This is a genomic window from Kamptonema formosum PCC 10802 (genome assembly GCF_000332335.1).
Lineage (GTDB): Bacteria > Cyanobacteriota > Cyanobacteriia > Cyanobacteriales > Oscillatoriaceae > Oscillatoria.
The window spans coordinates 1,259,949-1,317,619 of the sequence record NZ_KB235948.1; the positions used below are offsets into that span (position 1 = coordinate 1,259,949).

Annotated in this window: 40 protein-coding genes (1 of these 40 only partly in view); 12 read left to right on the top strand and 28 right to left on the bottom strand. The window is 54.6% G+C overall.

What is annotated here, in order from left to right; all coding sequences use genetic code 11:
• Positions 1–264 precede the first annotated feature (264 nt).
• The 18 genes from OSC10802_RS0105370 to OSC10802_RS0105480 all read right to left on the bottom strand — a co-directional run bounded on the left by OSC10802_RS0105370 (position 265) and on the right by OSC10802_RS0105480 (position 31,979).
• Positions 265–1,134 carry a transglutaminase family protein gene (locus OSC10802_RS0105370; RefSeq protein WP_017715755.1) on the bottom strand — a complete coding sequence of 290 codons (870 nt, stop codon included), beginning with the start codon at positions 1,132–1,134 and terminating at the stop codon, positions 265–267.
• A gap of 275 nt (positions 1,135–1,409) precedes the next feature.
• A complete protein-coding gene (locus OSC10802_RS0105375) occupies positions 1,410–1,988 on the bottom strand; it encodes a zinc ribbon domain-containing protein (protein ID WP_017715756.1) in 579 nt (192 codons plus the stop codon).
• Between the two features lie 405 nt (positions 1,989–2,393).
• Positions 2,394–7,508, bottom strand: coding sequence for a PAS domain S-box protein (locus OSC10802_RS43980; RefSeq protein ID WP_017715758.1), 5,115 nt, complete (start codon positions 7,506–7,508; stop codon positions 2,394–2,396).
• A gap of 893 nt (positions 7,509–8,401) precedes the next feature.
• The gene (locus OSC10802_RS0105405) at positions 8,402–11,068 is read right to left on the bottom strand and encodes a DEAD/DEAH box helicase (protein WP_026098189.1); all 2,667 of its coding nucleotides are present in this window, start codon (positions 11,066–11,068) and stop codon (positions 8,402–8,404) included.
• Positions 11,069–12,029: 961 nt separating this feature from the next.
• Positions 12,030–14,684 carry a tetratricopeptide repeat protein gene (locus tag OSC10802_RS43985; RefSeq protein ID WP_017715763.1) on the bottom strand — a complete coding sequence of 885 codons (2,655 nt, stop codon included), beginning with the start codon at positions 14,682–14,684 and terminating at the stop codon, positions 12,030–12,032.
• Between the two features lie 325 nt (positions 14,685–15,009).
• Positions 15,010–17,310, bottom strand: a complete 2,301-nt coding sequence (locus tag OSC10802_RS38820; RefSeq protein ID WP_155967400.1) for a glycosyltransferase family protein — start codon at positions 17,308–17,310, stop codon at positions 15,010–15,012.
• Positions 17,311–17,430: 120 nt separating this feature from the next.
• The gene (locus OSC10802_RS0105425) at positions 17,431–18,327 is read right to left on the bottom strand and encodes a glycosyltransferase family 2 protein (RefSeq protein ID WP_017715765.1); all 897 of its coding nucleotides are present in this window, start codon (positions 18,325–18,327) and stop codon (positions 17,431–17,433) included.
• Positions 18,328–18,432: 105 nt separating this feature from the next.
• A complete protein-coding gene (locus tag OSC10802_RS0105430; RefSeq protein WP_017715766.1) occupies positions 18,433–19,887 on the bottom strand; it encodes a lipopolysaccharide biosynthesis protein in 1,455 nt (484 codons plus the stop codon).
• Between the two features lie 90 nt (positions 19,888–19,977).
• Entirely contained in the window at positions 19,978–21,525 is a 1,548-nt protein-coding gene (locus tag OSC10802_RS0105435) for an alkaline phosphatase family protein (protein ID WP_017715767.1), read from the bottom strand.
• Positions 21,522–23,081 carry an alkaline phosphatase family protein gene (locus OSC10802_RS0105440; RefSeq protein WP_017715768.1) on the bottom strand — a complete coding sequence of 520 codons (1,560 nt, stop codon included), beginning with the start codon at positions 23,079–23,081 and terminating at the stop codon, positions 21,522–21,524. Before OSC10802_RS0105440 ends, OSC10802_RS0105435 begins: the two co-directional genes overlap by 4 nt.
• Positions 23,071–24,270, bottom strand: coding sequence for a glycosyltransferase family 4 protein (locus OSC10802_RS0105445; RefSeq protein ID WP_017715769.1), 1,200 nt, complete (start codon positions 24,268–24,270; stop codon positions 23,071–23,073). Before OSC10802_RS0105445 ends, OSC10802_RS0105440 begins: the two co-directional genes overlap by 11 nt.
• Before the next feature lie 133 nt (positions 24,271–24,403).
• Positions 24,404–25,381 carry an NAD-dependent epimerase/dehydratase family protein gene (locus tag OSC10802_RS0105450; RefSeq protein ID WP_017715770.1) on the bottom strand — a complete coding sequence of 326 codons (978 nt, stop codon included), beginning with the start codon at positions 25,379–25,381 and terminating at the stop codon, positions 24,404–24,406.
• Between the two features lie 37 nt (positions 25,382–25,418).
• Positions 25,419–26,456, bottom strand: coding sequence for a glycosyltransferase family 2 protein (locus OSC10802_RS0105455; protein ID WP_017715771.1), 1,038 nt, complete (start codon positions 26,454–26,456; stop codon positions 25,419–25,421).
• 52 nt (positions 26,457–26,508) lie between these two features.
• The gene (locus OSC10802_RS0105460; RefSeq protein ID WP_017715772.1) at positions 26,509–27,555 is read right to left on the bottom strand and encodes a Gfo/Idh/MocA family protein; all 1,047 of its coding nucleotides are present in this window, start codon (positions 27,553–27,555) and stop codon (positions 26,509–26,511) included.
• Positions 27,537–28,982 (bottom strand): NAD(P)/FAD-dependent oxidoreductase, encoded by a 1,446-nt coding sequence (locus tag OSC10802_RS0105465; RefSeq protein ID WP_017715773.1) that lies wholly within the window; start codon positions 28,980–28,982, stop codon positions 27,537–27,539. Before OSC10802_RS0105465 ends, OSC10802_RS0105460 begins: the two co-directional genes overlap by 19 nt.
• A gap of 39 nt (positions 28,983–29,021) precedes the next feature.
• Positions 29,022–30,044, bottom strand: coding sequence for a glycosyltransferase family 2 protein (locus tag OSC10802_RS0105470; RefSeq protein WP_026098191.1), 1,023 nt, complete (start codon positions 30,042–30,044; stop codon positions 29,022–29,024).
• Between the two features lie 452 nt (positions 30,045–30,496).
• Positions 30,497–30,943, bottom strand: coding sequence for a DUF3531 family protein (locus OSC10802_RS0105475; RefSeq protein WP_017715775.1), 447 nt, complete (start codon positions 30,941–30,943; stop codon positions 30,497–30,499).
• Positions 30,944–30,956: 13 nt separating this feature from the next.
• Positions 30,957–31,979 carry a Sll0314/Alr1548 family TPR repeat-containing protein gene (locus OSC10802_RS0105480; protein ID WP_017715776.1) on the bottom strand — a complete coding sequence of 341 codons (1,023 nt, stop codon included), beginning with the start codon at positions 31,977–31,979 and terminating at the stop codon, positions 30,957–30,959.
• A gap of 454 nt (positions 31,980–32,433) precedes the next feature.
• On the opposite strand from OSC10802_RS0105480, the gene OSC10802_RS0105485 reads away from it, so the two are divergent.
• Both OSC10802_RS0105485 and rsmG read left to right on the top strand, forming a co-directional pair.
• Complete coding sequence (locus tag OSC10802_RS0105485) at positions 32,434–33,108, top strand: ABC transporter ATP-binding protein (RefSeq protein ID WP_026098192.1); 675 nt, start codon at positions 32,434–32,436, stop codon at positions 33,106–33,108.
• Positions 33,109–33,360: 252 nt separating this feature from the next.
• Positions 33,361–34,188, top strand: coding sequence for a 16S rRNA (guanine(527)-N(7))-methyltransferase RsmG (rsmG, locus tag OSC10802_RS0105490; protein ID WP_017715778.1), 828 nt, complete (start codon positions 33,361–33,363; stop codon positions 34,186–34,188).
• A 635-nt stretch (positions 34,189–34,823) separates the two neighbouring features.
• Here the strand turns inward: rsmG and OSC10802_RS0105495 are convergent.
• Positions 34,824–35,582 (bottom strand): superoxide dismutase, encoded by a 759-nt coding sequence (locus tag OSC10802_RS0105495; protein WP_026098194.1) that lies wholly within the window; start codon positions 35,580–35,582, stop codon positions 34,824–34,826.
• A gap of 463 nt (positions 35,583–36,045) precedes the next feature.
• On the opposite strand from OSC10802_RS0105495, the gene OSC10802_RS0105500 reads away from it, so the two are divergent.
• Positions 36,046–36,285, top strand: a complete 240-nt coding sequence (locus tag OSC10802_RS0105500) for a hypothetical protein (protein ID WP_017715780.1) — start codon at positions 36,046–36,048, stop codon at positions 36,283–36,285.
• A complete protein-coding gene (locus OSC10802_RS0105505; RefSeq protein ID WP_026098195.1) occupies positions 36,273–36,716 on the top strand; it encodes a type II toxin-antitoxin system VapC family toxin in 444 nt (147 codons plus the stop codon). The genes OSC10802_RS0105500 and OSC10802_RS0105505 overlap by 13 nt, the downstream gene beginning before the upstream one ends.
• A gap of 393 nt (positions 36,717–37,109) precedes the next feature.
• Here OSC10802_RS0105505 and OSC10802_RS0105510 read toward each other — a convergent pair whose 3' ends face one another.
• Positions 37,110–38,291 (bottom strand): aldo/keto reductase, encoded by a 1,182-nt coding sequence (locus OSC10802_RS0105510; protein WP_017715782.1) that lies wholly within the window; start codon positions 38,289–38,291, stop codon positions 37,110–37,112.
• Positions 38,292–38,546: 255 nt separating this feature from the next.
• On the bottom strand, positions 38,547–39,257 hold the full coding sequence (rpiA, locus tag OSC10802_RS0105515; protein ID WP_017715783.1) for a ribose-5-phosphate isomerase RpiA: 711 nt from the start codon (positions 39,255–39,257) through the stop codon (positions 38,547–38,549).
• A 225-nt stretch (positions 39,258–39,482) separates the two neighbouring features.
• On the opposite strand from rpiA, the gene OSC10802_RS0105520 reads away from it, so the two are divergent.
• Positions 39,483–39,776, top strand: coding sequence for a DUF3288 family protein (locus OSC10802_RS0105520; protein WP_017715784.1), 294 nt, complete (start codon positions 39,483–39,485; stop codon positions 39,774–39,776).
• 126 nt (positions 39,777–39,902) lie between these two features.
• On the opposite strand, the gene OSC10802_RS0105525 is transcribed toward OSC10802_RS0105520, so the two are convergent.
• Both OSC10802_RS0105525 and OSC10802_RS0105530 read right to left on the bottom strand, forming a co-directional pair.
• On the bottom strand, positions 39,903–41,417 hold the full coding sequence (locus OSC10802_RS0105525) for an MlaD family protein (RefSeq protein WP_017715785.1): 1,515 nt from the start codon (positions 41,415–41,417) through the stop codon (positions 39,903–39,905).
• A gap of 196 nt (positions 41,418–41,613) precedes the next feature.
• Positions 41,614–42,393 carry an ABC transporter ATP-binding protein gene (locus tag OSC10802_RS0105530; RefSeq protein ID WP_017715786.1) on the bottom strand — a complete coding sequence of 260 codons (780 nt, stop codon included), beginning with the start codon at positions 42,391–42,393 and terminating at the stop codon, positions 41,614–41,616.
• A gap of 249 nt (positions 42,394–42,642) precedes the next feature.
• On the opposite strand from OSC10802_RS0105530, the gene OSC10802_RS0105535 reads away from it, so the two are divergent.
• The gene (locus OSC10802_RS0105535; protein ID WP_017715787.1) at positions 42,643–43,995 is read left to right on the top strand and encodes a gluconeogenesis factor YvcK family protein; all 1,353 of its coding nucleotides are present in this window, start codon (positions 42,643–42,645) and stop codon (positions 43,993–43,995) included.
• A gap of 178 nt (positions 43,996–44,173) precedes the next feature.
• Positions 44,174–44,665: a tRNA (adenosine(37)-N6)-threonylcarbamoyltransferase complex ATPase subunit type 1 TsaE gene (gene tsaE, locus OSC10802_RS0105540; protein WP_017715788.1), complete on the top strand. Its 492-nt coding sequence runs from the start codon at positions 44,174–44,176 to the stop codon at positions 44,663–44,665.
• A 231-nt stretch (positions 44,666–44,896) separates the two neighbouring features.
• Here the strand turns inward: tsaE and OSC10802_RS0105545 are convergent, their stop codons facing one another.
• Positions 44,897–46,231: a dihydroorotase gene (locus tag OSC10802_RS0105545; protein WP_017715789.1), complete on the bottom strand. Its 1,335-nt coding sequence runs from the start codon at positions 46,229–46,231 to the stop codon at positions 44,897–44,899.
• On the opposite strand from OSC10802_RS0105545, the gene OSC10802_RS0105550 reads away from it, so the two are divergent.
• Complete coding sequence (locus tag OSC10802_RS0105550) at positions 46,230–46,421, top strand: hypothetical protein (RefSeq protein WP_017715790.1); 192 nt, start codon at positions 46,230–46,232, stop codon at positions 46,419–46,421. The two genes, OSC10802_RS0105545 and OSC10802_RS0105550, sit on opposite strands and share 2 nt — an antisense overlap.
• A gap of 114 nt (positions 46,422–46,535) precedes the next feature.
• Positions 46,536–47,144: a signal peptidase I gene (gene lepB / locus OSC10802_RS0105555; protein ID WP_017715791.1), complete on the top strand. Its 609-nt coding sequence runs from the start codon at positions 46,536–46,538 to the stop codon at positions 47,142–47,144.
• 13 nt (positions 47,145–47,157) lie between these two features.
• On the opposite strand, the gene OSC10802_RS0105560 is transcribed toward lepB, so the two are convergent.
• Both OSC10802_RS0105560 and OSC10802_RS0105565 read right to left on the bottom strand, forming a co-directional pair.
• A complete protein-coding gene (locus tag OSC10802_RS0105560) occupies positions 47,158–48,447 on the bottom strand; it encodes a dihydroorotase (RefSeq protein ID WP_026098196.1) in 1,290 nt (429 codons plus the stop codon).
• A 110-nt stretch (positions 48,448–48,557) separates the two neighbouring features.
• Positions 48,558–49,907 (bottom strand): histidine phosphatase family protein, encoded by a 1,350-nt coding sequence (locus OSC10802_RS0105565; protein WP_026098197.1) that lies wholly within the window; start codon positions 49,905–49,907, stop codon positions 48,558–48,560.
• A 224-nt stretch (positions 49,908–50,131) separates the two neighbouring features.
• Here OSC10802_RS0105565 and OSC10802_RS0105570 point away from each other — a divergent pair, with 224 nt between their 5' ends.
• Positions 50,132–51,724 (top strand): CPBP family intramembrane glutamic endopeptidase, encoded by a 1,593-nt coding sequence (locus OSC10802_RS0105570; protein ID WP_017715794.1) that lies wholly within the window; start codon positions 50,132–50,134, stop codon positions 51,722–51,724.
• Between the two features lie 684 nt (positions 51,725–52,408).
• On the top strand, positions 52,409–52,957 hold the full coding sequence (locus OSC10802_RS0105575) for a pentapeptide repeat-containing protein (protein WP_017715796.1): 549 nt from the start codon (positions 52,409–52,411) through the stop codon (positions 52,955–52,957).
• 75 nt (positions 52,958–53,032) lie between these two features.
• On the opposite strand, the gene OSC10802_RS0105580 is transcribed toward OSC10802_RS0105575, so the two are convergent.
• Complete coding sequence (locus OSC10802_RS0105580; RefSeq protein WP_017715797.1) at positions 53,033–54,754, bottom strand: diflavin flavoprotein; 1,722 nt, start codon at positions 54,752–54,754, stop codon at positions 53,033–53,035.
• A gap of 347 nt (positions 54,755–55,101) precedes the next feature.
• Entirely contained in the window at positions 55,102–56,829 is a 1,728-nt protein-coding gene (locus OSC10802_RS0105590; RefSeq protein ID WP_017715799.1) for a diflavin flavoprotein, read from the bottom strand.
• Positions 56,830–57,649: 820 nt separating this feature from the next.
• Between OSC10802_RS0105590 and OSC10802_RS0105595 the strand changes: the two genes are divergently transcribed.
• Positions 57,650–57,671, top strand: partial view of a hypothetical protein gene (locus tag OSC10802_RS0105595; RefSeq protein WP_017715800.1) — the beginning only. Its footprint extends 209 nt past the window's final position; the window shows 22 of its 231 coding nt (coding positions 1–22); it begins with the start codon at positions 57,650–57,652; its stop codon lies beyond the right edge, outside the window.

The following is a 57,671-nucleotide window of genomic DNA, read 5'->3' on the forward strand; positions in this document are numbered from 1 at the left end:
TCTTTAAGAAACCGGGTTTCTCAGTAGCTCACTCCTATGAGAAACGCTATATTATAGCAGTATGCACTTAGGTTAGTACATGGGCATCATCGCATCATCGCATCATCGCATCACGCAAAAGCTGGTAGGGGCGGGTTTACTAATATCTGGTAAAACCCAGAGACATCTTGGGTGAACCCGCCCCTACTTACCCCATGCGCATGAGCCCGATGCGCATGAGCCCCATAAGCCATGTCATGAATGTCTTAACCAATATGACTGCTGCTATAACAGTCCCCACTCCGGCAAACGAGAGACGGTGACAGAAAAATCTAGCTTTGAGGAACAGGGTTCTGTCGAGCCGGCAATCGGAGCCGCCCTTTCCGGGTTGCCGGTACAGGCGAGGGGGATATGTCCCTCCGCTGCCAGCAACCCTGAGGTGGGATCTAAACCCACCCAACCGGCACCAGGCAAGTACACCTCCGCCCAAGCGTGCAAATCTGCGCTATCCTCCGGTTTTTCCTCGGACGCCAAATCGATGAGGTAGCCCGAGACAAACCGCGCCGCAAGGCCAAAATGCCGCAGGACCTGCACCAGCAGCCAGCTGCTATCCCGACAGGAGCCCATTTTTCTCGCCAGCGTTTCCTCACAGGACTGGATGCCAGACTCGAAGCGCTGCTCGTAGGCGATTTCTTCTGGCAGCCGCGCATTGATCGCGACAATAAAATCAGTGATGAATTGTTCTTTTCGGTCTACTGTTGCCAGCCATTTCCGCAACCGGGAGCCGCCTTCTGTGATTTCCAGAAACGGAATTAGCTCTTTGGCCAGATCGGCCTCATAAGTGAAGGGGTATTTTTCAGCGTAGGGTTCTAGGAAGAAATCAAACGGGTTGACAGGGTGAAGCTCGGCAATCAGGTCAACTTCCAGTTTAAACTCAGCGGTTGGATTGGGAAATGTCAGCCGCGCCAGGAAGTTTGCGTAGGGATCTTGCAGCCAGTGGAGCGTGTGTTCTGGGGTGTGCGCTTGGAAAGAATAGCGTTGAATTGGCGTGCGGCAGTGGGGTGCCGGTCGCAGCCGCACGATATGCGGCCCCAAATAAACGAATCTGTCGAACCGGTAAGCGGTTTGGTGATTTAGAGCAACCTTGACGGACATACAACTGTTTTTTTGCACTCAGCGCAGAGAGCGCTTTTTATCATCTCATCCCACCGTCTGTGAAACCAGGTTTCTCTCGTTCCCAGCCTCAGGCTGGGAACGCAATCTGGAGGCTCTGCCTCCTTTCAACGGCAAAGCCGGTTAAAAGCCTAAGAGCTTACCAACTTGAGACAGATAAGCTGTTATACTTTTAATTTGCTTATTTACCTAACAGTAACCTAGCCTCCAGATACCCATTGCCAGGCATATCCTGGGGACGGGTAAAAAATTGGTATCTAAATTAAACGGTGCCCGCAGTGAGTGCAGAAGCGAGCGCTCGGTTCGGCTGGAGTGCCGCACTGCGGACAGAAATTTTTGCCGGCACTGCCAGAAAGCGGATTCCCCACGCTCATCGACATATTGCCCATGCGCATCTCCATTGGGCTCATCCGCATTTCCATATCCCCCATCTTCATCGGTCCCACCGGCGAAATTGGTTGCATCGGTTGCATCGGTTGCATCGGTTGCATCGGTTGCATCGGTTTCATCGGTTCCATTCCCCCCTGCGCCGGCATTGCCCCTTGCTGCGCCGGCAGCTCTTCCGCCACAGCCAGGTTGGGCGGTTCGCTCACCGTGCTGGTGCCGGTGGCTGTGACCTTGACAAAATACTGTCCTTGTGCTGCAGTAATTTGCAACAGGATGCCGGCGGGCGTGCGGAACGCAGCGGGGGGTGCCGTCCAAGTGCCGGTGCTAAAGCTGGTGCGCTGGCTTTGCTGCTGTCCGGGACTGCTGCTAACCGTAGCGACCGCTGTCTGCTGCCCCTGATTTTCCACAATGACCTGATGGCCCGCGCCCGCGTTAAATATATAAGCCATGATGGTGCCCAATCAATTTGACACTCCCACCCGAAGGAAAGGGTGGGATTCTCTGGCCTTTTCGCCAGATATCCTCTTTGAGAAGTTTCCGGCAGTCTTTCAACCGGCTTCTCGGACGTAAACTTTTCCTTCAGACACTTAACTCAATCGTTGCTTCATTTTAGCTCAAGCAATCAGCGCGTGATATCAATCCCAGGTAAATTTTTGTAAACACCTGTCAGATTTTCAAGGGCGACGCGCCTGCGGAGCCGCAACGCTTACGCCTTGCGCACAAGTAGGGTGCGTTCCGAGAAATGCCTTTCTAGAACTTCCTATAACTAAAGTGCCCTCCTTGAGGGATCGCACCCTGCGGTCCCCCCTCCCGCCAGAGGGGTTTGGGGGTGGGGGGCCCAGAAATCCAGTTTCTTAAAGAAACCGGGTTATTGATGCGGGCGTCCTTTTTGCCTGCTGAATTGGAATCCAAATCAAGAACTCCGTGCCCTCACCGGGGGCGGAAAAGCACTGCAGCTGACCGCCATGCTTGTCCACAATCTGGTAGCTAATCGACATTCCCAGCCCTGTACCGGAACCGACAGGTTTAGTCGTAAAGAACGGATCGAAAAGCCGGCGGCGCACCTCCTCCGTCATGCCCGGACCGTTATCAGCAATCGCGATCCGAACAAATTGGGCACCTGGCATGAAGCATTGGGCATTGGGCGCGGGTGATGTTTCTTCTCCCCAATGCCCCATTCCCAATCCCCCATTCGCCACCTCGGTGCGAATCCGAATCGTGGGGATTGGGCACTGGGCATAGGGCGTGAGGCATTCTCGCTCTCCCCCAGCGCCAGCGCCCAATGCCCTGCGCCCTTCTTCGAGCGCGTCAATCGCATTCGTCAGGATATTCATAAACACCTGATTGAGCTGGCCAGCATAGCACTCCACAAGCGGCAGGTTGCCATATTCTTTCAACACCTGGACAGCCGGCCCGTTGGGTTTAGCTTTCAGACGATTTTGCAGGATCAGCAGGGTGCTGTCAATCCCGTCGTGAATGTCAACCGCCTTCATATCCGCTTCATCCAGGCGCGAGAAGGTGCGCAGCGAAAGGACAATCTGGCGGATGCGGTCCGCTCCCACCTTCATCGAATTCATAATTTTTCGCAAATCTTCCTTAATGAAATCGAGTTCAATTTCCCCCACAGCTTTTTGAATCGCCGGTGCGGGCTGGGGATAGGATTCCTGATAGAGTTGCAGCAGATTCAGCAAATCTTCGGCATATTCCTTGGCCGGGGTAATATTGCCGTAGATGAAATTCACCGGATTGTTAATTTCGTGAGCCACCCCAGCAACCAGCTGCCCCAGGCTGGACATCTTTTCACTTTGAACGAGTTGGGCTTGAGTCTGTTTTAGCTCCCGCAGGGCTTGTTCGAGTTCGCGGGCTTTAGTTTCGGCTATGTCAGCTGTAGTGCGGCTTTGCTCGTAGAGTTGCGCCTGGTCTATCGCGATAGCCAATTGATTGCAAACCGCCTGCAGCAATTCCACTTCATCCTCGCGCCACTTGCGCGGGTGAGTGCATTGAATGCAGGCGATGACACCGAGCGCACCCCGGCGCGTTGGAATCGGCAAATCCACGAGAGCCCTGTATCCCTTAGCCTGAAAAAATTGCCGCTCTTCTAGGTTAGAGACACTTTCAATATCGTCAAATCGGTAGGTTTCCAAGCTGGAGAGCTTTTGGGCCAGAAAAGAGGTCGGAGCGAGTGGATAGGAGCCCAAAAGTGAGAATAGCTCAGATTTCTTAGCTTCATGCACCACATTCCAAACCGGCGGCTGTGTGTCGGTGAGATACCAGATAAACTTGCAGCGGTCGAGCTGCAGCAAGTGATAGATTTCCCGCACTGCAGTTTCCAGAATCGTATCCAGGTCGAGAGACGCGCGAATCTGACTGGCGAGCCGGTTGAGCAGCGCCTCCCGAATGGCGAGATCTCGGAATCGCGCTTCACTGTACCGCAGCTCCTCCTCCGCGCGCTTGCGCTCGGTAAAATCTTTTGTAACAGTGGCTAGAGCCACCGGCTCACCTGTCTGCGAGTCTTTAACCGTAAAGACGTTATAATAGACCGGCACCGGCAGATTCGTCTTGAAGTGCCGGAAGCGAACCTCTCCCTCCCAGCGACCTGTTTCGGCAAGAGCCGGCAGAATGCGCTCTTGCAGAACCGGCAAGTCGTCCGGCATAAAATAGTCAAGTATCGGCGTTTGCTTGACCTGTTCCATCCCTGACAGCCCTACCAGCTTTTGACCGGCTTCATTGAGAAACAAAACCTCACCCTCCAGTGTAGCTAGAGCAATGAAGTCGGAGCTGCTTTCCACAAGAGCGATCAACTTTTGCTGTTCAGATTCGGCCAGCTTGCGGTCGTGAATGTCCGTGCAGACGCCCACCCACTCGCGGATGCTGCCATCTTCTGCGAGCACGGGAACGCCGCGAACATAGAAATAGCGATAGGTGCCATCTTTCGAGCGAATGCGGAACTCAATTTCATACAGGCGTTTCGTTGCCACTGCTTCTGACCAAGCATTAGCCGTGCGCTCGCGATCGTCGGGGTGAATCGCATTTAACCAGCCCCAACCTGAGAGTTCTTCCTGAGTCTGGCCCGTATAAGCGCCCCACTCCGGCATGTCAACAGCCAGTCCCTCAGCATTGTTGAGCCAGACAATCTGGGAAGTGGCAACCACCAGAGAGCGATACCGCGCCTCACTGCGCCGCAGCGCCTCTACTTGTTGCTTGCGCTCGGTGATGTCACGCCCTATGCCAATCAAACCAATAATGTTTCCCTCACTGTCGCGCCAAGGGCTTTTCGTTGACAGATACGTTCGCGTCATCTCCGGTGCGGCGACAAGTTCTTCGACAATCTCCGTTGCGCCCACCGTCATGATGCGGCGGTCTGTTTCCCCGATCTGACGCGCGATCTCTGCCGGCTGCAACTCCGTGTCATCCTTGCCAAGAATTTCTTCTACCGGCTTGCCAAAAACCCTGGCGGACGCGCCGTTGACCGTCACGTAGCGTCCCTGAAGATCCTTAACAAATACCGGATCGACTGTGCTTTCAATCACGGAACGCAAGAGGATATAGCTTTCCTTAATGTCCCGCTCAAACCGCTTGCGTTCGGTAATATCTCGCGAAACCGTTGCCAGACACATTGGCAAGCCAGTTTCTGGGTGTTTCACCGTGAATAAAGTCATGTGCGCGTCAAAGGGAAGGCCGGTTTTGAAGTTCAGCAACTGGGTTTCGCCTTCCCAAAATCCTTGCTTCATCACCGCCGGCAGAGCGATTTGCTGCAAATATTTTCGAGAGCGTTCTGGAAAAAGATCCGTAAGGTTCTTCGCCCAAATCTCTTCCGAACTGCCTAAGCCGATCGCTTTGCGTCCGGCTTCGTTAATAAATATCGGTTTCCCTGACACCGATGCCATCCCGATAAAATCGTTACTGTTGGCAATCAGAGAGACAAACTTTTGCTTTTCTTCGTCCGCCCCCTTGCGTTCCGTGATGTCAGTAGAGATGCTGCAGATCGCATAGGGAATACCGGCACAGTCGTAGAGAGGGAACTTCACCGCAAGATAGGTGTGCGCGCCGTCATAGTGCGGCACAACTTCTTCCATCTCCAAAGGCTGTCCGCTTTGACGCACTTTGAGGTCGTTGGCCCGAAATGTCTCCGCCGCCTCACAAGAAAAAAGCTCGCCGTCAGTCTTCCCTTTGACCAATTCTGGATTTAACCCGAGCTGGTTTGCGTACTTGCGGTTCATCAAAATATATCGCCCAAAATTGTCCTTAATATAGATAGCTGTTGGCGAGAAATCCAGAATCGCTTCCAGCAGCTGCTGGCTCTCTCGCAGCGCCGCCTCAGCCCGCACTCGGGCCCTGATGTCAACGAATAAGCTGATAGTGCCGGTGACAGCGCCACTGCCATCCAGCAGCGGGGCTGTCCAGAGGCTGACATCGACCGGCGAGCCGTCTTTCCGCTGCCGGCGCAATTCCAAGCCCATCAGTTCCTTACCCTGCATCTCAGCCTGAAGAATGGCGCGGAACTGCGGCTCTGCGCCTGCAGGGATAATGGGAAGAGGCTTGCCCAAAACCTCTTTTTCGCTCCAGCCAAAAAGCCGCTCAGCCGCAGGGTTCCACAGCGTCACCCCCCCATCGTTACTGAGAGTCGCAATCGCCAGAGGCGAAGCTTGGATCAGGGTTTGCAAAGTTTGATTGGCAGTTCGCAGCGCCTCTTCCACACAGACGCGCTCAGCAATCTCCTCGTGCAATTGCTCGTTCGCTTGCCGCAACTGGGCTGTGCGCTCCCCCACGCGAATTTCTAACTCTTCCAAAGTCTTTTTCAGCGCTGACTCAGCACGCACCCGCTCGGTTATATCTGTGTGCGAGCCAGCCATCCGGTAAGGCTTGCCGGTGCCATCAAAAAGCACCGCCGCTCGCGAAAAAATCCACCGGTAGGAGCCATCCTTGTGCGACAAGCGGTACTCTAATTCGTAATGGGGATTCTGACTGTTCAAACACGCCTCAATCGTGGCTTGCACTAAGTGGCGGTCATCGGGATGTATCCGTTTTTGCCACTCGTCAAAAGTATTTTGCAGCTCCCAGTCCTCAAAGCCGAGCATATTCTTCCAGCGCGGCGAAAAATAGACGCCGTTGGTTTGAATATCCCAGTCCCACAACCCGTCTCTGGAGCCTCGCACTGCCAGCTCGAACCGCTCCTGGCTCTTGCGCAGATCCTCCTCAGAGCGCAGGCGGTGGGTCATGTCTTCTATTGTACCGAGTACGCCCACTACGTTTCCTTCTGAATCGTGCAGCGGGATTTTGTTCGTTTCAAACCAAGCCTGATTTCCATCCGCCAGAAGTGCCTGTTCAATGATATGATATTCTGGTTTATCTGTTCCCATTATTCTGACATCGCAGGAGCGAAAGAATTCTGTTTGCTCTTTCGTCCACGGCAAGTCGTAATCTGTTTTGCCTGCAATCTCCTCTGGATTTTTCAAACCCGCCACTCGCGCGAAGCGGACATTGCAGCCCAGGAAAACAGAATCTCTGTCCTTCCAAAAGATATACTGGGGAATATTGTCCATCACCAGCTGCAGCATCTGTTGCGATTTCCGCAGATTTTCCTCCAGCTGTGCCGGACTGGCCAGCGCTAGCAGTCGGGGAATCAGCGGCACCAGCACCGCCGCTGTCAGCAGCGAGACAAAAGCAGTAAACGCTTTCAGCCAACCGGCAATCCAGTACAGGGGGTGCCACAGCGTCCAAATCTCCATCAGGTGGGTTGTGCCGCAGGAAACGATGAAGACTCCAAATAACAGGAATATCCAGGGGTACGGCAAGTCCCGCCGCTTGTGGGCGAAATAGAATAGGGCGATGGGAATCGAGTAATATGCCAGGGCAATCAGAGAATCTGATGCGATATGCAGGAAAACCAAGTCTGGCTTCCACAGGTAACAGTGCCCGTGCGGGATGAACGGGCTTGACCCAAAAAAGATTTGCCAAAATTCTACCATCTCATGCCTCTCCTTTTCCGCTTTCTCATCCAGCCTTGCGCATTACCGCCCTCTCCCCAGCTCCAGCCCTGTCTTCGGGGAGCGGGTTGGGGGTGGGTGTGCCTCGGATGCCTGCAAAAAGTTTTATCATTTTTTCACTCCGCACCCCCTATTCCCCAGCGCTTTTTTGCTATAGCGCGGAACCCTTACAGCTGCCCGACCTTTGCGCCGATTTTATTTATTTTAGTATTTGTTATCGCGATCTTGTCGAAAGCAGTCAGGTATACTAATTTTTCAAAGGCCAGTCCAGCCCCCAGCTGACTGTTAAAGCTATGGCGCATTAAATTTGCACTACCCATCTCTTTTCTCTCGTTCCCAGGCAGAGCCTGGAAAGCCAATCTGGAGGCTCTGTGTCTTTTCAACGGAAAAGCAGGTTAAAAGCCTAACAGCTTAAGTAGTTTTTCTTAGTTTTAGGGCGATCCCTCGCTTTTAGATTTTCGCTTGTGGCGTTCCGCTCAACACAAAGCCCCAGCGGGCTTTCCGCTTAGGGCGTTTTTTGGGGCGAAGAATCTTTTTCAGTTTTGAAGCGCTTGCAGCAGAGAGGGGCCGTTCGGGAAGGGCCGCCCAGCAATTGTTCCAGGTTTTTGCGGCAGGAGCCTTTTCCGGAGAGTGCCGGCAGGAAATGCCGGCAGGAGAGCCGGTAGGGCCCACCCCCCCGCAATTCCCCTTACCGCCGGGCAGTCGCAGGCAGCCCCCTGCCAGATAAAGATATTAAGCTTTTAATTTGCTTATTTTTGTTTATTTTAAATCTGCCATTGTTAAGCTTTAAAAACTGTTTGCAGGCAATATCTCCTGTCACAAAAAAGCAAATTAAAAGCATAACATCGGTTCGGGAGGCAAGTGTGCGGCGGCGGCTAGTCGAGCACCTCATTAACCGGGAACCGGTCAATCAGCTGCATGGCGCGATAGGCGTTGCGCTTCAGCGACTCCGAAATATTCGGCACATGGGGGATCTGAGAGAGAAAATCCAGAGTGCGGCGGAGGATGCGCACGACATCGCCTTCATCCAAACTGGTGTTCTCGCACAGATCCACCCATTCCACACCCAGAGCCCACTGCTCCACCAGAGAAATTAAATCCACCTCCAGCCACACCGGCAGCGCCACGCGATGGCGTCGCTGCAGCTGGAACAGGGCTCGGCGCACGCCCCGCAAACTCTCCAGCGCCCCCTCCACTTCTGGGGAGAGGTCATATCCGGCCCAGCTGTCCGGTCGGGACACCTCTGTCACCAGAGCTGCGCAGGCAGCGGCTAGGTGGTGGGGGTCAAGCTCGTTAAATTCCCCAGACCTCAGCGCCAGCCCCAGCCACAGTTCATTATCGCCGCGAATCGCTGCAGCTGCCTCCCCGAGCGGAGTCGGCGTCAAATCCTCCAAACCGCCAAAATGCTGCAAAATCTTAATCAAGTCGATAAATTCCTCCCAGTGGCGCTGGGACTGCTGCTGCAGCCGGGCTTCGCACTTCTCGATTTCGTCTTGGAGCGCCGCCGCCCGCCGGTGCCGCTTGAGCAGGGCTGCCGGTTCCCCCAGCTGGTGCAGGGGGTGAGACTCCACCTGCTGCCGCACTGCTTCGGTACGCTGCATCTGGGCGATCACTTCCGGAGCTTCGTCCGGGGTGGACGGGGTGGGAATCAGGCAGGCTATCCCCGCCGTCGCGTCTGTTCCCTGGCGGCTGGCTCCTGGCTTCAGGGGCATGTCCGCCGGCAGTTCCTGCAGTCTCTGCACTCCTTGGACGCGGGGCAGCTCCGGATGCAGGCCCACCACATCAATGCCGGTGCACACGTACCAGCGGTTATCCTGTCCCAGGCAGACCAAATGCGGCGACTGGCCCGGTCCCGGCACCCGAGTCACCAGCACCGCTGTCAGCGGCTCGCTGTAGCGGATGTGCTTGCCCTTGAGCCGGAGAACCGTCCCCGGCATCGTGTACGGCAAGGCCACCGATATCTCGCTCGCCGACACCAGCGTCGCTTGCTCCTGCAACGTTTTCAGCAGCTGCCTTTCGGTTTTCAGGCGTTCGTGCAATTTCTCATAGCGGACGAGCAGATTCTCGTCGCAGACCGCCAGCTGCTCTCGCACTTGCGCCAGATCCAGCTTCAGCGCCGCGATCTTCTCCTGCTGCGGGCGCAGGGACAGGGACGCCAGATACTGGCCAAAGCTGCGCTCCACCAGATTCTTGGCTTCCTCGACCGTGTGTTTTTGCAGCAAATTCAGCACCATGCCGTAGCTGGGCGCGAACTGGCTCACCAGTGGGTCAGCACCGGCAGTCGCCAGATACGCCGCCTCCTTCGCGCCTTCAAAGGGAGTCTGCACCGTCACCACATGGCCGAGTTCGTCCATGCCCCGCCGGCCCGCTCGCCCGGCCATTTGCAGGAACTCGGACGCTTTCAGGAGCCGGTGCCCGTCATCCGTGCGCTTGGACAGGCTGGAAATCACCGTGGTGCGGGCGGGCATGTTAATCCCCGCCGCCAGGGTTTCCGTGGCGAACACCACTTTAATTAGCCCTTGTTGAAACAGCTCTTCCACCAGTCCCTTCCAAGCGGGTAAAATGCCGGCGTGGTGAGCGGCAATTCCCCGGTAGAGCGGCTCCACCTGGCCGGCGCGACCGGCTTCTGGGTTGCGATCCAAAAACTCCTCAATCCGCACCTTCAGCTCTCGCGCTTCTCGCTCGCTGACCAGGGTGAGATTTTCGCAATCCGCCACGGCTCGATCGCAGCCCCGGCGGCTGAAGATAAAATAGATGGCCGGCAGCATGTCCCGCTGCCACAGCTGGGAGAGCACATAGGACATGCTCGGGGCTTCCGGACGCCCGCCTTTTGGTTTCCCCCCCTTGGGTTTGAGCAGGGCGTTAATTTTTTTGCCGCTGCTGTCGAGCAGGGGGAACAGCCCCTTGGGGCTGCAGAAGTGAAAGTCCAGGGGCACCGGGCGGAAGTCGGAGTAAATTAGATCCGTAGGGCCGTGCACCTGAGAGATCCAGTCCGTCAGCTGGGCGCTGTTGGCCACTGTCGCCGAGAGGGCCACCAGCTGGATGTCTGGCGGGCAGTAGATGATCGACTCCTCCCAAACCGTACCCCGCTGCCGGTCGTTCATGTAGTGGCACTCGTCGAGCACCACCGCTTCCACACCGGCGAGAGAGGTGCCCACCTCTCCGATGCGGGTGCCGTAGAGCATGTTGCGGAAGATTTCCGTCGTCATCACCAGGATGGGGGCGTCCCGATTCACTGACACGTCGCCGGTCACCAGCCCCACTTGGTCCGCCCCAAACTGTTCGCGGAAGTCGCGCAATTTTTGGTTGGAAAGCGCTTTCAGGGGCGTGGTGTAGAACACGCGCCGTTTCCTAGCCAAAGCGCGGTGAATGGCGTACTCCCCGATTAAGGTTTTCCCGGAGCCGGTGGGGGCGCAGACGACCACCGAGCGACCGGCATTCAGGGCGGCGAGCGCATCGAGCTGGAACTTATCCAGCTCAAATGGAAACAGTGTCTTCAGGTTTAGCTCTTGCTCTTGGAGGTTCTGGGGCACGGCTGGCACACAATGGATGATGGCGTTGCTGGCAAGGCTTCGCTGAACTCTTGCTGCAACAGACACTTAAATCTATTTCTGATTGTAAACCTTAGGCAACAATCCCCTGTTGCCAGGGCGCAGTTTATCTGTGAGTCTTGGCGCGCCTCGGGCGCTCCCCCTCACATTCCCCTCACCGAAGCCACCCTAGACGGCTAGAGCGGATTTTCTTTCTGGCGGGAGCTGCTGCGCCGCCCTCTGCTGCCCGACCCTCTCCCCCCCACACGCTCGCGCATTATACCGCACTCTCCCGAAACCTGTCAAGTCCGCCGCCCAATCGGCTGCCGGTTTAACATCAGGCACCCACGGGGGAATTTATGTCAATTTTAGATTTTGGATTTTGGATTTTGGATTTAAAATCCAGACATCAAGAGGGTTTCGTCGGGCAAAAAAATACTGTCTATCTCAACTTCCCCTCGTTCGGGAGGCTCTGCATTGGTTCAAGAAGCTGCCTTATTACCCTAACAGCTTATCTATCTATCTATCTATCTCTCGCTGACAGCCATCTAAATTTAGAGAAAATTTTGTCAATTAAAATGCTTTAATAGCGCCCTTTTTAATCCCTATTTTCGCCGCACAAACAATCAAAACTTGCGATCAAAACCAGATTTATAAAAGCGCAAATAAGAAACCAGGTTTCTTCAAGAAACCTGGTTCCTGTTCATTGAGATATCCATTCTCTTTTCTAAATCCGCATCACCGCCGGCCCGGCACCGGCATAGGCCCCGCCACCGCCTATGCCATCAATCCGGAAAAAAGCATATATATACAACCTGTCGGAAGGGGCTTCCAGCACAAATCATTGAATCAGAGAATAGCCTTGCGCCCCCCTGGGAAGCGCGATCGCAGCAGGGGGGAGAGATGTTCATCCCGGGCTGGCACACCGCAGCGAGCCCCATGTCTTCAGCCCTATAAATTGCAACTCTTAAAATTAAATCAGGCGCAAAATGTCAGCCAATAAATTTCCGGGAACCTTAGAGAGTGCCGAATTTTGACCCTCAAGGTTGAAGTGAGTGTAAAAAGCCCGGATCGTTTGCGCCACACAATTGAGAGCATTTTGATAGGAATCGGGGTGCTGCTGCCAGCCGTTGCAGGCGAGCAGTTGGTGGTGCAGGGCAGTTTCTAAATGAGTGAACCGGCAGGCTTTCTCCAGCGGCAGCAGGGCTTCTGTGGCCAGGTGATAGTGAGCCAGCCCTAAATTATTGTGGGTGGCAAATATATCAAAGCTCAGAGGTTTGCGAGAGGGACTGTCTTTCAGGAGAGCCGCTTCGTAAGCTTTAACGCACTGCTGCAACAACTGCAAGCGCTGCTCAGGTTTGGCCTTGCACTGGGCGGCCAAATGCCAGTAGGCGGTGCCCAAATTGTTCTGAGTCGCGGCACAAGCGGCGGGAAGCGCTGCTTTTTTGCGGTAAGTCAGGGCAATCTCATAGGCGCTGATCGCCTGGAGCAGGTTCTCCTGAGGCTGCTCGTACTGGGCCAGGTTCCAGCAGGCGGTGCCCAAATTATTGTGCAGCATGCCACAGTCGAGAGCGGGACTGCAGTTGCAGTAGCGGATTGCCTCATTATAAGCGGAGATCGCCTGCCGCAGGTGGGGGACCGGCTGGCAGTGCTGCGCCAAGTTCCAGCAGGCGGTGCCCAAGTTATTGAGAGTGGCGGCATAGCGCACCGGCTCTGCGTGGGAGTTTTCCAGGTCCGCTCCGCTGTACCGCAGCGCTTCCTGATAGGCTAAAACCGATTGCTGCCAGTTCTCAGCCGGCTGGCGGTAGCGGGCCAACTCGCCGCAGACGGCTCCCAAATTATTCTGCACGGTCGCGTAGGACAGCGGCTGCCTTTGGGGGCTGACATTCATCAGCGCCGCGTGATAGGCGTGAATTGCCAGCTCCAGCTGCAACAGCTTCTGCTGCGGGTCCGCGAGGCGGCGGGACAGCATCCAGTAGAGATTGCCCAAGTCATTCAAAATATCCGGCACCCTCACAGAAGCCGCGCCCACAAATTCCAGCACCTGCTGGTAGGCGCGGATGGCAATCGTCAGGTTTTCGGGGGAGGCATCTCCGAGCTCAATGCGAGAGCGGTAGAGTTCTGCCAGCGTCAGGTAGGCACCGGCAAGCGACCCCGGCAATGCCTGCTGCCGGTACAGTTCCTCAAGATTTTCCAGGGTTTGCAGGGAGTGGGAAGTGTTCAGCTGCGCGCCCCAACCCTCTTCTCGCCCAGCACTGGCGATCACCAGATCTACCAGTTCCGCCACCGCGCCAGATTGCTGTTTGAGCAGTGGGAAGGGTGTTCTGGGGACGCCAAGAGCTCCCCCCCGGGAAGGGACAGCCCGCACCGTCGGGGATAGAGCGGATGTGAGGCCGGATGTGTTACTGTCGTTTAGGTTTGGCTCGAAGACAATTTGTGTCTGGGAGTGCGCTGCTGTGTCCCCATTGTGCCCCGTTTGTTTCTCTGAATTGCGATCGGGGGTGGAAATATTTTCCACGGCGCGAGCGGCGGAGCGCAGCACTGCTGCCCCCCGGCGGGTTAAATCGGTGATGTGCTCAATTCCTGCCGCTATCTCCACCAGGTCTGGCGCAGCCACCAGCTGGCTAACCGAACTCTGCGGCACAGGTGCGGGGGGGAGCGCTTTTTGTTTGCCGGTGGTGCCCAGTTGTGCGGAATCCCGAGCCGCCTCTGTGCGATCGCGGGCTAAAATGTCCCAGACAACCTCCTGAGGCGCGGTGATTTCTGAGTGCAAGGGCGAACAGCCGTTCGCCGGTGCGGGATTGGGCGCAGCGCCGGCCCCAACTTGGGCACTGTTTTGGCGATTGTGGCCGGCAGCCCTCGGTGCGGCTAGGGCGCAGGAAGCAGGTTTTGGCTCTCCCTCAAACTCAAACACGCCGGTGCGCCGGTTCCAAAACTCAGCCGCAGACTGCTGGATCGTCTGCAGCCAAGGTCGGGGCACCCAGAGCAACAGGTTGGACTCCAGCGCCGACAGGCTGCGATCGATATCGCGCAGGTAGCTGAGGAAAGACCACTGCAGGGCCGATCGCTGCCGCGTCAGGTGTTCCACGCCCAAAATCTGAAATCCGGTGGGCGGGCGATCGCCGTTTCTCGGTTTGGATCGCTCAGCCAGCCACTCGGCAATTTGAGCGATCGGATTGGGATGGCGGAAGTTCAGCTGCAGGGTGACTAATAGCGGGAAACTGGCTCTTGGGGCGGAGGGTGCCGGTGGCGCACAGCCCAACTCTGCCTCTAAATCGGCAGCTAGGCGGTTGCGCAAGGGCATGTCATCGCAGACTGCCACAAAAATTTGCCGGCGCAAATTTAAGCTCAGCGCCAGTTTAAGGCGCTCATAGATTTGCCGGTTCGAGTCTGTTACTTTTGGGGGCGTTACTGTTGGGACGGCAATCGAGGTGACACTCATACTGTGCTGGTAATGTCGGTCGGCTGGTTGCGCTGCTAGAGTGCCTTTGTTTTGAAGGAACTCTTGTTTGCTGCCTCTAGCTTTACGGCGGATGCTTCCGGGCTTCAGGATGCAAGCGTCCAGTTTTATGGACAGTTGGCTGCCGGTTGGGCGGAAAGCCCGCAGTGCCGCTTTTTCTCCTGACACTATCCTTCCTCTGGCGCAGTCTTTAGACGGTAAAATACAGTACCTTTTCTGATTTATGTTCCTTAAGGGGGATTGGCAGTTCTGTAACAGGGTTGATAGGGCATCGTTCCAGGCCCTGTCAGGGGCCGGTTTACCGATATCTCTGCCTGATGAACCCGCCCCTGCTGTGCCCTCAGGCGGAGGCGGCGCACCCGCATGACCCACTTTTGCACCACTCTTCCGATCGGGGGGGGACATGGGGAGAGAAAAAACCGCATCTGGACTTTCTGCCATTGGGTATATTGACTTTACCGGCACGCTCCCTCTCAGGGTGAGCAATATCACTTTAATTTTTCACGCTCTGGCGATTAAAGCGATAGAGGAGTGGCTCTTTGCTCATATTTTTACCGGAAACGCGAGTAAATACACCGCTATTTTCTAGGCGCAATAAATCTATTTTTAACCGCTGAATTTTTGCGGATTTTTGCGCATCTACATCCAGGGGGCCAAGGGCGATATAACTGACATTTTTTTGCCTGAGTTCCTTAAGCCAGTCCACAATATTATCTGACTCAAAGGGGACATGTAAAACTTGCTGCTTCAGGCTTTTGCCATAGAAAATGTAGTTGCGCGAGCTTAACAAATATCCAATGTTTTCGGTTGTTTTTATATGGCTGTCTATGTATTCATAGATTCCTCCATAAATTTCTGTGCGGGCTAGATCGCGTTTTTCTCTGGCCATCAAGGTAGTGCTGGCGGTTAAGGCGATTGCTATAAAAAAGGCTAAGGGGCTGCGCGACCGTTTGAAAAATCTGGAAAACTTTGCAATAGCTGTATTGGCTTCAGGATTTCTGTCTCCTCTCCCTAGAAGCAAGAACAGAAGTATGATATATATCAATATGCCGGCGGCTAAACTGGACATCTCAGCGGTAAGGTGGTGGGAAATAAAAGCAACAGCTTGGTCCGGAGACTCTTTAAAGCTCTCCAAAATTTTAGTCGGCCTAACTTCACTGTTCCCCACAAAGAATTCATGTCTCACCAGGTCAAAGAGACTGCTGCTAACTGTGCCAGTAACAGTGCTAAGACAAACTAAGGCGGCGATAAATTTGTCTGGAGTTCGCATCAAGGTGGCGCTAGCTGCTGCTGCGACTCCTAGTACCCCCAAAACGGGAAAGCCATATCTCAAGTTGTAACCGAGCAAAACGCTAAGCTGTCCCGCCACATCCCCACTTGTGCCAGAACTGTAAGGGGTGTTCCAGTAGAGAAATCCTGTAGCTATTAACAGGGCAAATAAACCGGCAGTGTTTGGATGGGGTACTCTCCTTTGACCGAGGAAAGCCACCGGCAAAACAAGCACCTGCATGACCATCGCCACAAAGGGGATCTGCAATCTAGAAATTGCTAGCATGCCGAACGTTTTCCAGTGGTCGATGTTGGCTGGATTAAACTGATTTGTTAGGGTACTTTGCTGGAGTTTATAAAGATTGATTCTGGCGGGGACAGGTACGGCGGAGAGAGCTGTGCTGGCCACTTTTACAGCGCTCTCGCCGGCTGTATAAGATTTTATCTCCAGAAAGTTCCTCAAGTACCAAAAGCCTCCTAACACTAATAAGCAAATTACACCTGTAGCGACGGCTGGATTTAACACTTGTCTCCAGGAACTCCAGTTAGGAGTAGCGCTCCGCTGGGTGTTGCGCCAGCTCCTTGAAATTTCAAGGATAGCGAACAGGCCGGCGATAAAAGCTGCATAAATAAATCCTATTGTTTTGAGGCCAATCAGCATTCCCAGCGATGCTAGTAAGAGTGCGAGTTCGGTCACCGACCGGCTTCTGTGATAGGACAGTGCCAAATACAGGCACGCCATATAAAACGAAGCTAAGGGCAAATCTATATGGATGGTGTTGACCTGATCGATGATATAAGGCACCGTTAAAACAAGAGAGGACGCCGCCATACTGTGAAATCTTGTCGCCCCAAATTGACGGCTCAGCAGGTAAACGGAAAGCCCCAGAAGCAGCCAAGCGATTAACGCCGGCAAACAGACCAGGAAGTCCTCTCCGAAAGGCATTAAAAATAGGGCGCACAGCACTTCCCAATCATAAGGATATACTTTGGCATCCCAATGAGCGAAAAGCCACTCTCCAGCAGGGTCTAACAGGGTAAAGTAATGGGTTTGATACCACCGGGCCATAGGAGGGAGGTGGAACCACAAAGAGTCGTAATATGTCACCGGCACTGTCGCCAGTTTCCCCAGAAGCATTAAACCGACAAAGGAAAGGGAAGCGACGGCAAGTAGCTCTTGTTTATTTAACCGCCTGCTGGCGGGCATCAGGTTTCGCCAAGACAGGGGTGCCCGCCGGCTCATTCGCAGCAAGCTGACGGTGCCGGCGGCAAAAAGAATGATTTCTGATAGGATTAATGGGGCGAGATGAAACTGTCTAACACTCCCTAAAAAAAGTCCGGCCATCACCTGTATAATGCTCCAGGCTGTTCCTATCAAAAGCCAGCTGTGAGCGCAGGAATATCCGCTGACTTGGCGGGCATTTTTCAGGACAATGGACAGGCACAAGGGAAGTGGCCCTCCTAAAAGAATCAGGAATAGACCCAGCTCCCACAGATTTTTTAATAGGTCAGCTATCGCGTTCAAAGTCACAACTCCTTATTGACTGGGGCAGAACTAGACATCACCTTTGTATATTATAGCCTTTCTCACGGAAACCCGGCTTCTTAAAAAAACCGGGTTTCTGGGGCGGATATTACCACAAATTTAGCGTTGGCGCTGCTGGATCCTTCGCTCCCAAAAAAAACCGGCTGTATTGGCGACTTGAGACAGGAAGAGCGAGCCGGTGAGCAAGGGCGCGGGTTGCTGGGAGGGGCGCACAAACGGGTAAGTTAGCAAGTTTAGATAAAATGAGAGAGGCTCCACTTTAATGGGAGTTCGGTTTCGCCCGGCGCGAACTTGGTGAAAGCAGAAAGCGCCGCGACCATAGTTAAAGTGCTGCCGCCAGAACGCAGTCAGGGTGAGGTGATGCGCGTGGGAAACCAGAACTTCGGGAGCGTAAATCATAGGATAGCCCTTGTGCAGCCAGCGATCGCAGAATTCCCTATCTTCTGCTGCTGCCAGAGGAAAGCTCGTATCAAAGCCGCCAAGAGCGCGGAAACGCTCGGCTGGCAGGGCGAAATTATTAGAAGCGAAAAAACTGGCTCCCTCGGCACTAGCATTATAATACCCGTAAAGGTAATCGATTAGTACCTGACTTGCGGTAGAATAGAGATTGTCGGAAAGGGCGTTGGCAGTTCGACCGCCAATTATGCAATCGGGAAACTCGGCAAAACGCGCCGCCAGGGTTGTGAGCCAATCCGGAGCCGGCGTGCAGTCGTCGTCGGTGAAGGCGAGAAACTCGCCCAAGGCGCAGAACGCGCCGGTGTTCCGCGCCGTTGCTGGACCGGCATTGGGTTGCTTGAGCAGCGTTATTTGCAGTTGGCTTCGCACCGGCTCCACCGCAGTTCCCACCGGCATCTCGCTACCGTCATCGACTATAATAACCTCAAACCGGTCGCGGGGATAGTCCAGCCGCGCCAGAGATTGAAGGCAGGTCGCCAGACGTTCCGGACGGTTGTAGGTGGGGATAACAATCGAGAAAAAAGGCTGTTCTCGTTCCATAAAAATTCCGGCGTTTTTTTGTCCTGGATGGCTCTGTTCGCTAGCACCGGCTCGGTGGCTCTGCCAAGTCGCGCTCGCGATAGTCCGAGGGTTTCATCAGCTATTTTAGCTTACATTTTGCCAGGAAAGCAAAGAGCGAAATAGGGCAATATCGCTTTTAGTGAATTCGCCGGCAAGCAGGAATGCCAGCGGGATGAGAAGGGCGAGCGACGGCAGTTTCAAGAGCAGCCAAAATCCGGGAACGGACCAATAAACCGCCACGGCGTAGATTAACCCGCAGACGAGGATACTTCTGATGAGGGTGCGGAAAGGGGGAATAATTCGCCAGATGCGGTAAACTGCCAGCACCGTGGCAACTGCTCCCAAAAAAGCAAATAGGGTGGTTGAAAAAGAAGCCCCAATCGCTCCAAATTTGGGGATTAGCAACCCATGACCGATCGCCGCGAGAGGCACCATCGGTGCCGTCAGGGCAAAGGTCCAATTGGGTTTGTCAGCCGCGATGAGAATGGCTGTATTTACAGAGATTCCGACAAAGGCGATCGAGCCAAACATCAGCACGGCTAACAGGGGCGCTGCCGGCAGAAATGGCTGGCCAAAAATCAGCCCAACAATCTCAGAAGAGGTTCCAGCTGTGAGCGCGGCAAAAGGCAGTATCAACAAAACTAAACGCATCGCATCCTGACTCATTTTTTTTGCCTGTGGGAGATCCCCTTCGCGCAACTTTCGAGTCAGGTTAGACAGGATCACTGGCGAAAAAGACAGGGCAAAGATGCCGGGAACCAGAGACAAGTTTTGCGCTGCCCCGTAGATGCCGGCCTGTTCGGCGGTGCCGCCCAGCGCTTTCAGCATCATTAAATCCAGTTTATCATAGAAACGCATCGATAGCGCGTACAGAAATATCGGCAGAGCGTAATCCCACAATTTTTTGACGGGGAAAGGCTCGTCACAGAACAGCGAGGGGCGGATGTAAAATCGACTGAATGCCAATTCAACCAGCGACGCCCCAACGCTGCCCAGAATTGCTCCTTGCACGGAAAAACCAAGACTGACAAGCAAGACAATTAAGATTAGCCGAGCAATCCAGCGACTGGCACCGGCAATCGCCTGTCTGGAAAAGCCACCCAGCCCCATTTGAATTGAGCGGTGCGCCCTGGCTACAGCGAACAGAATTATTTCCGGGGCGAAGAGCAGCAGGTATGCTGTTAGCTGCGGTTCGCCCAGCAGCCGCGCAATCGGAACCGCTGACAGACACAAGAGAAATGCCGCACTGCCACTCACTAGCAAATACTGCTGCAAGACTGTTGTGCCAACGGGCCGCCAGTCCTCAGCTTCGCTGACAAATTTAATTGTTGTGCGCGAGAAGATAGAGGTCGCACTCCACTCTATCCAGGCAATTATCGTAGAAGCTAAAGTAAACAAGCCGTAGCCGTGTGGCCCGAGCGATCGCGTCAGAAAGATAGCTGTCAGCAAGCCGGTGGGAAACAGGACTGCTTCGCCGGCAAAGGTCTGCAGTGTCCCTTTTAGCGTGCCGCGTCTTGGTTGGGGAGCCGGTGGGTTCATTGAATTAATGAAAGAAGAGGTCAGAAGGAAGAAGCCAGAAGCGAGACGTCAGAAGTGATTTTTGATTCAGACTTCTGACTTCTTCTCACTTTATACTGTTTTGGGCGCGAGCGCCTCAAGAGGCTGGCCAGTCATTTTATCTGGAATCGGTTCGCCCATCAGCGACAGAAACGTTGGAGCCAGATCCAGCAAAGAAACATCGGCGATCGCGCCCCGCCTCTGAATAGATGGCCCGGCTGCCGCAATAAAGCCATTGTGGGAATGGTCGCTGTCCCGGTAAAATTCTGGCTTCTGCTGCCTTAGCTCAGCCTTGGGATGAATCACCCGCTCCATAAAGTGAGTGGCAGGTTTCCACTGCACGAACAGATCGGGTAAAACTGCTGGCGGATCGCCACCAAACAGATCGCAAATCCGCTCCACGCGCCTCACCACCGGTTCGCCGGTTTCCGGATCTTTTAGCTGCATCAAATCTGCCTCCAGCTGGTCGAGCAGCGCCAAATATTCCGCTCCCGGCTCCACAATCCCTTGTGGCTCCCGACCTTTGAGATTCACCCGCACAAAGCCCGGGTAAAAAGAAGGAATGGAGAAAGCTTTTGTCTTCTGCCAATTGGTGCTGTTGCGGAACTGCTCCGCCAGCAGGCGTTCCCGCTTCTCTCGGGAGAGCAACCGCTGGCTGATTGCCACCCGCACCGGCTCAGGTAACACCTTACGCACCAAATCCATCGGAGAGAGAGACTTTTTCCCACTCGGTTCTGGAGCTGCCTGATAGCCTAGCTGCCGGCAAAACGCTTCAATCAGCCCGGTGGTCGGATATTGGTTTTCCATCCCTGTCTCCGACAAGATAAAGACATTGGCTTCGCTAGGTAATTGTGACAGTATCTGGCCCATTTCTCGGTCGAGCGCAGCAAGAACGTCTCGGATCGCATCTTTGAGATCGGGCGCTTCTGGAGTTTGGTTGGGAAGGAGGGCTTCCGGTCGGTGCCGCCAAAACTGGTGGTTCGCAATGTGAGATTCGCAAAAAATAATGACTGTTACGTCATAGCGATCTTGACTCAGCAAGTGGCGGCACAGCGCCCCTTTTTTCTCAATTCGCTCCAACAGCAGGCGGTAAATCTGCCGGTCTTCGGCAGCGTCAAAATTCAAGGTTCCCTCAATTACTATCTGCGGGCCAAAAACTCGGCGCACCTCTTCCAGCAGCTCCTTTGGCTCAGTCGAAGCAGGAGAGGGCGAATGCAGGCTAGCCCAGTCAGCGATCTGAATTCCTTTCAGTTCAGAGATCGGATCGGCGTTTGGCGCGTCAACGACCGCCACTTTTTTATCTGTCCCCTGCAAACAAGACCAGAAAGGACTTATCTTTGCATGCGGTTCGCTGACCGGTTGCAAGTCGTAGGTCCCCGGTTTTAACTGGCGAAAATAGTAGTACCCGTGTTCGTTGCGCGAGATGCCGCTGAACATAGAAGCCCAGAGGCTGTGGGAACATACCAGTTCGGGACCGCCAGTTTGGCCCCAGCATCCCCGTTCCATAATCGAGGCAATAGTGGGCAGGTAGCCTTCTTTTGCCCAGCGCTGGATGGAATCAAGATCGCCTACGTCAAATCCTAAAATAACTAGGGGTGAAGTTTTTCGCTCCAATGTCATTTTTTTTCTCCTGGTGCGCCCGCAATAGCCTCAATTGGTTTCCCTTTTATGTGTTCTGGAATCGGTTCCCCTATCAGCGACAGAAACGTCGGAGCCAAATCCAGCAAAGAAACATGGCCGATATCGCCCCGCCCCTGAATAGATGGCCCCGCCGCCGCCACAAACCCAGAAAGCTTTTCCTGATTGTCTGGGCAATACTGCGGCTTTTCCTGAACCAGCACAGTTTGCGGGTGCGTGACTCTATCCATGAAGCGGTCGCCTGGTTTCCACTCCACAAAAATATCGGGCAGTGAGAGAGGCGGCTGGCAATTAAAAAGTTCCACAGTTCGCGCCACTCGCCTCACTGCTGGCTTGCCGTCGTGCGGATCGACGAGCTGTTTTAAGTCGTCCTCCAGCCGCTGTAAAACAGCCTCATACTCCGCCCCCGGCTCCACAATTCCCTGCGGTTCCCGCCCTTTAAGGTTGACGCGCACAAAGCTGGTGAACAGCGAAGGAATCGCAAAAGCAGTCGTTTTTTGCCAGTCCGTTCCGGCATTTAACTGGTTTGCCAGCAGGCTTTCCTGGGTTGAAGAAGGCAGAAAGCGGCTGATAGCAAGACGCAAAGGCTGCGGGATTATCTGCCGCGCCAGATTCAACAGGCTTGGCTGGCGCTGCCCCGGCGGCAAACTGACGTGATAGCCCAGTTGTCGGCAGAAAGAATCGATTAGGGTAGAAGTGGGATATTCGTCTTGGGAACCGTACAGTGAATAGATGATAATGTTAGCATCTTTCGGCAGTTGCGCCAGCAGCGCCCCGACTTCCCGATCGACAGCTTGATACATATTGCGGATGGCGTGGGTTAACTCGTTTTCCCCACTCGCTGTGCCGTTACCTCGCGCTTCGGGCCGGTATTTCCAAAATTGGGTGCTGGCTGGGTCTGTTTCCGAAAAAGTGATGTTAATTAAATCAAAATTGTCCCGCGCCAGGAGAGTTATGCAGAGTTTTCCTTTCTTCTCGAGTCGCTCTAGCAGGCGGCGGTACATTTGCAAATCATGTTGGAAATCGCTGTCAGGCATCCCAGGAATCATCATTCTCGGGCCAACTAGGTTTAAGACTTCTTTGACTAACTCGGCTGGCTCTGTCGAAGGGGGATCTGGAGAGTGAGTGTGGGTTCCCCAATTGGAAATTTGCATGCCCTGGATACCGGGTATGGGATCGATGTCAGGTACGTCAGCGATGAAAACCTTTTTGGAACGGTCGCAAAAGTAAGACCAGAAGGGAGGGACGCCCTTCACGACATCGCTCGGTTTTAAATTTTCTAGCTCGTAAGTTCCGGGCTTCAACTGCCGGAAGTAATAGTAGCCGTGTTCGGTTCGCGAAATGCCGCTGAATAGCGTTAAGGAAGCGCCATACTCGCAGATCATTTCGGGCCCGCCGGTCGCGCCCCAACATCCCCGTTCCAAAATCGATGCAATGGTTGGCAGGTAACCTTCTCGGGCCCAGCGCAAGATGGCTTCGCGATCGCCAGTATCGAGTCCGAACATGATTAAGGGGGGGGTTTTGGCATTATTTTCCATTGGCGTTCTCCTTAGCTAGTAAAAGAGGTTCATATAAACCGATAAATCTGTCCACAAAAGTTGCTTCGCTGAAGTCTTTCAGCGCCACCTCCCGTCCCGCTTGCCCCATCTGTTCTGCCAGATCGCGGTTTTGCAGCAGCCGCAGCAAAGCCTCTGTTAAAGCACCGGCATCCTCCGGCGGTATGAGAAAGCCGGTGTGACTGTCCCGAACGATTTCGGTCAGTCCCCCAGAACCGCTGGCGACTGCCGCCGTGCCTCGCATCATCGCCTCAGCCGCCACAATCCCGAACGGTTCCTGCCATCGCGACGGGACAGCCTGCACCCATGCACTGGCAAAGTGCAGTTCCATTTCTTCGCGAGACAGGTGCCCCAGCAGAGTGACATTTTGCTGCAGTTTGTATTCGGAAATCAGCTCGGCCAGCGCCTTGCGTTCTGGCCCGTCTCCGGCTACTAACAGCCGCGCCTGGGGAATTTCTGCGGCCACTTTTGCGAATGCCCGCACTAAGATATCCGCACCTTTTTCCCAAACCAGCCTGCCGGCAAAAGCCACGGTTGGCGGCGATGAGAGAGGTGGGCGTTGGGGGCGAATGGGAATCCCATTCCAGACAACTTCCACCGGCTCGATGCCCTCTGCCACCAAGCGCCGCTTTGTTGCTTCGCTATTGGCGACAATTAAATTAAAAGCATCGCGCCAGTGCCGCCACAGTTTCATCTGCAGCATCAGGGGCAGCCAGTCGCGCAGGGGCAGGCAGCCTTTAGTGTAGCACACCGCACCGGCTCTGTCAATGCAGCTTGTCCCATCCGGCAGCATCTTGGTGCCGAGCGGACAAATCGCTCGATACCAGGCAACGTGATACAGGCTGGGTATATCTTTCAGCAAGGGCAAAATCAGCGGCGAAAGTTGCGTCAAAAATATTCTAACATGAACGATATCCGGCTGAAATTTTTTCAGAATTTCACTCAACTTTCGCAACGCCCAAGGATTGGCGGTTTGCAAGAGCGTGCGGAAACTGGAGGTTGTGCCAAAACACTCGCTATCCGCTAGGCTTTCTGCTGCGCCGCCTTTGGCGCAACTGGCAAAAAGTCTGGCGTCGTGCCCCCGCTGCCGCAACCCCTCTCGCAGTGCCAGCATCATCAGTTCAGCGCCCCCAGTCGGCGTTCCGTAGTCGTTAACCAGCAAAATTTTCATCTTTCATCGGCTCAACGCACCTGCCCAACAACTAGACTGCGATAATTTTATAGCGGTTCGGCCCAGAAACCCGGTTTCTTTAAGAAACCGGGTTTCTCAGTCCCTCACTAATATGAGAGACGCTATAGTGGCACTAGACATAGCCCTTCTGGCGATACCACTGAACCGTTTGTTTAATCCCTTCTCGCACGGAAACTTTGGGACAATAGCCCAGTTCTTTTTCTGCTTTGGAAAGATCCAGAATCTTGTCGGCTAGAAACAGAGCGTATCGGTGGACGCGGGGCAACTCAAACCCAAAGCGCTTGTAAACGGTTTCGCCCAGAGCATTGAAAGCGCGATAGGGAGCCACCGGCAGGCTGCCGAATGAATTCTCGATCCCCAATTCTCGGGCAATCATCTCTACCAACTCCTTGACCTTGACCGGTTCTTTGCCGGCGATTAGATAGCATTCCCCTTCTATCCCCTTGGTCTGGGCGCAGCGCCGCAGCCCGTCTACCACGTCTGAGACGTAACCCAAATGATCGTGATTTTCCCCCGTGCCTATCATCCGAAAGCGCTTGGTTGCAATGATTTTAGTCAAACCTAACAAACTCAAGGAACCGGGACCGAAAACACCCGGCAAGCGAACGATCGCGACAGGCAATCCCTCTTTCTGATAGCCAGACCGAACCACCTCCTCACCCAACCACTTCGATTCGCGATAGGCAGAGCTGGGATTGGGGGGCGAGTTTTCAGTAACAGGCGGATTTTTAAGAATTCCATAAACGCCCGCACTGCTAGTATAAACCAGCCTTTCAACATTCGCTTTGAGGGCGGCACGGACTAGATTTTTTGTGCCTTCTATGTTCACTGTAAAGTACAGTTTTATAGAGGTTCCGGGCTTTAACATTTGAGCGGCAAGGTGATAGACCTGCTGGCAACCTGTGACCGCTCTCTCCACCGCACCGGCATCTGTAATGTCTCCGCGAACAATTTCAACATCCAGCTTCTCTAGCAAGGAAGTATCGCTCGATTGCCGCGCCATAATTCTTACGTCGCACCCGTCTTTAACCAGGGTTTCAGTCAGGTGACTCCCCACAAATCCAGTTGCTCCTGTTACCAAAACTTTCATCCTCTGCCTCCCATCGACTCTTTTCTCAGCACCAACATCAGACTTTTTCTGCCCACTGCTTCATCGCGAGCGGTGCTAGTAATGTAGCGTACATCCCGCTCATTTCAGAAGCGCGAGCTACAGCCGACATGACCGCGACCAGTGGCAGGAGCGCCCAGCGGCGGAGCGAACTGATTTCTAGAAGGCGGCTAAATCTGAACCAGCGCCGAATGTCAAGCATGACGTGCCATCCCATAGTCACCAACGGCTCTAAAACACTTGTCCGCGCTATCCATTGATTGGGGTAATCTTTATCCAAGCGCCTTAAGGAGAAAACTTCATAACCGTACCGGAAATGCAAGCTGACGAGCCAATACCGCCACGAGAAGTAATGCGCGACTTGCTGTTTCGGCTGCAAAGCGATTTTGCCTCCTGCGTTCACGATCGCTCGGTAGAGCAGTGGGGAGGCGCAGATCCGTCCGAATTCAGTCCTGTACTGGTGGGTGCGAAAAGTCTCCGCTCGGAAGACAACGTTGTGATCCATAAAGCCTAATGGCTGCGGCAGCTGTCCGCCTTTATTTTTGCCGAGAATCCAGCCCCAAGTGATTGATGCCGCTATTTGCATTATGGTATCATCTGGATTGAAGCCGCTGTCATTTCTAAAAAGACTCGGCCCCACCACGACATCGGCTCCGCTCTCGATCGCTCCCACCGCTGAAGACAGCCAGGTCGATTTCGGACGCACGTCAGAATCGGTAAAGGCGATAATTTCGCCGCAGGCGATTTCAGCGCCTAGATTTTTCAATTCGTAATAGTTAGCGCCATCGATTTCCACCGTCCTCACAGAGAGAAACGGCGTCCCGCTTGAATACAGACGTTTCCATTCCTCAGTTTGTGCGAGGCTCCCAACCAGCACCACCTCTACACGTTCGAGCGGAAAGTCTTGCTGTTTCAGGGCATCCATAGTGGCTGCCGCTGTCCCGAGTTCTCGCGACTCGTTATATCCTTCCACCACCACGGAAACTAGCGGTTTACTGGCGGTTGCTGTTTGTTCTATCGGTGTCTCCATATCGGCGGTCTTTGTATCAGTTTTCATCGGCGTTAACTCTATGATATAATAGGCTTTTATGCGCGGGATGCCGGCGTGTTCATAAAATCCCCGCTTCTAAGGCAATGCGGCTTCCCGTAGCGGCTGATTTCTCCGCTGCTGCGATAACCGCTAGGCTGCAATAGCCATCCCAAAAATCAGGTTTAGTTGGCTGATTCGCTCGCGCAGCCGCTACAAAATGCGCTAGGGCTGCCTGATAAGATGGCTCGTTGCTGGGGGCGAGAATTTTCCCCACTAGGTTGGGGCTGCTCAGGAGGGATTTCAGTCTGCGCCCCAGGGGTTTCAGCCGAGAAGTATCGCGGGTAGCCGGCGCAATTTCAAGATTGGGCACTTGATAGCGGTCGAGTGTCAGTTTGCCGGCTTGACCGTATATTTCAAAGCGGTCCTCATCCACCGCGCTCATGGAAAAGAAGCACTGCACCGGCAGCCCGCCGGTCAGCTGCAATTCTAGCATGGCGCTGTCGCCCTCACTGCGCAGCGTTCGCACCAGAGCCCACACCTGGCTCACTTCTTCTTCAAACAAAAAGCGAACCATATCGATGTGGTGCGAGGCCAAATTCAGCAAAACCCCACCCCCACTTGACCTCAGCTGCTGCCAAACCGGCAGAGTTCTTGCAGCGGAAGAAAACACCGATCGCACGCTCACCACTTCGCCTAGCTGTCCCGATTTTATGTATTCCTTGGCCGCCTGGTAAATTGGATTGAAGCGATAGTTAAAACCCATCATCCCAACCGTACCAGCACTCCGCCAAGCGTCAAGCGCATCTCGCGCATCCTCAAGATTCGCAGCTAGGGGTTTTTCCAAATAGACGTGTTTGCCCAGTTTCAAAGCCGCCTCTGCCGCCTCCGCGTGCAGCCCATTCGGCAAGCAGATAACCGCAGCTCCCACATCTGATTTCTCCAGCATTTCCTGCCAGTCAGAAAAGGCAATCGCCTTTGGCACCCTGCGACTCGCTTCTTCTCGCCGCTGCGGATCTGGTTCCGCCAGCGCCACCAATTCAGCGTCCGGCAGACGCGCCAGCACATTCAAGTGTGCCAGCTGAACGATCCGACCGCAACCGATCAGCCCTACTTTGAGTCTAGACATGCTTCGCTGCTCCTCCCTGCCGGCTTTTTCTCAAACTCCTCATAGTACGACCGTTCAGTATTGACCTCCCACAAATCGTGGTTTTCTCCCAGGATATTTTTCACCGCCAGCATCCCCGCCAGCATCGAGTGATCCTGATTGTTATAGCGGTGCGTGCCGTTCCGCCCCACCGTGTGCAAGTTTTCAATCGTTTCTAAAAAGCTTTTGATAACCTTTAAATGCTGCCGGTATTCGCTGTCGTACACCGGATAGGCTTTCGGCTGGCGGATGACAGTCCCTTCTTCCACGTCGCCCGGACTGGCCAAACCTATCTCGCCCAGCTCCTTAGTTGCCAGCTCGATCAGCGCTGTGTCTGTCATGTTCCAGATCGCATCGCCTTCGTTGCAGAAATATTCCATCCCCAGGCAAGTCTTGCTGGCATCGGGAACCATCGCCGGACTCCAATTCTTGAAGTTCTGTATCCGCCCCACTCTCACCTCTGGCGCGTGAATGTAAATCCAGTTGTCTGGAAATAAATTCGCTCGGTTTATGATGAGGGAGACAATGAGAAACGCCCGGTATTTCAGGCTTTTTGCCGCACGCACCACCTCTTCTGGCGGCGCAGGGTCAAGCCGCAAAATCAGTGAGGTAACAGGCATTGAGGAAATGAAATGTTCCCCACAGAGTTGAACGATTTCCCCTTCCTTTTGGGCGGTAATGCTTGTAATGCGATTCCCTTCCCGCTCCAACTTTAGCACGCCGGTGTTGAGCCACACCTGACCGCCTTGGCTCTCGACTTTCTCCTGAAATCGCTCCCACATCATCCCCGGGCCCAAAACCGGGTAGTCAAATTCCTTAATCAAGCTTTTGGCGTTCTTGCTGCCGAAAAGAGCGTTGAGAATGGCTGTTTTTACCGAGAGTCCTTTGATGCGCTGGGCAGCCCAATCGGCTTGGATGTGGTGACAGGGAACTCCCCAGACTTTTTCAGTGTAAGTTTTGAAGAAGGTTTGGTAGAGGCGCTCGCCGAAGCGATTGATTACCCACTGCTCTAGGGTTTCTTCTTCTTTTAAGGGCTGCCATTTGATTTTGAGGTAGCTCAGCAGCATCAGCAGGCTTTCGATTGGCCCCACATGATAGAGCGTATTGAATATTTCCAGGGGGTAGTTGAAAAACCGGCCCTTATAGTATATGCGCGACAGGCGGGGAACTTTGATGAACTCTTCTCCCAGCACTTCCTGCCACAGTTGCTGCACGGCTTCGACTTTAGTGTAAAATCGGTGGCCGCCAATATCGAAGCGATATCCTCTGTATGTCTCCGTGCGCGATATTCCGCCGACTTTATCGGCTTTTTCCAGCACAGTTGGCAGAATCCCCTGTTTGACCAGTTCGTAGGCAGCGGTCAGCCCAGCGGGACCCGCACCGATAACGATAACCGGCTGACGGTCCATGAGTACACCTCTGAAGTTTTTTGGTATGAGCGCTTTGTTTTAGGTTTTGCGAAAACTCACCCTGAAAGAAGTCAACCGGCGCAGCTGGTAAGCCGCTGTCCCGAGCGCAAAGGCAAGGCCACTATAGAAATAGTACAGCCAGTGCCAAGGTACGGTCTGGATTGCAAATAACAAACCGCGCTGCCGGTGGAAAAAACGATACACCGGCCAATTGATTGCCAGCAGCAATACCCCCTGCAATCCAGCAACGAGTAGAGCGCTTCCCCACCACAATGAAACCACTATAGCACTCAGCAGCCCGTATGTCAAGATGACGCTGATGCGACTTTTCATTTGCAGGTTCAGGTCATTTTTCAGCTGCCGGTCGCGGCAAATCAATTCAGTCCAAGGCAGCGCTCGGTAGAAGAAATCCGCTTTTAATAGCGACACCACTCCCCACCGCTTTAGATGCTTGACTTGCAGCGTTTTCACCAGCCGAATCCTGTACCCCGCCCCCTTGAGCCGGTAGCCCAGTTCGATATCTTCAACCGATGGGTGCCGGTACGATTCGTCGAACCCCCCCATTTTCAAGAAAACCTCTCTCCAGATGCCACCGCAAGCCCCCCAGAAGGTGAACGCTTCCTCAGAAGCTGTCTGGTGAGTGTAGTGGTGGAAAAGGTTTTTATACTGGGACAGGAAATTGCCAGATCCTGGCGCTTCGTCATAAGCTCCTATAATAGCAGCTATCTCTGTCTCCTGAGTGAGGGCACCCGCAATTTGGCTCACGGTATCGGGCGGGATGGCTACGTCAGCATCCATAAAAAAGAGGATGTCACCCTTTGCCATCTGCGCCCCCAAATTCCGCGCCCGCGCCGGTCCCCCAGCTGCCGGTACTCTCAGCACCTTGGCTCCGAATTCCTCAGCTAAACGCCAAGAACCATCTGTATCGCCATCAGCGACGACAATGATTTCCCCAGGGAGAGGATCTAATTTGGCCAAGCTAGACAGACAGGTGCGGAAATTTTCGCCTCCATTGTGGACTGGAATCACAATTGAGATCGTTGGACTGGTAAGGGATGGCATAGCTAAAGCTGTCAGCGTTTGACGCTGGCCCACCGCCTGCGAATAAGCGTTTTAGTGGGCCGTTATTTTTGACTTTTCTTACCCGCTCTTTCAGCTTACAGAGCAAGTCTTTCAATGTCAATGCGCACTCCGCACCTCAAATCTAAAGTTTTTGTGAACCCGAGCGGCTGTTTTTCCCTAGTTTTGTAAAGCTTAATTAAAGCTAGGGGCTGGCGGCTAGCAGCCGGCGGCGGCTGGGGGTTTTAGAGGTTAGCTGCCGGCAGCTCGTGCTTTAAGAAATGTTACATCCGTTCCAGGAGTGGGCCAGAGGTGGGAGGGCTGCCGGTTGCCAGACGACCGGTCAGGGGCATTGCCGGGCAATTTCCTAGGACCGGCCAGAATGCCTGCCCCTGTCCTCCAGATGCGTGCGGGGAAAAAACATTCTCTTGAAACCCGCCCCACCCTAGGGCAAATCACTCACCGGCAAACACAGACCGGCGGCTATCGCCCACCGGCCAATCTTTATTTTCGCCCCCCACGACCAGCTTTTTAATTGCCACATACTCCTTGCTAAATTGAATCAGGGCGTTGAGCAGGACATCCAAAGCGATCGCGTCACTGGTTCCCAGGTCAAACCAGCATCGAGCCCAGGTTCCTTGATACTCAAACTCTCCCATATTGTGCATCAGCGCCATCATGCTGTCCTCAGCAACGTCAAGGTCATACTCCATATAGCTGATATCGATGCCTGCCTCCTGTATCTGGAGATTTTCAGCATTGAACCCCCCCAGCTTGCCGAGAGAAAACCAGGAATTAAAGATTTCCTCAACATACTGCTTCTCCACCTCGCTGGGAACAGTGTCAAACTCCAGCCACACCCACAGATCAAAAGGATTAAATTCGCGAAACTGTACTTGCATCGTCACCCACCCTCTAGTCTAATCGCGGCACTTCACTTGGCCCCCAGATGCCCGGCTCCTCTCTAATTTTATCGCGCAGCGCGTCACAATTTCGCTCTTTCTTATCGAGGTGTCTTTGATTCCTGCACTCCTCAAAGAAAATCTGCTGTACCAGGCTTTTCGGGAGGATGTCCGGTTTGGCCAGAGCGAGCTGAAAATGCTCCTTAGCTTCCCCCTCTTTTTTCAGCTTAACCAGGATTTGAGCTTTTAGATAGTGCACCTCTGGATTGTTGGGCGTCTCGGCAAGGGCGCGATTGATGTATTCCAGCGCCCTGTCATATTGTTTCATATCCCGGTGACCGACCGCAATCCCCCGCTCTGCCAGATAGCGGGGGCTGCCATACTTTTCTAACCGGTCCATTGCCTGACTTGGGTCAGCAAAGGGCAGATTCACCGCCAGCATCAGATCCATATATCCCTTGAGCAAATTGACCTCTGGATCTTCGGGGGCGATTTTTTCAGCCGCATCCAGATGCTGGAACACCAGCCGCAATTTATTCAGCGCTTGCGGAGTCCCCCTGACCGTGCCTTCCTTCTCCAGGATGTAAGCGCCTTCTAAAAAATGGCCAACTGCCGTGTAGAGATTGCCGCGCAAGGGGTTGGTGCCGGCCAGCTTTTCGGCAGTTTCGCGAGTTTTGGTCGCGGAGGCATTGAAACTCCCCTCATCCTCTCGCATGTAAGCTAAAGACGCCTTCATTGCATAAACCAAAGGCTCGTCAGGCTCGCTCGACAGAGCTTTTTCCAGGCGCTCTGTTGCGGCTTTATAGTTCCCCTCCACGAATAGCGCTTTGAACGCAGCTCCTGTATTTTCTCCAACCGCTTGAGCGTTACTGTTGCGGAAGGGATCTTCAGCCAGAGTTGGGCGAGCCGGCAAACAGAGGGTGTGCAGCCCAGTGAGTGCCGTCAGGGCAATCGCAGCTGTGCCGGCCTTCCGCACCAGCTGCCTTCTAGCACTCGCACCAATCCTCCGCACAAGAGTGGGAAACCGCTCTATCATAGTTGGGTCAAAAAAAACAGTACCTGTGGAATCAACACTGTCTCAATCCTACTCACTGCGGCGGGACTTACCCACAGCGGTGAGGCTAAACCGGGTTTCTGGTTCTGGAACGAGAGCTGCAGCGTCCAGACGGCTGGTTGAGAAACCCGGTTTCTGCGTAACTCCTGTGCTGTTCCGCCGAGGCGCGCCGTACCCGGCAGAACTTAGATTGTAGATTCCACCGGCTCTCCTCAAATCCGAGCGTCCCAAATCCGGGTGCCGTTTCCGCACGGCACGGGCTGCGGAAACCGTCGGGCCATCGGGACTCCCGACCGGCAGCTGTGTGCTGGGTGCGACAGTTTGCCAGAATGGATGGCAGGTATCAACTCCCGGCCTCCCCTCTGGATGCCCGGGTTGCCACTCCCCAGCACCACTCGCTCACCTGATCTCGCTCACCTTTAGTGGTACTTTCTGAATGCTCTATCTGAGAAACTTGGTTTACCACCCACCGGCTACCCCCACCCCCATCCTGAAAGCCATCAACCTGGAACTCGCCCCCCAGCAACTGGGGCTGGTGATTGGCCCGAGCGGGTCTGGCAAAACGACCTTACTGGAAATTTTAGCTGGGCTGGCGCAACCCACCGGCGGGAAAGTCTTGTGGCGCGAGGCAGAACTCCTGCCCGAACACCTGCAACAGCTTGCCGGACTGGTGTTTCAGTTTCCAGAGCGGCATTTCTGCGGCAGCACTATTCTACAAGAATTGCGGCTCGGACACCCAGAGTTGGGGTCAGAACAAGTCAGCCAAGCTCTGGGGGAAGTGGGGCTGGCTCACTTGCCGCTGCAAACCTCACCCCATTCCCTAAGCGGCGGACAGCAGCGACGCCTCGCCCTGGCGGTGCAGCTGATTCGCCAGCCCCACTTGCTGCTGCTGGACGAGCCCACTGCCGGTTTGGACTGGTCGATGCGCCGGCAGCTGGTGAATTTGCTCGCCAAGCTGAAAACCCACTGGAGCCTGCTGGTTGTCACTCACGATGCCGGCGATATGTTGAGTGTGGCCGACCGCTGCTGGACTCTCAATCACGGCTCCCTGCTGCCGGTGGAGCCTGATAAGCTCGCTATCACCCAGCAGCTGTCAGCTGTTAGTTCTTGAGCGGTGATTTATAGCGGTTCTAATTGATTGGTAATTTTTTTTGACCGCCGCCGTGAAGGAGCGCCAAGAAAGGAAAAACCTGAATTTCACAAATCATTTAGAATAGCTCGATAAAGTATATGTTACCTCTGCGGAGCGCCCATTTGGAAAATAGTCCACTCTTTTTCTCGTTTCCAGAGGGATCTGGGAGCGAGGGAACGCGAGATTCCTCGGCTCCCCCTGGGAAGGAGGTTAGCGATATTGGATGAAACGATGTCGGATGAATTAGCTGAAAACTCTTTAGTCAAGACTGAAAAGGTTTTGGTGCTGCCGGAAATGATGCCGGTGTGGCAGGAAACGCTGGGCTGGCAGCCCTCTGCCGGCTTCCAGCAGCAATTTCAGCTCCTTTACGAGCTGATTTTGCAGGGGAACAGCCAGATGAATTTAACCCGCATCACCTCTCCAGAGGATTTTTGGGAAAAACATCTCTGGGATTCCCTGCGCGGAATTGCGCCTTTTTTGAAGGCGTCTGCCGGAAGCGCCAGCGGTGAGCCCCCTCCGGATGCCGGCGCGCAACCGGCATCTTCTCACGCGGGTTTGAAAGTTATTGATATTGGCACGGGTGCCGGTTTTCCGGGGCTGCCGGTGGCGATTGTCAAGCCGGAATGGACTGTTTCCCTGCTCGATTCCACTCGCAAAAAAATTGCCTTTGTCAGCTCGCTGATCTCCGATTTGGGGATTGAAAATGCCACGGCGGTGACCGGCAGGGCTGAGGAAATTGGCCAGCAGCCCCAGCACCGGCAGAGTTACGATATCGCCCTCCTGAGAGCGGTCGCACCGGCATCCGTGTGTGCGGAATATGCCCTGCCTTTGCTGAAAACCGGCGGACAGGCTGTTCTCTATCGCGGACACTGGACCGCTCAGGAGACAGACGCCCTGGGCAAGGCGGTGCAGCGCCTCGGCGGCGCGATTGAGTCACTTGAGGCATTCACCACGCCGGTGGACCGGGGCATTCGTCACTGTGTGTGCCTCCGGAAAGTGGCGGCGACACCGGCAGCTTTCCCTCGCCCCACTGGCGTGCCGGCGAAACAGCCGCTCTAGGGACTGTTCTTAACGCACCCCACTCCCCCTCTCCCCTCGTGGGCGCTCTCACTGCCCACATCTCCTAAAAAGCTTATCCCGACAGGGTTTCAGGCGCTAAGCTCCAAGCCTTGCTCTGAAAGCTCTCCCAGGACCAATGGGGAACGCAACAGCTCGCTGCCGGCTGCCGCCGGCGGTGAGGGGGAGCTGTGCGGGACAGCCGGTCCCAAAACTAATATCCGGAAGAAAGCATATATACAAAACCGGTCTAAACTCGGGGTTTTGTGAAAATCATTTAGTCGTAAATCATCTCATTTCCAGGAAATCTCCCGAAAAATGGCCGTGGGGTGGGGGCGTGGACTGGGGTGAGGGGGTGCCGGCAGGGGCGATCGCCACTCGAAGGGGGCAAGTCTGGCCCCGAAAAGCAGATTGGCCCCTCTGCAGCGGGGCCGGTTTAGGCTAAATTTATTAATATCCGGAAGAAAGCATATATACAAAACCGGTCTAAACTCGGGTTTTTGTGAAAATCATTTATCCGTAATACTTATCAGTTACGGTCGGGGCTCGGAAGCCCCTCACCCCCATCCGCTCTGCTTTCGGGGGCTTTTTGAGGGGGGTGAGGGGATGCTTTTGCGGGCGCTCAACCGAACCCGATATCAGCCGGCAGCTTGGGCAAACCGCTTGTTAATTTCCTCCCAGTTGAGAACGTTCCACCAAGCGCTCAAGTAATCGACGCGGCGGTTTTGGTATTTGAGATAGTAGGCGTGCTCCCAAACGTCGTTGCCCATGATAGGATAGCTGCCATCCATGAAGGGGCTGTCCTGGTTAGCGGTGCTGATCACTTCCAGTTTGCCGGTGCCGGTGCGCACCAGCCAAACCCAGCCGCTGCCGAATCGCTTGTTGCCGGCATCGTTGAACTGCTTTTTGAAAGCGTCAAAGCTGCCGAAAGTTTGTTTGATAGCGTCTGCGATCGGGCCGGTGGGCTCCCCGCCGCCATTAGGTTTCATAATTTTCCAGAACATGCTGTGGTTGACGTGTCCGCCGCCATTATTGCGAACCGTCGTCCGAATATCCGAGGGGACGCTGTTGATGTCGCGCAGCAGCTGTTCGGGAGTCTTGCTTTTCAACTCCGGGTGTTTGTCCAGCGCATCGTTGAGGTTTTTGACATAAGCGGCGTGGTGTTTGTCGTGATGGAACTGCATCGTGCGCTCATCGATATGCGGATCGAGGGCGTTGTAGGCGTAGGGTAAAGCCGGCAGCTCGACGTAAGGCTTTGCGTTTTGAGCCACCTGTGTGCTGTCCCCTTTTTTTGAGGGTGTGCGCAAGCTCTCTCCAAACGCCCCGCAAGCGCCGGTGGTGACTGCCCCAACACCGGCTCCCAGCAAAATCAAGAAATTTCGACGATTGAGTGTCATAAGTGGTATAGGCTCCTAAAAAGTCACAGCCATTATAGCAGTTACAAATAATTTGCGTTCTCCCCTCTCTCTTTTCTTGGCGCTCCTTCACGGCGGCGGTTAATAAAAAAACTAATTAGTACCCACTCAATTCTAACTGCTACAGCTGAAATTACTCCTTTGATTAGATTAAATGCCTGCCCCCGCACAGCGCGACTGGATACTTATACTTACCCTGCCACAGGGATGCGAGCCGCAACGGAAGAATTGAGCCGGCTGGATTGGAATCAGTCACTCCAGAATCTTATAATACCATATCCGGCAGATTAACTGCAATCAAAAGCCAGAGAAAGGGGTTCAGGCAATGCGATGATGCCCCACGCCCGAATGCCCCACGCCCGAACAGCCCACGCCCGAACGCCCCACGCCCCATCCCCCTGTCTCGTTTAGGCAGTATAATTAAAGAGTAGAGAGAGGACAAATTATGCAATCCGCCTTCCACCTCAAAACCAACATCTTGCCAGGGAATAAGATTGAAATCGATGTGCCAAGTGGTTCGGTTGGCGAGCCGGTCGATGTTTTCGTCATTTTGCCAGAAAAACCGGAACCCCCACGGCGTTCTGTTATTGAGTTGCTAGAACAGATCCGCAGTCAACGCGCTAGCAAAACCGCTGATGAGATAGACCAGCAGCTGCAAAAGGAGCGGGACTCATGGGAGAGCTAATGATTCCATCCTCGGCCACTGTCTGTGCGGACACATCCGTTCTAATTTACAGTGTGGAGGAAAAGCCTGATTACTGGTCATTGCTGCAACCTCTTTGGTTAAAGTTTCAAGCCGGTGAAATTGAAATTGTCTGTAGCGAACTGGCTTTGATGGAAACTCTAGTCGTCCCTCTGAGAAAATATGATAGCGTTTTGATAGATGCTTACGAACAACTGCTTTTGTCAGCAGGAATACGATTGATTCCCATCACTCAATCTGTGCTGAGGGAAGCGGCGCGTCTCCGCGCTACGACCAATCTGAAAACACCCGACGCCATTCACGCTGCTACAGCCTTAGCTACAGGTTGTACCATGTTTTTGACCAACGACAGAGGGTTTCGAGGTGTGCCCGGTTTACCCGCTGTTATCCTCAGTGAAGTGCTGGCATCTTGATGGGTGCGAGATAGGGAGAGATTGACCGGCGTGCTGTGGGGCTAAAGCCCAACTAGAAACTTTGGGCTAAAGCCTAACTACAAACTTTGGGCTTTAGCCCAACTACGAACCTTTGGGCTTTAGCCCAACTACAAACTTTGGGCTTTAGCCCAACTACGAACTTTGGGCTTTAGCCCAACTACAAACCTTTGGGCTTTAGCCCAACTACAAACTTTGGGCTAAAGCCCAACTACAAACGCCTGCCGACTATTGATGGGTTATAATCAACTGCCTCAAGCTAGCTTCCCAGCGCAAACCTTGGCGCAACTATTCTCAGGAGAGTGCCGTAAAAATCAGCATCAAAACTTCCCCCTCCCCGCTTGCGGGGAGGGGGTTAGGGGGTGGGGTTCAAATTTACTGCTGCGACAGGCGCTTTACGGGTTCTCCCGCCAAAAGCCGGTCAGCCTCCGCCAGCAGCGCCGGTATCTTGTCCGCATGGGGACTTCTCGCCAAACACCGGCTCAAATCCAACTTCTCCACCCCTGAAGCTCTCTCACCCCGAAACCAGTAACTCCCATTCCCCATCAGGTTGTAACGCTTCTTGCCGTAGTCAATCATATCATAAGCCAGCGCCAAATTCCTCAGCCACAAAATCACCGGAATATTAATCCCACCCGGCGTGTCTTCATGCGCCGGCAAACCGATATGCCAGGTGCGCACCCACTCTTCCCCCAGACAGGCGACGGCTTCTTTCTCCAACCTTTCCAAAATTGCCGGCAAAATCTCACCCGCCTTATCCAAAAGAGGCAAAGTCTTTAAATGCTCGTCAAAATCCGTTGGGCGCTCGGGACCCACAGACAGCGTGTGCACCTGCGGATGGCTCAAACAGAACAAATTATTAAACACCATCGGACTCAAAGGCTGGCACAAATTCACTAACTTTTGCGGCGGTTTATAGAGCATTCCACCCTTATCCGAAGGGCTGATAATAAACACGCCCATATCGTGCCGCGTCGCCGCTTCTATTGCCGGCCAGTTGAATTGATTGATGTAATACCAGTGCAGGTTGACGTAATCAAACTGGTTTGTTTCAATTGCCTTGACAATCATCTCAGTGGGTGCGTGGGTGGAAAAGCCAATAAACCGCACCTTTCCCTCATATTGTAGCTTCTTAGCCACCTCCAGACAGCCACCGGCACGAAGGCTCCAGTCCAGCGACTCCGCATGATTGACACCGTGCAGCGCCAGCAAATCAACATACTCCAGCCGCAGGTTCGCCAGCGACTGCTCAAATTTGCGGCGGAACTCGTTTGGATCTGCCACCGGCAAAACTTTAGTCTGGACAATCAGCCTGTCGCGGGGAAAAACCGGCAGAATCTGCCCCAGATGCACCTCAGAGGTGCCGTAAGCTCGCGCCGTTTCAATGTGATTGATTCCCACTTCCATAGCGCGGCGAATCGTGGCTTCCACATTCCGCTGACTTTCCGCTGGAATTTCGGATACCGGCACATCTTGCCACTTGTACTGATATCTCATGCTGCCGCAGGAAAACACCGGCATTGGCAATTCTGTGCGCCCAAATCTTCTGTATTGCATTCTTTAGATTAGATTGTTGTGTTAGGATTTTTAACCGCAGAAGTACAAAGAGAAACGCAGATGTTTTTTTTCCCTGGTTGGTGGGCTGCTGCCTGCATCTTAGAAACCCGGTTTCTTTAAGAAACCGGGTTTCTCTGTATCTGACGCTTCTGGAGAAAAGCTATAATGCTTTTTGGGGATTTCTGGGGGCTCCGCCTCCGGATGTGCGTTCCCAGGCGGACCCTGGGAACGAGATCGATCTAAACTCTCAAAACCCTATATTTCCCGCACCACCGGCTGGCCATCTTTAATTTCGCCAACCAGCACTACTGTGGCGACACCCACGAACAAGCCATTTTCTAAGACTCCGGGAATGTTATTCAAAGTCTTTTCTAGCTCAGCTGGGCTGTCAATGGAGTCAAACTTGACATCTATCACGAAATTGCCCTGGTCGGTAATCACCGGCCCCGCTTTTTTCACCCCCATGCGCAGTTGCGGTTTGCCGCCCAACTTTTCAATCGCCCGCATCACCGGCGTCATCGCCATTGGCAGCACCTCCACCGGCAGCAGGAACGTGGAACCCAGCTTGTCCACCAGCTTGGAACTGTCCACCACCACGATAAACTGATCCGCCAGCGCATCGACAATTTTCTCGCGGGTGTGGGCAGCGCCGCCGCCTTTTATCAAGTTTTTATTCGGATCTACTTCATCGGCACCATCAATGGCCACATCAATCCGGTCAACATCATTGAGCGTCACCAGGGGAATCCCGTACTGCTTTGCCAGCACTTCCGCTTGAAAAGATGTCGGAATGCCCTGAATGTCTTTTAAATCGCCGGTTTTCAGGCGCTCACCGAGGTACTGGAGGGCATACGCCGTCGTTGAGCCGGTGCCCAGCCCCACAATTGTGCCCGATTGCACCCGGTCTGCAGCCGCCTTACCGACTTGCTGCTTCATCACCGTAACCGGGTCAGCTGCTGTGGTCATAACCAAAACTCCTCCGCAAATACTGTGGTGCCACGAATGCTAAGGTTTAGTTTAGTATCATGCGGCACCTTTACTAACTTCACCGGCACGCCTATTACCGTTTCCGCGCTCCTCCGGACTGTAAAGCGCCCGATACCACCCGCTGCAACGCTCCCCTCGCTTAGGTTTTACTGAATTTCTCCGCCTCTAAAATCCAAAATCCACAATCCAAAATCTAAAATCGACATGGCCCCGATCTCGGAAAACCAAGAACAGCAGCACCCCCAGGCTCATATAGATGGCGAGACTGTCAAAAGCCTGCCCGAACAGAACCCCAGCGATTACAACCTCGCCGAGCTAGCGCGGCTGCTGATTCGCTATCGCGGCTTTCCCGGTGCCAGAGATATCCAGAAAGCCTTGCAAGAAACTCTCCAGCGCTGGAGCTTGACAGAAGAAGAGCTTTATGCTAAGACGCGGGAGATTCACGCTGCCGGTGGGGTGTACAAAAATCGAAATAAGAGAGGAGAGGAAGAGGATTAGAGTTAGCCGCTGGCATGCCGGCAGCCATAGGGTGCGCCAGAGGTAAGACACCCGGTTTCTTTAAGAAATCGGGTGTCTGAAACAAGCGTGAGAAACCAAGTTTTTTGATAGTCCTTACTGCAAATATTACTCGGTAGGAGTCATTTGTTTTGCAGAGTCTTGCGCCACCGGCTCTTGGGCCATACTAGCAGCCACAGGCGGACGGCCCCAGGGAGCTAAATGCCCCTCAGGGATTTTAGCGCTACTGGGGGCGGGAGGTCTGACCGCCGGCATTTGCTTCTTCAATTGCATGCCAGCGATTGCAGAAGCTTGCGCATCCATGACAGCGCTCAGAGGCGCTAGACTTTGCGCCAGCTGAGTTTGCTGCTCCAGCAGCTGCGTCGAAGACACCAAACCGCTCAGCCCATTAACCAGCCGTTTAATATTAGTGCGGAAAGACGGGTCGCCGGTCAGCTCATCCAAATCCGACGTAATCTTCTGGGCGTTCTGAAACGTAGCGCGAGCCGAATCTAGGGTCTGTTGCAGCATAACCAAGTTAGCCGGATCGGAAAGCTGGCGCAAATTGGCTGAAGCAGCAGCCGCATTGGCAGACACATCTTCTAGATTGCGGATAAATTGTCCCTCCGACAAGTCGCGCAACCGGGTTGAGGCAGCAGCCGCATTAGCAGACAGAATATCGAGATTGCGGACAAGCTCTCCCTGCTCCACCTGATTGAGAACAGGTCTGAGACTGCGCAAAGTCTGACCCATTTCGGCGCTGGTTTGGCTGATATTGTTAAGGGTTGCAACCAAAGTGGAGCGGTTGGACACGACGAGATCGTTAACATTTGCCGTCAGGCGATTCATCTGAGCTGCAGTTGCTCCCAGTTGCCCTGCTGTGGAGCCGATTTGAACAGTCATTGCGCCAACTTGATTGGAAACCCGCTCCAGGGAGTCCCCAACTTTAGTAGAAGTCCGGTCAACTGAAACCGCCATTCGATCGGCGGTCTGAGCCAGGGAATTCGCCGTTGTCGAGAAACTTTTTAGTTCTTGCCTGACTGTTTGAGTCAAACCAGAGAGCTCCCCGGTTAACTTAGCCACCCCCCCTGTAGCCGAAGCAGCATTTGTGGCCAAGGATTCAATTTTTTGAAAAAAAACGGGGTCCGTAATCAGCCGGGTTAATTGTACAGTAGAGCGGATTAGCTCGTCAAAGCTGACCCCTGGCTGGCCTTGCAGGCGCGATTTGTCACAAACAATCAAGTCTTTATTGCAGTTGCGATCGAGCGGCTTAGCCACATTCGCCACATCTGGTATCGTCTTCAGGGGTCTGATATCGATGGAACTCTCACCGATCAGACCTGACTCAGTAGCTTCGATCTCAACTGGACGCGGTATCACCAAATCTGCCGGTGAAATTTGAATAGTGACATCCACGCCATTCGCTCCCGGCTTAATCTCAGTAATTTGGCCGATCTCTACGCCGCGATACCGAACGGGTGCCCCTTCTTGCATCCCCCCAGCATCCTGGAACTCAACCACAACCGTATAGCTTTTCTTGCCGAGAGTCAGTCCTCCTAACCAGAAAACTAGAGCGCCAAAGCAACTCAGCCCCAGCACGAGCAACAGACCCACCGAGCCTTCTCGAACCGTTCGCGACCGCATATTTATTCCTCCCTACTATTGTATAATTAGCCCTGATTCTCGGCAGTCTTAAGGGGAGAAACCGGGTTTCGTAGGAGTTACCCAGTTGCTGGCAAGGGTTTCTGTGAGAGGGGAGAAACCGGGTTTCGTAGGAGTTACCTGGTTTCTAGCAAAGGTTTATTTGAGAAACCCGGTTTCTGGCATGCTAAGAGCTATCCTAACCGACGAGCTGGATGGGGCCGGTGACGCTGCCGGTGAAAAACTGTCGCACCAGGGGGTTCTCCACGGTGTCAATATCGCTGACAGTGCCCTCCCACTGCACCTTGCCTTGGTAGAGAAACACGATGCGGTCAGCAGTGCGGCGGATAGTGCTATCTTGGTGAGTGACCATCACATAGGTACTGCAGCCGCCTTTGGCTTGCAGGTCGCGAATTAAATCCTCAATCACCGTAGAGGCGATCGGGTCCAAACCGGCAGTGGGCTCGTCGTAGAGAATCACCTCTGGGGTGTCGCGAGGGTCGTGCGGGTTGCCCATGATAGCGCGGGCGAAGCTGACTCGCTTGCGCATCCCGCCAGAGAGTTCGGCAGGGTAGCGATCTCCAATCCCAGACAGCCCCACCATATCCAGACTTTTATTCACCAGTTCGCGAATTTCCCGGCGCGGCAGTTTGGAGCGCTGGTACAGCAGGAAGCCAACGTTTTCGTCCACCGTTAGGGAGTCAAACAGAGCCGCCTGCTGAAACACCATGCTAATCCGCAGCGGATCTTCCACATCGCCAATCAGCCCCTCGCGCAACTGTCCTTGGACATAGACCTCACCGGCATCGGGAGCCTCCAACCCCGCCACAATCCGCAGGCTAGTGGACTTCCCCGTCCCAGACGGGCCGATAATGGCCAAGGCTTCCCCCCGATAGACACTCAAATCGATGCGATCCAAGACGACATTGCTGCCAAAGGACTTACAGATTCCCTTGAGTTCGATTAGCGGCTCGTACATAGAATGTCAAGTCAAGTGGGTCGGCGCATCTTGGAGCGCAGACTGCTGCCAATTTAGCAGACGATATACTCTCTGACAGTATATCTTGGGAGGGAGAGAGCCTCGCCCGCCCGTGAGCCACCTGCAACTTTGCTCACAGACTCCATGTCACCTAGACTTTAGAAGCTAATTCCTTTTCCTGAGCGCCTCATCTCCTTAGCGTGTAAATTTGTCTGACAAACCCTTTTATCCCTCTCGGTTGGATCGGCCATGTCAATCGGTTTATTCAAACAAGTCCTGCAGTCCGGAAGTCGGACTCCGAATCGAATCAGCCAGTGGTTTAAGTGGTTGTCCCCCGGATTGCTGGTGAAGCGCTGGCTGCTCCTGAGCGCCACAGGAGTGCTGCTCGCCAGTCTCGGCATAGCGATCTGGATTAAGCTAACCCCCATTTTTTACTTGATCCAGCTCATCCAAGACCTGTTCGAGCTCCTTACCCGCGCCATCCCCAGCTACATCAGCGGGCCACTTGTCCTGCTTTTTGGAATGATCTTGATTTTCTTGGGACAAACCCGCACCGTGGGCTCGATCACCCAGGCGCTGATGCCTCAAGGGGATGAAGAGCTCGTTGACGTGCTGCTCAGCCACCGCAAGCTGCACCGGGGCCCAAAAATTGTGGCCATTGGGGGCGGCACCGGCCTTTCCACGTTGCTCAGGGGGCTGAAAAAGTACAGCGCCAACATTACGGCCATTGTCACGGTGGCCGATGATGGTGGGTCTTCAGGCCGGCTGCGCCGGGAAAATGGGGTGCTGCCGCCGGGGGATATTCGCAACTGCCTAGCCGCCCTCGCCGATGAGGAAAAATTATTAACAGAACTGTTTCAATATCGCTTTCGCGCCGGCAACGGACTGCTCGGCCACAGTTTTGGCAACCTGTTCCTCACCGCTATGAGCGACATTACCGGCGACTTGGAGCAGGCGATCGCGGCCAGCTCTAAAGTCCTCGCTGTGCGGGGAGAAGTCCTGCCCGCCACCCTCTGCGATGTCAACCTCTGGGCTGAGCTGGCGGACGGACGCCGCATTGAAGGGGAGTCCAGCATCACACAAGCCGGTGGCAACATTAGCAAAATCGGCTGCACGCCGGCCAATCCCCCTGCCTTGCCCAAAGCCCTGCAAGCCATTCGCGAAGCTGATTTTATTATTATCGGCCCAGGCAGCCTCTACACCAGCGTCATTCCCAATCTTTTGGTGCCCGAAATCGCCAGTGAAATCGCCGGGCGGCAAGTCCCCCGCATCTATGTCTGCAACATGATGACCCAGCCCGGCGAAACCCAAGGATACACTGTTGCCGACCACATCAGAGCCATCGACAGCGCCTGTGGCCAGCCCCTGTTCACTGCTGTGCTCGCCCAGCGCAAAGTCCCTTCCGCCAAAGCCCTGATCCGCTACGCTCAGGAAAAATCCCATCCCGTTTTTCTCGACCGCGAAGCCGTCGCGCAGCTGGGCCGCCGCATTGTCTTGGCCAATGTCATGGAGGAAGATCCCGAAACGGGTTACGTCCGCCACAACCCCCACCAGCTCGCCCGCGTGCTGCTGCGCTGGTACAGCCGCGCCCAAGCGGTATAATTTTCAAGTTTCAATTTTCAATTTTTAATTTTCAATTTCAATTTTCAATTTTCAATTTTCAATTTTCAATTGGATTGGTCTGACTGGGCCAATAAACCGGGTTTCTTTTGATCTGAACGCCAAGAAACCCGGTTTCTCTGACCGTCCTATTTTATTGACAAATTCCCTCTGATATGATATGCAACCACTCGGTTCAAAGATGACGCAAGAGGCGATTGCACTTTCTCTCCCAGATGCTGAGGCCACTCGCTCTCTCGGCAGGGCCCTGGGACTGTCCCTGCCGGCTCTCAGCGTGCTTTTACTGCAAGGCGATTTGGGTGCCGGCAAAACCACTCTGGTTCAGGGACTCGCTGAAGGGCTCGGAGTCAGTGAGCCGGTCGTCAGCCCCACGTTCACGCTGATCGGCGAATACCCGGAAGGACGCCTCCCCCTGTACCACCTGGATCTGTACCGCCTCGAACCGGCACAGGTGGCGGCGCTGCACCCAGAACTCTACTGGGAGGGAACCGAAGTGCCGGCGGGCATTGTCGCCATTGAGTGGGCTGACCGGCTCCCCTACCTTCCGCCGGCCTCCCTGCAAATCCGCCTGATTTATCAAGAAAACAGCGGGCGTCTTGCTGAACTGCTGCCGGTGGGGGCTCACATGCCAATTTTGGATTTGGGATTTTAGATAATGGAATTGAAAAAGGTGGCAGTAAAGCTTTTTCAGAGCCAGGGTGAAATACTATAGCAGCAGCCATATAGGGCTAAGTGGCTGCTTCTATATGACACACACGGAAATAGGGAAACACCCGCATAGCCCCTGTAACTGCGCCGGTGTGGGGGCCCAGAACCCCGGTTTCTTTTAGAAACCGGGGTTTTGAAATTTACACGAATGATTTAGACGCTTAATATCACATTTCTAGTCAAATGTCAAGGCTTTGCCGCGAACTCCTGTATTCAGCCGGCCCCTTTCATAAACAATCTCGCCGCCCACAACAGTCACCACCGGCCATCCAGTCAAATTCCAGCCTTCAAAAGGACTCCAGCCGCACTTCGTTAACAGTTCCTCCCGCAAAACAGGCCGGTAAGTGTTCAAATCCACCAGCACCAAATCGGCATCATAGCCCGGTGCAATCGCACCCTTGCGGGGAATCTGGTACGCCTGAGCCACCGCTGCAGACATCCAGTGGGCCACTTGGGCCACCGTACAGCGCCCCTGCGCCGCTTGAGTCAGCATCAGAGGCAGCGAAGTTTCCACCCCGGGCATCCCGGAGGGGGTGTTGGGATACCCTTTAGCCTTTTCCTCCAGGGTGTGGGGCGCGTGATCCGTGGCGATAAAGTCAATCACACCATCCAGCAGCGCTTGCCAGAGGACTTCGTTATCGTGGGGGGAGCGCAAAGGCGGATTCATCTGAGCCAGGGTGCCGATTTTCTCATAAGCGCCGGTATTGAGCAGCAGGTGTTGGGGCGTCACTTCCGCTGTCACCCAGCTTGGCTTGTCCTGGCGCAGCAGTTCCGCTTCCCCAGCGGTGGACATGTGCAGGATGTGCAGGCGGCGGCGGTATTTTTTGGAGAGCTTCAGAGCCAGCCCAGTCGCCTGCAGCGCCGCTTGACTGTCCTGAATTTGCGAGTGAGCGGCTGGATCGGTGACGCCGGCAAACAGCTGCCGGCGCTCCAAGATGCGGGCTTGGTCTTCGGCGTGAACCGCAATCAGCCGGCTGCCGGTGGCAAAGATGGCTTCCAGCGCCGCGTCCCCATCCACCAGCAGCTCCCCGCCCATAGAGCCCATAAAAATCTTAATCCCCGGTGCCGGCCTAGCGCTCAGCAAATCTGGCAGATTCTCTGCCGTCGCCCCAATAAAAAAGCCATAATTGACTAAGCACTTCTGTGCGGCGCGTTGCAGCTTGTCATCCAGAGCCGCCTGCGTGGTGGTGAGAGGGCGCGTGTTTGGCATCTCCAAAAACGACGTCACCCCACCCCTGGCGCAGGCACAGCTGGCTGTAAACAGGTCTTCCTTGTGTTCCAGCCCCGGTTCCCGGAAGTGTACCTGAGGGTCGATGACACCCGGGAGCAGAGTTAGCCCGAGAGCGTCTATCTCTCTATCTGCCGGTGCGACTTCCTCTGACGGGATCTCTGGCGCGACTCGGACAATTTCTCGACCGCGAATTTGGACATCCCCGATCGACAGCTCACCCCCGGGCAAGAGGATGCGGGCGCGACGGATAAACAGACAGGGAGCAGATGCAGAGGACATGGCAATCGTGTTTGACACAACAGTCAAGAGTTACAGCTATATTGATTGTGGCACCCGAACCGAAAGGCCCTCAGAGGGGAATGTTTCTCAGATGCAGAAATTTGCGGCAGCCCCCGGACATGCGGAAACCGGCCAGCGTCTCAGTAAAATACCAGAGACAGTCTATCGCCGGCAGCCATCTCAAATTTAGAGAAAATTTGTACAGTTGCAGACAGCCAAGAATTGAGTTGCCCGAAGGTGGGTAAAGTTGTATCTTGCCTCTGCCCTGTGCTAAAACTCGCTATCATATCGTGCTTGAAAGCCTATGACCCCTTTGCAAGAACAAGTGTCTGAACCCAATTCTGAGAAAAACACTGACAATCCCTGGATAGAGGGAATCAAGACGATTGGGCTGAGCGCCCTTTTGGCGTTTGGGATTCGCACCTTCGTCGCTGAAGCTCGCTATATCCCCTCAGGCTCGATGCTGCCCACCCTGCAGATTAATGACCGGCTGATCGTAGACAAGCTGAGCTACAAGTTCCAAAATCCCCAGCGCGGCGACATTGTGGTTTTCTCGCCTACCGAAACCTTGGAACGCCTCAACTACCACGATGCCTTCATTAAGCGGGTGATCGGTCTGCCTGGGGACAAAGTGGAAGTCAAAGGGGGGCGGGTTTACGTCAATAATCAGCCCCTGCGGGAAAATTATATCCAAGCTGAACCGCAATACCAGTATGGCCCTGTCAACGTTCCAGAAGGCCACTACTTGGTGCTGGGGGATAACCGCAATGAAAGCTACGACAGCCACTACTGGGGTTTTGTCCCCCGCGACCGGATTATTGGCCGGGCTGCCGTTCGCTTCTGGCCCCCCGGTCGCCTGGGCGAACTCGATCCCCAGCCCCTCTATCCGCCGGCAGCGCCGTCGGGCCAGTAAGCTGCGCTGATCGCTACGGCTGACTGAGCCATGTTTGCACGACGCGACCGGTCAGCTGGTGGCCCAGCCAAGAGGTGTTGGCAGATCGGGTTTGAAGGGTTTCAGCTCCGACTTTCCAGGACAGCTGCGGGTCGAAAAGGGTGATTTCGGCGGACTCTCCGGCGGCTAGGCTCGCTGGTTTTTGCTTTAAACAGCTTGCCGGTCCGGTGCTCAACACCCGCCACAGCTCTAAGGCTGTCCACTCGCCGGTTTCTACCAAGCCCCCCCACAGCAGGGGCAGAGCCAGCTCTAAACCAATCGCACCGGGTGGCGCTTCCCCAAAGGCAACGGTTTTCTCTTCGTAGGTGTGGGGAGTGTGATCTATGGCAACCGCATCGATCGCCCCAAGCCGCACCCCTCGCCTGAGCGCCTCCCTGTCCTCTGGGTTTCCCAAAGGCGGTGACAGACGCAATGATGTATTATAGCTCACCAGTGCCTGCGTGTCAAGTAGCAAGTGCAGCCAAGTTGTGCTGGCACTCACCGGCAGACCGCGCTCTTTTGCCTGTTCAATCAGCCTGACGCCGCCAGCGGTGGAGACTCGCATCACGTGCACACAAGTGCCGGTGGCTTCTATCACTTCCAGCAAAGCGGCGAGGGCAGCGGTTTCCGAAATGGCGGGATTCCCCGGCAGCCCGAAGCGAATCGAATCGGGACCCTCGCGCATCACGCCGGTGCTGGCCAGTTCGCGGTGCGATGGCCAGAGAGCCACCGGCAGGCCCAGAGGTTGCAGGTATTCCAGCAGCCGGCGCAGCAGGGCCAGATTTTGCACCGGCAGCCCGTCAGCAAAGCCGGCAGCCCCAGCCGCCGCCAATTCAGCCAGTTCCGCCATTTGCTGCCCTTTGACGCCAACAGTGAGCGCACCCCAAAAATCTATTTTGGAGTTTAGATTTGGGCCCTTCTCACCGGCTCGCAGCGCCGCCACACGAGAGCGGAACAGGGCCAAAACGGCGGGGCTGTCGGCAGGCGGCGTCGTGTCCGGCAAAATCGCCACCCGGGTAAATCCGCCGGCAGCAGCGGCTCTGATCAGCGATTCCAGGGTTTCTCGCTCTTCAAACCCGGGCTCGCCGCTGTGACTGTAGAGGTCTGCCAGTCCGGGACCGAGAACCAATCCCCGGCAATCTCTCACCTGAGTGTCAGCAGGGGGGTGGGGAATTTCAGGGGCGATTTCTTTTATGATGCCACCGGCAATCAGGACATCTGCAATTCGGTCGGTGCCGGTGAGTGGGTCGAGTACCCGTACTTGTTGTAGCAGTTCGCTGTTCATGAACAAAGTGGGATTTTGAACCGCCAAGACGCCAAGATCGCCAAGATAGAGATTGTTATTTTTCTCTGCGTTTTTGGCGTCTAAAGTGGTTATTTTTATTTTTCAGCCCTCTACAGCGCACCGGCTGCTGTCTTGTCGAGGACGCCACCGGCTATGTGAGTGGTGATATTCATGGCTTGCAGCACCGGCGGGCCATCGGCTCCTTTGGGGTAGTCGATAACCGTGACGGCGCAGTTGCCCTGTTTGAAGTTCCAGAAGTGTGCCGGCTCTAAATCGAACAGGTGGCAGAGAACGGCTTTGTTGATAGCGTCGTGGGCGACGACTAGGCCGGTGCTGTTCGGGGCTGCGGCGGCAACGATGGCTCGCCAAGCTGCGATCGCTCGCTCCCACACTTGCTGCAAGTTTTCTCCCTCTGGCATTTGCACGGTTTCTGGGGACTGTTTCCACTGGTGCAACAGCCCGGGAAATTCTCGCTCTATTTCGCTTTCGTATTTGCCTTCCCAGAGTCCGTGACTGATTTCTCTGAGTCCGTCATGGAATTGCAGCTCAACGGACGGGTGGTGCTGGAGGATGATTTCGGCGGTTTCTTTGGGGCGCAGCATGGGGCTGCTGACGGCAAAGTCAATTTGGACGTTTTTGAGAAATTCTGCTGCTTTTTGCGATTGGGCTCTGCCGCTGTCGTTGAGGGGGACGTCGATTTGCCCTTGAAAGCGGCTCTGCCGGTTCCACTCGGTTTCTCCGTGGCGCACGAAGAGCAGGCGTGGCCCTTGGTGATTTTCTCTCGGTTTGGGGAAATTTTCTCCCACATGGGAGGTGAGGTTCATCGATTCCAGCTGCACCGCCGCGCCCAGTCTGGTGGAGGGGAAGTTGAGGACGCTGATGCCGCAGTTGGACTGCTGGATGGAGTGGTAGCTTGCCGGTGGGATGCCAGCGGCTGTGCTGATTAAGGCGCGGTTGATGCCGTTGTGGGCGACGACTAAAATCGTGCCGCCGGCGTGGCGGGGCAGGATTTCTTGCCAGAACTGCTCTGCTTGTTTGTAGATGGCAAGTACGGGAAAGTGCTCATCGCTGCCGGCTTCAGTTGGCACCGGCATCTGGAGCTGGTGGGGGCGTTCTTGCCAGCACTGGTAGTCGTCGGTAAATTTCGCTCTCACATCTGAGCGCAGCATCCCTTCCCAGAGGGGCAGGTCGATTTCCAGGAGCAACTCTTCGGTCTTCAGGGGCGGGGGGCACCCGTCCGCCTGCAACGATGAGAGGATGACCGTTGCGGTTTCTTTTGCCCGCTGCAGGGGGCTGGAGTATATAGCGTCAAAGGTGATGCCGCGCAGGGCGTCAGCGACTTGACGTGCGGTGGCCCGACCGGCTTCTGTGAGTGTGGATGCGTCGAGCCGGCCTTGGATGCGCCGCTCTTGATTAAAGGTGCTTTTGCCGTGACGGAGTAAGATTACGCGAGTGGCCAGGGGTTTATCCTCCTTTTAATCCCGTTGTTCAATCCCGTTGTTCAATCCCGTTGCCGGGATTCATTTTATCGCAGAATCTGTCCCTGATGCGTCACTGTGACTGCGGTTGCTGCTGTCTGTATGCTACACCACACTGGGGCGTAAAAGTCTGGCGCAATTGTGGGACGCCGCCCCTTATGATGGGATACGGGTGACTGAGGCAAGCAAGGGTAAGGGAGGCGGGAATGACACTCAAGCGGCTAATACTAAGTGTGCTGACGGTTGTGGCGCTCGCTCTCGTCAGCCTGGATCTGCTGCACAGCTGGAATCAGCCCCAGATTCAAAGTCGTCTGGAACTGTACCAAACCAATCTGCTGCTGCACGCCGCCGAGTGGCGCAGCCGGGCGGTGGGGGGTGCCGGTTTGGAAACAGCCCGCAACACGCTGATTGGTGAGGATGCCTTTGAAACGGCGCTCAAGCAGTATCAGGAGGCTCGCGAGTCTGCTGAGAAGTCGCTGGAAAAAGCCCGAGCGCAACTGCAAGTGCTGCCAGAGGAAGGGGTGGATCTGCCACCGGCACCCCCGGAGCCTGCACCTGACAAAAGCACTGTCCAAACTGCGCCGAGATCGGAGCGCCAGCAGCTGCAGGTGTCGATTAACAAGCTCAGCGATTTGATTGAGGAGCTGGATCTGCGGCTGGGAATCTTGCAGGCGCACCAGCAGCAGGCGGATGCGGCGCTCAAAACTTGGACGGATTTGCTCTTGCGAAAGCCCTCACGGGCGGATTTGGTGAGAGCAGCTGACGTGCTGGTGGCACTGTGGAGCGAGCCGCCCCGGATCTTGCCCAGTGCGGAGCCGGTGCTGAAACGGCATCTGGATGGGTGGTTCCGCTACCGCGCCCTGTCTCGCCTCTACGAATTGCAGCAGCGCGACAGTGCGCTGGCGGATCTGGAAGCTGAGGAACAGGCAGTAGCTGAGCGAGCTGTGCTGAAATTGGCGATTGTTGGGGGTATCCCGACAGTCGGGTTTGTGGTGGGAGCGGGATTGCTTGTTTTTCTCGCCGTGCAGTGGCTGGTGAAAAAGGAGGAGTCGCTCCTCGCTAAGAATGGGGATGTTGGCTGGGAAACGCCTTGGGATGGGGAAACGATTTGGCAGGTGCTGATTGTTGGCTTTTTCTTTGTCGGACAGATTCTGGTGCCATTGACGCTTCAGCTGTCAAACGCGCTGTTAAAAATTAACCCGGGGGCGCTGGATGTGCGCCTAAAAGCTTTTTATATTCTGGCGAGCTATGTGCTGCTGGCTGGGGGGGGGCTGCTGGTGCTGTACCTGTCTGTGAGGCCGTTTTTGCCGCTTCCAGACGGTTGGTTTCGGGCGGACTGGCGGGGCTCCTGGTTTGTCTGGGGTGCCGGTGGCTATTTTGTGGCGCTCCCGCTGGTGATTGGGGTGTCGCTGCTCAATCAGAGGCTGTGGCAAGGGCAAGGCGGGAGCAATCCGATTCTGCCGATTGCGCTGGAAAATCGGGACAGTGTGGCGCTGGCGGTGTTTTTCTTAACGGCGTCGGTGGCTGCGCCGGTGTTTGAGGAAATTATGTTTCGCGGGTTTTTGCTGCCGTCTCTGACTCGTTATTTGCCGGTTTGGGGGGCGATTGCTGCCAGCAGTTTGCTGTTTGCGGTGGCTCACTTGAATCTGTCGGAAGTTTTGCCTCTGGCGACTTTGGGGGCGGTGTTGGGGTTTGTCTACACGCGCACGCGCAATCTCTTCGCTTCTATGTTGCTGCACAGTTTGTGGAACACCGGCACGCTGCTGAGTCTGTTTTTTCTGGGCAGCGGTTCGGGTTGAGCTAGCGGTTCTAATTGATTTGTGAAAATTCTTTTTTTAAGAACCCGCCGCCGTGAAGGAACGCCAAGGAAAGAGCGGAGAGAGAATTTTACAAATCATTTAGAAGTGCTGTAGAAGTGCCGGTGCCGGGTGAGGGCTGGAGTCAGCGCGAACAGCCGGTCGGGGCGAACAGATATTCGCCGGTGCGGCAAAATTTTCTCGGATGCCTTCACGAGTTCTTCATATTTTAGTGCTAGCTTTCAACAATATCCCCTCTGGTGCGAGCTGATGATTTCGCTTGCGCCAGACGGCGACTGGAAACTCAACAATTTGCTTTTAGGTGTTTTGAGGAGTGTGTGGTGGCGGGTTTAGAGATAAGCGCCTTTTTCATCCTTTGTGAGGTTCACAGAAACCCGGTTTCTTAAAGAAACCGGGTTTCAAAGGGGACAGGGACAGGCGAGACGCCTGTCCTACGTCCTAACCTAAGTGGCGACTGCTCTATCCTTTGTCTCCCACAGCTGGGGCGGGTTTACAGATATCCAATGCTGACAGCAGATATGTCAAGTGAACTCGCCCCTGCGGAGATGAACCCACCCCTACTGCTGTCTGGATCGGGGGTGCCGGCTTGACTCCTAGCAATTATGCCAGGGTGGCGCAACTCCTGACCCGAGGATCGTACTGTGCGGACATTGAAAGGCAAAAAATATGGACACCAATAAATTCCTGGAAGAATATGCAGCGGGAGAGCGCGATTTTCAAGGAGTGTCCCTGCGTCAGGCTGACTTGAGTGGGGCTGACCTCAGCAGGACGAACCTGAGTCGGGCTGACTTGAGTGGGGCTGACCTCAGCGGCGCTAACCTGAGCGGGGCGGACATGAATCGGGCTAACATGACTGATGCTGACCTGAGTGGGGCGGACCTGAGCGGGGCTGACTTGAGTCACGTCAATTTTATTGCAGCGGATCTGATTAGCGCTAACCTGGAGGGAGCCTGTCTGAAAGCTGCTGACATGCGCAGCGCTAATCTGGTTCGGGCTAATTTGGCAGGGGCGAACTTGATGGGGGCGGACATCGGCGGTGCCGATCTCAGTGGGGCTAATTTGACTGAGGCGAACCTGATGGGAGCCGAAATGACGGGTGCTGAACTGATGGGGGCTGCTGTAGAAGGGGCGAAGTGGAGTGCGCCAGACGAAAGTGACGCCGTGATGTTTGATTTTATCTCCCACAAATGGGTGAGTTGGAGCGGGAGTCGCTGAGCGACGGGAACCCCACCCCCCCAGGGGTGGGGTTCATCTCCCCCATGCCCCATGCGCCATGCCCCATGCCCAATTTTAATAGTGGCTGCCGGTTTTGCGATAGTGTACGGCTGTGACACCGGCATCCTGTAGCAAATGGCCATTTTCAACAACGGCGTACACCACCCAGTGATCGCCACAGTCCATGCGGTTTTGCACACTGCATTCCAGATAGGCAAGTGCGTCGCTGAGGATTGGGCAGCCGTTCTGCGCTTCTTTGGTTTCCACACCGGCAAACCGGTCTTCCCCTGGCGCAAAATTCTTCATAAAGTGCTTGCGCAGCTGTTTGCCCTCTGCTAAAATGTTTAAAACAAATTTGTCTCCCGTGTGCGTCAGAGATTCAAGGGCGCGGTCTTTTGCAACCGCAACAGTAACCCCCGGCGGATTAAATGTCGCCTGAGAAACCCAAGAAGCAAGCATCGCACTGGTAATATCTCCCCGGCGGGCTGACATCACGCAAAGTGAGCCAACAATCCGCCCCACGGCTTGTGCGGTGCGGTCAGCTTGCGAGGCGCTTGCGGACTGTCGGGGGGCGCGAAGTCTCTGGGCTTTTTTCAAGGCTTGGGCAAAATCAATCCCAATTTCTTTGCTCTGTTGCAAGGTGACATCGGTGGGTTTGAATTTGACGCGGATGGATTCAAAGCCCAATTTATAGCCGGCGTCGAGCAATTTGCTTTCTATCAAGTCAACGGCTTCCCCACTCCACCCGTAGGAACCAAAGACGCCGGCAAGTTTGTTTTTGGACGCGGTGGAGAGGACAATCCCCAAGGCGGTTTGAATTGGGGTGGGCGCGTGACCTCCCAGGGTGGGCGAACCGATGATAAACCCGTCGCATTTTTCCACGGCGCTTTGAATTTCTGCCGGTTCTGTGGCTTCGCAATTAATCAATTCTACCGCCACACCGGCTTTTGTGATTCCCTTGGCGAGCGCGTCCGCGAGTGTGGCTGTGTTACCATAGGCTGACGCATAAAGTAGGGCAACGGTCAATTCTTTGGAATTTTGCTCCTCACTCCACTTGCGGTACAGGTGGGTGAGTTCTGTCAGCCCGTAGCGCACCATTGGACCGTGACCTGGCGCATAAAATTTTACCGGCAAGCCGGCAATTTTGTCAAGGGCGGAGAGGACTTGTTTGGCTTGTGAGGCGTGCAAGCAGTCGTAGTAAAAGCGCCGGTCCTCACTGTAGATTGACCACCCCTCATCGAATACTTGGTCGCCGCAGGTATGGGCACCGTAAAATTTATCGGTGAACAGAATTTGCGTTTTCGGATCGTAAGTTAAAAGACCGTCTGGCCACCGGGGAGTCGGCGTGGTGATGAATTGCAGCGCGTGTCCTTTGCCGAGATCGAGAGTGTCTTCCCCGCGCACGACATCAATCTTCAATTCCTGAGCTTCAAAAACCTGCCGCAGTGCTATTGCGGCGGGGTTCGAGCAAACAAAAGTCACCCGAGGTGCCAATTCCAGCAGAGCTTTCAGGGTGGCACCCCGGTTCGGGTTGAAGTGTCCGAGAATGACGTAATCTAGCTCGCTCAGGTCGAGGCGCTGCTGCAAGGATTCCAGATAATTCTCTGTGAACGATTCGCCCGGCGGGTCAATCAGAGCGATTCTGTCCGCTTCGATGAGGAAGGAATTGGCGGTAGTCCCGCGCTGCAAGCTGTACTCGACTTCAAATTTGAGCCGGTCCCAAGTGCGCGAGCGGAACACTTTGGTATCTTCTGCAACGGTGACAGCCTGTACGTCTCTTTTTTTGGTTTGTGACATGTGAGGAGTGAGGGGGGAAAACTTGGTGTTTTTATTATACCAAAATAGTGCCGGTCGCGAGGCGATGTTTTTGCGGCTGTGGGCCCAGACCCCCGGTTTCTTTAAGAAACCGGGGGTCTGAAATTTCCCCGAAGGTTATTGACGCGGTATATTCATTTTCTGCTGCGCAGGCGTCAGGGCTCTGCCAGAAAAATATAGCGGTTTTCAGGAGGGTGAAGATAGCCCCAGAAACCGGGTTTCTCAAAGAAACCCGGTTTCTCATTGGCATTGAATGAATGCCGAAATATCTGCAACGCAGAACAGGGCCATCACCCTCAAGGACAGGCAAGATGCCTGTCCTACGGGGGTTAGTAGTGATTTCCAACTTTGCGGTGGTGGACTGCCGGCAGTGCGTCTGGATTGCTAACGCGCCCAGAATCGACAACTGCGTAAACAATATGGTGGTCAGAAAGCTCCATCCGGCTGGCGACTTCGCACTCCAGATAAGCCACGGCATCTGTTAGAATCGGACAGCCATTGCTTGCCGGCTGCGTTCTCACACCGGCAAAGCGATCCGCACCAGGCCCAAAGCGCTTCAAGAAGTGCTTCATCAGAGCTTGGTAGTTATCTTCGGCGAGGACGTTGAGAACGAATTTGTCGCCAGCGTGCATGAGCGCTTCAATCGCCCGGTCTTTGGCAACGGCGATTGTTATTCCCAAAGGTTGGAAGCTCGCCTGAACGATCCAAGACGCCAGCATGGCGCTGCTCATGTCGCCTTTCTTGGCGGTGATGATATAAAGCCCCCCGCTGAGCCGGCCCAGGGCTTTGTCCAGCTCGTTATCGAGCGATTTCATCTGCTTCACGGTTTTGTCCCGCGTCAGCCACTGCCCCAAGTCGGTGCCGGCTTCTTCGCAAAGCTGGTACGTTGCTTCCGTGGGCGTTTCCTTGATCAAAATCGCCGGAAATGCCTCTTTCAGACCCAACTCTTTGAACTTGTTGCGCAGGGGATAAACCGACAGGTCATCTCCGCCGCCAGATTCAAACAAACCGACGGCTTGCTTGCTATTGGCTGCAACCAAGAGGGTGCCGATCGCCGCTTCCGCTGCTGCCGCACCGGCACCCGACACGGGCGGCGCACCAATGACAATGCCGGCAGCCCCCTCAACCAGCTCCCGCACTTCCTGCGGCTCAGCTGTCTTGATATCCATCATTTCCACGGCGACTCCGGTTTTTGTGATGCCGTGGGCGAGCGCTTGGGAGAGGCGATCGCTGTAGCCGTAATCCGAGTAGTAAAATACTGCAACCGTCGTTCCGGCCTTGGTTTGCTCTTGGCTCCATTTCTTGTAACGCCCGGTGAGTTCGACCACATTGTGGCGCAGCAAGGGCCCGTGGCCAGTGGCGATGGTGCTGATTTCTCCGAGTTCCCCCATCCGCTTCATGGCGCTGAGCACCGAGCGGGCGTTGGGAGCCATCAGGCACTCGTAATAGAACTGGTAGTCCTCCTCAATCTCGGCTAAATCCTCGTCGTAGGTTTTATCCGAGCAGTAGTGCATGCCAAAGGCGTCGCAGGTGAACAGCGTCTGCGTCTTGGCGTCGTAGGTAAAGATTGTATCTGGCCAGTGCAGGTTGGGCGCGGACACGAATTCCAGGACGTGGTCATTGCCCAAATCTAGCTTGTCGCCATTTTTCACCAACTGCTTCTTAAAGGGCTGGTGCACCAAATTTTCTAAAAACTGAATCGCCACTTTTGCGCCCACCACGGTGGCTTGGGGAGCCAGCTGCAGGACATCTTTGACCAAGCCGCTGTGATCCGGCTCGGTGTGGCTGATTATCAGGTAATCTATCTCGGCTGGGTCGATGAGGCCGGTGAGGGTGTCCAGATACAGCTGGCGGAACTTTTCATGAGATGTGTCCACCAGGGCGATCCTCTCACCCCGAATCAGGAATGAATTGTATGTGGTGCCGTTTTTCAGCCCAAATTCAATGTCGAAGCGATCGCGATCCCAGTCCAGGGAGCGAATCGTCGTCGTGTCAGCTGCGATTTCGCCCGTCTCTATGGTCAGCCGGCGAACTGTGCGGTCTGCAAGCACTACCATCAGTGGCCTCCTGTTGAGCGACCCATTTTTACGTTACTTCACATATTGTTACATGACTTTCATCGACTTTCATCAAGCGGTGCTATAAAAAAACCTATAGTTGGGTTAAGAATTCTCAATTTATCGGCAGCGGGCGGGGGCTGCGCTGGCATTTTAAGTACAAAAGGGAAAAAATGTCAATACCTGACCGGCTGCCGGTGTCACCAGGAGACTGACATCTTGCATCGGGGTAACTGTAAGTCTGCGGTGACAGCTTTCCAGCACTCCCCTCACCCGTCAGGGTGAGGCGAAGGCAACCTTTCCCCCGCCCCCGAGCCCACTCCCCACAGCAACCGGCTCACCGTTCGCAGTTGGGCTGAAGCCCAAAAGTTGCGCAGTTGGGCTTCAGCCCAAAAGCCCAAAAGTTGCGCAGTTGGGCTTTAGCCCTATCGCGCTCTGGAAGGAGCGGGCGCGAGCGTGCCGTGTGCGCCGCACAAGGGTGCTGGGGAATGGTGAGCAATCAAACCCACAAGAGGTCAAAACCAGCAATTGATAATCCTCATGCTTCGCCCTCACCAGGGGAGTTTCAAAAACAGCATGCTGCCGGTGAAAACAGTGTCAGTTAGGTTGCGGGCCGGTGCCGCACAGAGCAGCTAAAAAGCGGCATATCTTAAATTATAGCTGACAAAACGGCGTTTTGCCAGAGGTCTGTTCCCTCACTCAGCTTAAGGCACGCCGGCAGCCATCCCCCACAGAAGGAATGATGGATACTGAAAGCGGGATAAGCTAAAATGGGTAGGGAGCACTCTAATCACAGTCAAACACACTGATTGGGAGAAAAATGTTAAACTCAGTTGAAGGGA

What these genes read in the sequence shown, in the direction of transcription:
- OSC10802_RS0105370 (WP_017715755.1), bottom strand. Translation starts at nt 1,134, where the DNA reads ATGTCCGTCAAGGTTGCTCTAAATCACCAAACCGCTTACCGGTTCGAC.
- OSC10802_RS0105375 (WP_017715756.1), bottom strand. Translation starts at nt 1,988, where the DNA reads ATGGCTTATATATTTAACGCGGGCGCGGGCCATCAGGTCATTGTGGAA.
- OSC10802_RS43980 (WP_017715758.1), bottom strand. Translation starts at nt 7,508, where the DNA reads ATGGTAGAATTTTGGCAAATCTTTTTTGGGTCAAGCCCGTTCATCCCG.
- OSC10802_RS0105425 (WP_017715765.1), bottom strand. Translation starts at nt 18,327, where the DNA reads ATGGAACGAGAACAGCCTTTTTTCTCGATTGTTATCCCCACCTACAAC.
- OSC10802_RS0105430 (WP_017715766.1), bottom strand. Translation starts at nt 19,887, where the DNA reads ATGAACCCACCGGCTCCCCAACCAAGACGCGGCACGCTAAAAGGGACA.
- OSC10802_RS0105435 (WP_017715767.1), bottom strand. Translation starts at nt 21,525, where the DNA reads ATGACATTGGAGCGAAAAACTTCACCCCTAGTTATTTTAGGATTTGAC.
- OSC10802_RS0105440 (WP_017715768.1), bottom strand. Translation starts at nt 23,081, where the DNA reads ATGGAAAATAATGCCAAAACCCCCCCCTTAATCATGTTCGGACTCGAT.
- OSC10802_RS0105445 (WP_017715769.1), bottom strand. Translation starts at nt 24,270, where the DNA reads ATGAAAATTTTGCTGGTTAACGACTACGGAACGCCGACTGGGGGCGCT.
- OSC10802_RS0105450 (WP_017715770.1), bottom strand. Translation starts at nt 25,381, where the DNA reads ATGAAAGTTTTGGTAACAGGAGCAACTGGATTTGTGGGGAGTCACCTG.
- OSC10802_RS0105455 (WP_017715771.1), bottom strand. Translation starts at nt 26,456, where the DNA reads ATGAAAACTGATACAAAGACCGCCGATATGGAGACACCGATAGAACAA.
- OSC10802_RS0105460 (WP_017715772.1), bottom strand. Translation starts at nt 27,555, where the DNA reads ATGTCTAGACTCAAAGTAGGGCTGATCGGTTGCGGTCGGATCGTTCAG.
- OSC10802_RS0105465 (WP_017715773.1), bottom strand. Translation starts at nt 28,982, where the DNA reads ATGGACCGTCAGCCGGTTATCGTTATCGGTGCGGGTCCCGCTGGGCTG.
- OSC10802_RS0105470 (WP_026098191.1), bottom strand. Translation starts at nt 30,044, where the DNA reads ATGCCATCCCTTACCAGTCCAACGATCTCAATTGTGATTCCAGTCCAC.
- OSC10802_RS0105475 (WP_017715775.1), bottom strand. Translation starts at nt 30,943, where the DNA reads ATGCAAGTACAGTTTCGCGAATTTAATCCTTTTGATCTGTGGGTGTGG.
- OSC10802_RS0105480 (WP_017715776.1), bottom strand. Translation starts at nt 31,979, where the DNA reads ATGATAGAGCGGTTTCCCACTCTTGTGCGGAGGATTGGTGCGAGTGCT.
- OSC10802_RS0105485 (WP_026098192.1), top strand. Translation starts at nt 32,434, where the DNA reads ATGCTCTATCTGAGAAACTTGGTTTACCACCCACCGGCTACCCCCACC.
- rsmG (WP_017715778.1), top strand. Translation starts at nt 33,361, where the DNA reads ATGTCGGATGAATTAGCTGAAAACTCTTTAGTCAAGACTGAAAAGGTT.
- OSC10802_RS0105495 (WP_026098194.1), bottom strand. Translation starts at nt 35,582, where the DNA reads ATGACACTCAATCGTCGAAATTTCTTGATTTTGCTGGGAGCCGGTGTT.
- OSC10802_RS0105500 (WP_017715780.1), top strand. Translation starts at nt 36,046, where the DNA reads ATGCAATCCGCCTTCCACCTCAAAACCAACATCTTGCCAGGGAATAAG.
- OSC10802_RS0105505 (WP_026098195.1), top strand. Translation starts at nt 36,273, where the DNA reads ATGGGAGAGCTAATGATTCCATCCTCGGCCACTGTCTGTGCGGACACA.
- OSC10802_RS0105510 (WP_017715782.1), bottom strand. Translation starts at nt 38,291, where the DNA reads ATGCAATACAGAAGATTTGGGCGCACAGAATTGCCAATGCCGGTGTTT.
- rpiA (WP_017715783.1), bottom strand. Translation starts at nt 39,257, where the DNA reads ATGACCACAGCAGCTGACCCGGTTACGGTGATGAAGCAGCAAGTCGGT.
- OSC10802_RS0105520 (WP_017715784.1), top strand. Translation starts at nt 39,483, where the DNA reads ATGGCCCCGATCTCGGAAAACCAAGAACAGCAGCACCCCCAGGCTCAT.
- OSC10802_RS0105525 (WP_017715785.1), bottom strand. Translation starts at nt 41,417, where the DNA reads ATGCGGTCGCGAACGGTTCGAGAAGGCTCGGTGGGTCTGTTGCTCGTG.
- OSC10802_RS0105530 (WP_017715786.1), bottom strand. Translation starts at nt 42,393, where the DNA reads ATGTACGAGCCGCTAATCGAACTCAAGGGAATCTGTAAGTCCTTTGGC.
- OSC10802_RS0105535 (WP_017715787.1), top strand. Translation starts at nt 42,643, where the DNA reads ATGTCAATCGGTTTATTCAAACAAGTCCTGCAGTCCGGAAGTCGGACT.
- tsaE (WP_017715788.1), top strand. Translation starts at nt 44,174, where the DNA reads ATGCAACCACTCGGTTCAAAGATGACGCAAGAGGCGATTGCACTTTCT.
- OSC10802_RS0105550 (WP_017715790.1), top strand. Translation starts at nt 46,230, where the DNA reads ATGGCAATCGTGTTTGACACAACAGTCAAGAGTTACAGCTATATTGAT.
- OSC10802_RS0105545 (WP_017715789.1), bottom strand. Translation starts at nt 46,231, where the DNA reads ATGTCCTCTGCATCTGCTCCCTGTCTGTTTATCCGTCGCGCCCGCATC.
- lepB (WP_017715791.1), top strand. Translation starts at nt 46,536, where the DNA reads ATGACCCCTTTGCAAGAACAAGTGTCTGAACCCAATTCTGAGAAAAAC.
- OSC10802_RS0105560 (WP_026098196.1), bottom strand. Translation starts at nt 48,447, where the DNA reads ATGAACAGCGAACTGCTACAACAAGTACGGGTACTCGACCCACTCACC.
- OSC10802_RS0105570 (WP_017715794.1), top strand. Translation starts at nt 50,132, where the DNA reads ATGACACTCAAGCGGCTAATACTAAGTGTGCTGACGGTTGTGGCGCTC.
- OSC10802_RS0105575 (WP_017715796.1), top strand. Translation starts at nt 52,409, where the DNA reads ATGGACACCAATAAATTCCTGGAAGAATATGCAGCGGGAGAGCGCGAT.
- OSC10802_RS0105580 (WP_017715797.1), bottom strand. Translation starts at nt 54,754, where the DNA reads ATGTCACAAACCAAAAAAAGAGACGTACAGGCTGTCACCGTTGCAGAA.
- OSC10802_RS0105590 (WP_017715799.1), bottom strand. Translation starts at nt 56,829, where the DNA reads ATGGTAGTGCTTGCAGACCGCACAGTTCGCCGGCTGACCATAGAGACG.